Raw genomic sequence first — 57,427 nt, 5'->3', positions numbered from 1 at the left:
TCATGGTAGACATCTCACCAAGAGGATTGGGACTTGTTGGTTTTTTTCCGGACTTTACCAAGAACCCATCGCACCGGAACAGGGCGCCATGTCGTTTTTATGAAAATTTTTAGTGCATTTTTTATAACTGTATACAAAAGACGCACCCCCTGTAGGAGCGGCCTTGCGCCGCGATCGGGCGCGTAGCGGCCGTAAATCCAGGCATCTCGGTTGGACCTGATAGGCCTCGTTAGTAGTTTTTGCGGCCGCTACGCGCCCCATCGCGGCGCAAGGCCGTTCCTACAGGGTGAGGGTGGTACGTCAGGAAGGACACGCACAAAAATGGGGCCCCGAGAGGCCCCATTCTTGTGCAGCGAAAACTAGCTTATTGGGCCAGCTTCTTGTGCCGGACCCGGTGCGGCTGGGCAGCGGCATCGCCCAGGCGCTTCTTGCGGTCGGCTTCGTACTCGGTGTAGTTGCCCTCGAAGAACACCACGTTCGAGTCGTCCTCGTAGGCCAGGATGTGGGTGGCCACGCGGTCCAGGAACCAACGGTCGTGGGAGATCACGATCGCGGCGCCCGGGAAGTCCAGCAGGGCTTCCTCCAGCGAACGCAGGGTTTCGACGTCCAGGTCGTTGGACGGTTCGTCCAGCAGCAGGACGTTGCCGCCCTCCTTCAGGGTCAGGGCCAGGTGCAGACGGCCACGCTCACCACCGGAGAGGTCCTTGACGAATTTCTGCTGGTCGCCGCCCTTGAAGTTGAAGCGACCGACATAGGTGCGCGACGGGATCTCGTAGTTGCCGATGCGGATCATGTCCGAACCGTCGGAGATCTGCTGGAACACGGTCTTGGCACCGTCCAGGTCCTCGCGGCTCTGGTCGACGCAGGCCAGCTGCACGGTTTCACCGATCTCGATGCTGCCCGAGTCCGGCTGCTCCTTGCCCATCAGCATGCGGAACAGGGTCGACTTACCAGCACCGTTGCCGCCGATCACGCCGACGATGGCGCCCTTGGGCATGGCGAACGACAGGTTGTCGATCAGCACGCGATCGCCATAACCCTTGGTAACGTTCTTGAACTCGATGACCTTGTCGCCCAAGCGCGGGCCTGCCGGGATGTAGATCTCGTTGGTCTCGCTGCGCTTTTGGAATTCCTGCGACTGCATTTCCTCGAAGCGCGCCAGACGGGCCTTGGACTTGGACTGGCGGGCCTTGGCGCCTTTGCGCACCCACTCCAGTTCCTCTTTCATGGCCTTTTCGTGGGCGCTCTGCTGCTTGGATTCCTGCTCCAGACGCGCCGACTTGGCCTCCAGCCAGCCCGAATAGTTGCCTTCGTACGGGATGCCGGCGCCGCGGTCCAGCTCCAGGATCCAGCCGGCGACGTTGTCCAGGAAGTAACGGTCGTGGGTAATCGCCACCACGGTGCCGGGGAAGTCATGCAGGAAACGCTCGAGCCAGGCCACCGAGTCGGCGTCCAGGTGGTTGGTCGGTTCGTCCAGCAGCAGCATGTCGGGGGCCGACAGCAGCAGGCGGCACAAGGCCACGCGGCGCTTTTCACCACCGGACAGGTGCTCGATCTTCGCCTCCCATGGCGGCAAGCGCAGGGCATCGGCGGCGACGTCCAGCTGGCGCTCCAGGTTATGGCCATCGGCGGCCTGCAGGATGGCTTCGAGCTTGGCCTGCTCGGCGGCCAGCTTGTCGAAGTCGGCATCGGGCTCGGCGTAGGCGGCGTAGACCTCGTCCAGGCGCGCCTGGGCGTCCTTGATCACGCTGACCGCTTCCTCGACCACTTCGCGAACGGTCTTGGTCGGGTCCAGCTGCGGCTCCTGGGGCAAGTAGCCGACATTGATGTCGGGCATCGGACGGGCTTCGCCGTCGAATTCCTTGTCGACGCCCGCCATGATGCGCAGCAGGGTCGATTTACCCGCGCCGTTCAGGCCGAGCACGCCGATCTTGGCACCCGGGAAGAACGACAGGGAAATGTTCTTGAGAATTTCCCGCTTCGGCGGCACGACCTTGCTCAGCCGATGCATGGTGTAGACGTATTGAGCCAAAACCAAGCCCTCTATCAGATAGGTAAAGACATCGACCCCGGCAATGGCCAGGGGACGCATGTGTTTACGGGGTGACGTTGAACAAAGGGGGCCATTCTACGCCAACTGGTGGCGATTCACAGATGGCAAGGCCGCTTTGCAGCCCAATCGCGGGACAAGCCCGCTCCCACAGGTTCTTCGAAGGCAGCATAGAGAGTGGGGCAAGCCCGCTCCAATGGAGGCAGCACAGGGCCTGTGCGGGCTTGTCCCGCGATTGGGCCCTTACAGCCGACGCAGCACTCAGACGTGAGACTGCTTCGCCTTGCCGCGCGGCAGGCGGCAACGGTCGTTCTGCTCGGCCAGGCGTGCGGCCCAGGCGGCCTTGACGCTGAAGCCACCGGCACGGGCCGGCGTGTTCGCTGCCGGCTTGGCGGCAGGCTTGGCAGCCGGTTTCGCCGCTACAGCCGCCGGTGCGACAGGTGCAGCCGCCGGTTCGGCGACGGCCTTGGCCGACTTGCGCAGCTCGGCCAGCGACGGGCTCTTGCGCACGGCCGCGGCAGTGTCCGGCTTGGCCAGGGAGCGCTGGCAGGACTTGCAGGATACGTCATCGGCCACGACAGTGCTGACCAGGGTCTGACTGCTGCGCCCGCAGGCGGAATCGAGGCCATTGGTGGAATAGTGGGTAACCAAAACCGTACATCTCCAAAAAGCGTTGACTATGAAGCGGCCGGCATTCTCGCACAGCTTGCAAGGTCTTGCCGAATAGCCGTCGCTCGCCACGATCATCGGCAGCGGACAGACGGGGTGGCACTTTGCCATAATTGCGCGCATGCTAGTCGGCTTCATGCGTCACCTTATATAGTGCGCCCGGCCCTGTGCCCGGGCACGGCCCATGCATAGTCCGCCCTGCCATCGCCAGACACATCGCAGGTCCAACGCTTGACCAATCTCACCCAACCACCGTCGCTGTGCCCTGCTCCAACCGCTCCGGCCAGTGCCTTGCGCGGCTCGCTCAAGGGAGCGCTGGCTTTGCTGGCCCTGGTCCTGCTGGGGCTGTTGTCGTGGCAGTTGTTCGCCCAGTACCGCCATACCCAGGCCGATCTGTACCAGCAAAGCCTGAAGGCGAGCGCGGAGCTGGCCGACCACCTGAACCTGAACATGGCGCTCAAGGCCCAGCAGGCGGCGAACCTGGTCCAGCCCTATGCCGACGCACCGCCCGAAAAAGCACTGCCACCTTTGCTCGGCACCCTGCGCGCACGCCTGCCCGGGCTGCGCCACCTGGCCTGGCTGGACAGCGCCGGGAGCATCCTGGGCGACAGCTTGCCCGGCAGCCCCGACCGCCAATCGCTTGACGAACTGGTGCGGCTCAATCAGGGGCGCCCCTATTTCTTCGGCAATGCGGCGGATAACCGCTTCATCTATTTGCTGCTGCGCCAGCCGGCCAACCCGAAACCCGGCTACTGGCTGCTGCGCCTGTCCAACGACTACTACCAGCAGCTCACCGAACACCTCACCGGCAAAGACCGCCTCTGGCTGCTGGAAAACAGCCGCAACGGCCAGGTCCTGGCGGGGCAAGGCACGCCTGAACGCCACAAGGACGACCTGCAAAGCGTGATGCTGGCCTTCATCGACAACAGCACCTGGCAGTTGCGCGGCCTGTTCGACGCCGGGCAGGCCCGGGCCGAGCTGCTTCCGGCATTGATCGGCAAATGCCTGCTGGTACTGCTCTGCGCCCTGTTGCCGGTTTTGGCCCTGATCAACATGCGCCGCCGGCAGCGGGCCTTGCAGGAAGACCGCCGGCGCTACCACGAGATCTTCGAAGGCACGGGCGTGGCGCTGTGCGTACTCGACCTCTCCAGCCTGCCCGGCCAGCTGGACCGCTACCACCTGCGCAACCGCGCCGCACTCCGGCACAGCCTGGCCCTGGACGCCAGCCTGCGCCGCACGCTGTTGCAGGAACTGAAGATCACCGAGATCAACCAGGTCGCCCGCCAGTTGCTCAACGTGCACTGCCATGAGGGCGCCTGGCAGCGCCTGATCGACGGCAGTGGCGATGGCCGTGAAAGCGTTGGCATGCAACTGATCGACGCACTGATCGAACAACGCAGCTTGCTGGAGCTCGAAGTGCGCCTGTCCGCGCCCCTGGGCGGCGAATTGCACCTGTGGCTGATGGCGCGCCTGCCTCTGCATCGGCGCGACTACCAGGCGGTGATCCTGAGCATCAGCGATATCACCAGCCGCAAGCAGGTGGAGCTGTCGCTGCTCGAGCGCGAAAGCTTCTGGTCGGACGTTGTCCGCACCGTTCCCGACCAGCTCTACGTGCAGGATGTGCATAGCCAGCGGATCATCTTCAGCAACCGCCATCTAGGCCAGACGCTGGGTTACGACCGAACGGAGCTGGCGCAGATGGGCGACCGTTTCTGGGAGCTGCTGCTGCACCCCGAGGATGCCGACCACTACCGTCGGCTGCGCCGGCAACAGCGCGACACCAGCCATGACCAGTCGCTGCACTGCCAGCTGCGTTTCCGCCACCGCGATGGGGGCTGGCGCTGGTACGAAATCCGCGAACAGGTACTGACCCGTGACGCCGATGGCCTGGTCACCCGCATCATCGGCGTGGGCAAGGACGTGACGGTGCAGATCGAAGCCAGCGAGTCGCTGCGCGACAGCGAGCAGCGCTACCGCATGCTGGCCGAAAGCATCAGTGACGTGATCTTCTCCACCGACAACCAGCTGCAGCTCAACTACGTCAGCCCCTCGGTGCAGGCCGTGCTGGGCTACCCGGCCGACTGGATCTTCGAGCACGGCTGGCAGTCGATCATCGCCAACCCGGCCCAGCTCACCGGCATCTACAGCCTGCTGGAGCGAGTCAGCAAGACCCTGGGCGACACCGAGCAACTGGCCCAACTGCGCAGCCAGCTGCCCACCCAGATCTTCCTGTTCGATTGCCTGCGCGCCGACGGCCGCAAGATCCCCATCGAACTGCGCCTGGTGCTGGTGTGGGACGACCATGAGCACTTCGAGGGTGTGCTCGGCGTGGGCCGCGACATCAGCCAGCAACGCCGCGCGGAAAAAGACCTGCGCATGGCCGCAACGGTGTTCGAACATTCCACCTCGGCCATCCTCATCACCGACCCGGCCGGCTACATCGTGCAGGCCAACGAAGCGTTCAGCCGGGTCAGCGGCTATGCCGTCGACGAGGTGCTCGACCAACTGCCGAGCCTGCTCACCGTCGATGAGCAGCAAGAGGCGCACCTGCGCTACGTGGTCAAGCAATTGCACCAGCATGGCAGTTGGGAAGGCGAGGTCTGGCTCAAACGCCGCGACGGTGAGCACTACCCGGCCTGGGTCGGCATCACCGCCGTGCTCGACGACGAAGGCGACCTGGCCAGCTACGTGTGCTTCTTCACCGACATCAGCGAGCGCAAGGCCAGCGAGCAGCGCATCCATCGCCTGGCCTACTACGATGCCCTGACACACCTGCCCAACCGCACCCTGTTCCAGGACCGCCTGTACACGGCGCTGCAACAGGCCGAACGGCAAAAGGCGTGGGTGGTGCTGATGTTCCTGGACCTGGACCGCTTCAAGCCGATCAACGACTCGCTCGGCCATGCCGCAGGCGACCGTATGCTCAAGGACATGGCCCAGCGCCTGCTGGCCTGTGTCGATGACGACGACACCGTGGCGCGCATGGGCGGCGATGAATTCACCCTGCTGCTGCAGCCCAGGGCCAGCCGCGAGATAGCCCTGAATCGCGCAATCCACGTCGCCGAGAACATCCTCGCCAGCCTGGTGCGCCCGTTCGTGCTGGAAAACCGCGAGTTCTTCGTCACCGCCAGCATCGGCATTGCCCTGAGCCCGCAGGATGGCAGCGAGCTGAGCCAGCTGATGAAGAACGCCGACACCGCGATGTATCACGCCAAGGAGCGCGGCAAGAACAACTTCCAGTTCTACCAGGCCGACATGAACGCCAGCGCCCTGGAACGCCTGGAACTGGAGAGCGACCTGCGCCATGCGCTGGAGCAGAACGAATTCATCCTCTACTACCAGCCGCAGTTCAGCGGCGATGGCAAGCGGCTGACCGGAGCCGAGGCCCTGCTGCGCTGGCGCCACCCGCGCCGGGGGCTGGTGCCGCCGGGCGATTTCATCCCGGTGATCGAGGAGCTGGGGTTGGTGGTGGACGTCGGCGATTGGGTACTGCGCGAAGCCAGCCGCCAGCTCAAGGCCTGGCACAAGGCCAAGGTGCGAGTGCCCAAGGTCTCGGTGAACATCTCGGCACGGCAGTTCTCCGATGGTCAGCTGGGCACGCGCATCGCCACCATTCTCGAGGAAATTGGCCTGCCGCCGGCTTGCCTCGAACTGGAGCTGACCGAGAGCATCCTGATGCGTGACGTCGACGAGGCCATGCAGATCCTCGACGGCTTGAAGATCCTGGGCCTGAGCATCGCGGTCGACGACTTCGGCACCGGCTATTCGTCGCTGAACTACCTCAAGCAGTTCCCCATCGACGTGCTGAAAATCGACCGGACCTTCGTCGACGGCCTGCCCGAGGGCGAACAGGATGCGCAGATCGCCCGTGCGATCATCGCCATGGCCCACAGCCTGAACCTGGCGGTGATCGCCGAGGGGGTGGAAACCCACGAGCAACTGGAGTTCCTGCGCGAACACGGCTGCGACGAGGTGCAGGGCTACCTGTTCGGGCGGCCGATGCCGGCCAGCCAGTTCGAGGCGCAGTTCAGCAACGAGACCCTGTTCATGTTCCAGTGACCGTGGTGCCATACGGTCCCTGTAGGAGCGGCCTTATGCCGCGAAAGGGCTGCAAGGCAGCCCCGGCAATTTCTGTGAGGACGCAGATCCTGGGGCGCTTCGCACCCCTTTCGCGGCACAAGGCCGCGCCTGCAAGGGCCCAGCGCAGCAGGCAAAAACCGGACCCGAAAGTCAACTGCAGCCCAGTCGCCACGCGGCCTGCAACATGAGCCCCACCGGTCCGCAACTTGATGCCACTTCATATGCCAGGTGCCGATCAATCGGTTAGAATGCCCCCCCAATTCAGCCCGATCCTTGAGGACCGCCATGTTCAGCCGTGATTTGACCATTGCCAAGTACGACGCCGAGCTCTTCGAAGCCATGCAGCAAGAAGCTCTGCGCCAGGAAGAGCACATCGAGCTGATCGCTTCTGAAAACTACACCAGCCCCGCAGTCATGGAAGCCCAGGGCTCGGTGCTGACCAACAAGTACGCCGAAGGTTACCCAGGCAAGCGCTACTACGGTGGTTGCGAGTACGTCGACGTCGTCGAGCAACTGGCCATCGACCGTGCCAAGCAGCTGTTCGGCGCCGACTACGCCAACGTCCAGCCGCACGCCGGCTCCCAGGCCAACGCCGCGGTCTACCTGGCCCTGCTGTCGGCGGGTGACACCATCCTGGGCATGAGCCTGGCCCACGGTGGTCACCTGACCCACGGCGCCAGCGTCAGCTCCTCGGGCAAGCTGTACAACGCCATCCAGTACGGCATCGACGGCAACGGCCTGATCGACTACGACGAGGTCGAGCGTCTGGCGGTCGAGCACAAGCCGAAGATGATCGTCGCCGGCTTCTCGGCCTACTCCCAGGTCCTGGACTTCGCCCGCTTCCGCGCCATCGCCGACAAGGTCGGTGCCTACCTGTTCGTCGACATGGCCCACGTGGCTGGCCTGGTCGCCGCTGGCGTCTACCCGAACCCGGTACCGTTCGCCGACGTGGTCACCACCACCACCCACAAGACCCTGCGCGGCCCACGTGGCGGCCTGATCCTCGCTCGCAAGAACGAAGAGATCGAGAAGAAGCTCAACGCAGCCGTCTTCCCAGGCGCCCAGGGTGGCCCGCTGGAGCACGTCATCGCCGCCAAGGCCATCTGCTTCAAGGAAGCCCTGCAGCCTGAGTTCAAGGCCTACCAGCAGCAAGTGGTGAAGAACGCCCAGGCCATGGCCAGCGTGTTCATCGAGCGTGGCTTCGACGTCGTTTCCGGCGGCACCCAGAACCACCTGTTCCTGCTGTCGCTGATCAAGCAGGACATCTCTGGCAAAGACGCCGACGCGGCGCTGGGCAAGGCGTTCATCACCGTCAACAAGAACTCGGTACCGAACGACCCACGTTCCCCGTTCGTCACCTCGGGCCTGCGTTTCGGCACCCCAGCCGTCACCACCCGTGGTTTCAAGGAAGCCGAGTGCCGCGAGCTGGCCGGCTGGATCTGCGACATCCTGGCTGACCTGAACAACGAAGCGGTGATCGACGCCGTTCGCGAGAAGGTCAAGGCCATCTGCAAGAAGCTGCCGGTATACGGCAACTGATTGACCGTTGGGGCCGCTTCGCGGCCCTTCGCGGTGCAACCCCGCTTCTACCTGTAGGAGCGGGCTTGCACCGCGAAAGGGCTGCAAAGCAGCCCCAATCGTTTTCAAGCCCTAACCCAACGCTTCGAACCCCGCCCGGATCTTCTCTTCCGGCAAATCATCGGCGATGAATACCATCACGCTCTCGCGTGCCTCCCCTTCGCTCCACTCGGCATCCCAGTCGAAGCCATACAACTTGAGTACACCCTGGAACACCAGGCGGCGGTCTTCGCCAGCAATGTTCAGCACACCCTTGTAACGCAGCAACTGCTTGCCATGGTTTTCCAGCAGCGCGTTCATGAAGTCGCTGAGCCGGTCGATGTCCAGCGGAGTATCGGTGCGCAGCACCAACGTCGAGATGCGGTCCGTGTGCTTGAGCACCGGGCGCAAGGCAGGCTTCAAGTTGGCGCCCAGGTCGGTGTTGAGGTTGAAGCCACGCACGTCCAGCAATTCGGCCAGGTCTATACGGCCATGCTCGACCACGCGGATCGCGGCGCGGCCGTTGATGCGGGCCAAACGCGCCTGCAGGGCCTCGACCGTGGCAGGCTCGACCAGGTCGGTCTTGCTCAGCAGCAGGCGGTCGGCGAACCCCACCTGGGCCTGGGCGATGGCCTGGGCGAGGTGCACGTCGGCATGGGCGGCGTCCACCAGGGTGATGATGCCGTCGAGGATGTAGCGCTCACGCAGCTCTTCGTCGATGAAGAAGGTTTGCGCCACGGGCGCGGGGTCGGCCAGCCCCGTGCATTCGATGACCAGACGGTCGAAGGCGATCTCGCCAGCATCCAGGCGCTCGAGCAGCAGGTACAGGGCTTTGGTCAGGTCGGTGTGGATGGTGCAGCACACGCAGCCATTGGCCAGGGTCATGACCTGCACCGGCTCGTCGCCCAGCAACTGGCTGTCGATGCCGGCTTCGCTGAACTCGTTTTCGATCACGGCGATCTTCAGGCCATGCTCGGCCTTGAGCATGTGCTTGAGCAGCGTGGTCTTGCCGGCACCTAGGAAGCCTGTGAGTACGGTTACGGGAATAGGCGTCTGCACGCGGTACATCTCCTGTGCGGAAAAAACACTGGCCCCATCGTCGGCAAGCCGGCTCCCACAATTACCGCACAAACCTTGAGGCCTGTGGGGCACCTGTGGGAGCCGGCTTGCCGGCGATGAGGCCGGGACAGGTTAACGCTTGAGGTTCAACAACACTTGGGCCCGGACTTGCCACCGTAACGCGCTTCCTGGCGTTCCCGGAAGAACGCCTCGTAGCTCATCACCGGCTTGTCCGGGTGCTTGGTCTGCATGTGCTCGACATAGTTGTCGTAGTCGGGCATGCCGACCATCAGGCGGGCTGCCTGTCCCAGGTATTTACCCAGTCGCCCCAGGTCGTTGAACATCACGGCTTTCCTCTTGTGTCACGCGTCAGGCAGCGCCTGGAACGGGGTTTCCTTGTCGCTGCGCTCCTTGCGCCCCAGGGCGGCGATGCCGACCTTGATGGCGAAGAACAGCACGCTGAACACCACCACCAGGAACAGCACGGTCAGGCCCGCGTTGGTGTACGCGTTGTAGATCACGTGTTGCATCTGGTCGATGTTCTTGGCCGGTGCCAGCACCTGGCCTGCGTCCAGGGCCACGCTGTACTTGTCAGCCAGGGCCAGGAAGCCCACGGCCGGGTTCGGGTCGAACAGCTTGATCAGGCCCGCGGCGGTGGTGCAGATCAGCAGCCAGACAGCCGGCAGCAGGGTGACCCAGACGTACTGCTGGCGCTTCATCTTGATCAGCACCACAGTGCCGAGCATCAGGGCGATACCGGCCAGCATCTGGTTGGAGATGCCGAACAGCGGCCACAGGGTGTTGATGCCGCCCAGTGGATCGATCACGCCCTGGTACAGCAGGTAGCCCCACAGCGCCACGCAGCCAGCGGTGCCGATCAGGTTGGCGCCCCACGAGTCGGTACGCTTGAGCGCCGGGACGAAGCTGCCCAGCAGATCCTGCAGCATGAAGCGACCGGCACGGGTACCGGCGTCCACTGCGGTGAGGATGAACAGCGCCTCGAACAGGATCGCGAAGTGGTACCAGAACGCCATGGTGTTCTCGCCCGGCAGAACCTGGTGAAGGATCTGCGCGATACCCACCGCCAAAGTCGGTGCGCCACCGGCACGGGCCAGCACGGTGTGCTCGCCGATGTCACGGGCGGTCGCCTCGAGCTGTTCGGGGGTGATCATGAAGCCCCAACTGCTGACGGTCTGAGCCACCGACGCGACGTCGGCGCCGACCACCGCGGCCGGGCTGTTCATGGCGAAGTACACGCCCGGCTCGATCACCGAGGCGGCGACCATGGCCATGATGGCGACGAACGATTCCATCAACATGCCGCCGTAGCCGATGTAGCGGGCGTTGACTTCGTTGTCCAGCAGCTTGGGCGTGGTCCCCGAGGAGATCAGCGCATGGAAGCCGGACACCGCGCCACAGGCAATGGTGATGAACAGGAACGGGAACAGGGTGCCCTTCCACACCGGGCCGGTGCCGTCGGTGAACTGGGTCAGGGCCGGCATCTTCAACTCAGGTGCGATGATCAGGATACCGATCGCCAGGCCCACGATGGTGCCGATCTTGAGGAAGGTCGACAGGTAGTCACGCGGTGCCAGTACCAGCCACACCGGCAGCACTGCGGCGACGAAGCCATAACCCACCAGCATCCAGGTGATCTGCACCCCGGTGAAGGTGAATGCCGGGCCCCAGGTCGGATCCGCGGCCACCTGGCCCCCCAGCCAGATCGACAGCAGCAGCAGGACCACGCCGATGAGCGAGATCTCGCCGATACGACCCGGGCGGATGTAGCGCATGTAGACGCCCATGAACATCGCGATCGGGATGGTCGCCATCACCGTGAACATGCCCCATGGGCTCTCGGCCAGGGCCTTGACCACGATCAGCGCCAGCACCGCGAGGATGATGATCATGATCAGGAAACAGCCGAACAGGGCGATGGTGCCCGGGATACGGCCCATCTCCTCGCGGACCATGTCTCCCAGGGAGCGGCCGTTGCGACGGGTGGACAGGAACAGGACCATGAAGTCCTGTACCGCACCGGCCAGCACCACGCCAGCGATCAGCCAGAGGGTGCCGGGTAGGTAGCCCATCTGTGCGGCGAGCACCGGGCCCACCAATGGGCCGGCGCCGGCAATGGCGGCGAAGTGGTGGCCGAACAGGATGTGCTTGTTGGTCGGGACGTAGTCCAGGCCATCGTTGTTGAGGACCGCCGGGGTGGCCCGACGAGGATCGAGCTGCATCACCTTGGTGGCGATGAACAGGCTGTAGTAGCGATAGGCGACCAGGTAGAGGGCCACTGCCGCGACCACGATCCACAAGGCATTGATCGCCTCGCCGCGACGCAGGGCGACCACACCCAGCGCACAGGCGCCTATGACTGCCAGCGCCAGCCACGGAATGTGGCGTAGCAGGCTATTATTGTTGTTCATGGTTTGCTTCCAGCTGGTGGATTGGAAAAGACCGCCCATCGAGTCTAGGGCGTGTCATCGCGCATTGCCATACTTGCTTTGGTCTAGAGCCTCTGCGGCCCGATAGCGGTACCTGATGCATAACCACAATCAACTATAGTCAGGAAGTACCCCAGGAGGGCTTGCCCCATGAGCGAACATGACGAACGCCGTCGATTCATGCGCATCGACTTCGACGCTCCCACCGAGCTGCGCCAAGGCCTCAAGCGTTGGCCCGTGAAGCTGCTGGACCTGTCGCTCAAGGGCCTGTTGATCGAACGCCCCTCTCCCTGGGACGCCGACCTGACCCAGGATTTCGATGCCATCGTCCACCTCGACCCGAATACCCAGGTACGCATGCAGGTGGAGTTGCGCCACGAAGAACCCAACCGGCTGGGCTTCGTCTGCCTGTACATCGATATCGACTCAATGAGCCATTTGCACCGTCTTGTGGAGCTGAACGTGGCCGACAGCACCGAAATGATGCGTGAGCTGCGCGAACTCATCGAATATTGATATCTCTTAGCCTGCTAACGTTCTAACCCCCAAGTGTTTCCTGTCTACCCAGACAGCTTTCTGTCGTGGGCAGAATGGGTTGTACACACCCCTCTAGTACTGCCTTCGCCACCTTGGAACGCATTCTGCATTCACTTGAACCGCGACCGACGGTTACCCCTGTTGGTGCTCTGATCGATATCTTGTATACAATTTCTGTAGTATTTTTTTGTAGGAATTGTCTACAGTAGCGGCACAACAATAAACAAGTGAGCCTGCTCCATGACTACGTCCCCTAGCACGTCTCCCACCAAGCGCCCCGAAGATGAAAACCTCGGGCTTGGTGCCAACTTGGCTTATGGTCTGCAACACGTATTGACCATGTATGGGGGCATCGTCGCCGTACCCCTGATCCTGGGTCAGGCTGCCGGCCTGGCCCCGGCCGAAATCGGCATCCTGATCGCCGCCTCGTTGTTCGCCGGTGGCCTGGCGACCCTGCTGCAGACCCTCGGCCTGCCGTTCTTCGGCTGCCAGCTGCCGTTGGTGCAAGGGGTTTCGTTCGCAGGCGTGGCGACCATGGGTGCGATCCTCAGCAGCCAGGATGGCGGTGGCCTGCCGGGCGTACTCGGTGCGGTCATGGCCGCCTCGTTGATCGGCTTTTTGATCACCCCGGTGTTCTCGCGCATCACCAAGTTCTTCCCGCCGCTGGTGACCGGTATCGTCATCACCACCATCGGCCTGACCCTGATGCCGGTCGCCGCGCGCTGGGTCATGGGCGGCAACAGCGCCTCGCCGGAATTCGGCAGCGTGGCCAACATCGGCCTGGCAGCGCTGACCTTCGCCATCGTCCTGCTGTTGAGCAAGCTGGGCAGCGCGACCATCTCGCGCCTGTCGATCCTCCTGGCCATGGTGATCGGTACCCTGATCGCCTGGGCCCTGGGCATGACCGATTTCAGCAAGGTCGCCGAAGGCCCGGTCTTCGCCTTCCCCACCCCCTTCCACTTCGGCATGCCTACCTTCCACATCGCCGCGATCCTGTCGATGTGCATCGTGATCATGGTGACCCTGGTGGAAACCTCGGCGGACATCCTCGCCGTGGGTGAGATCATCGACACCAAGGTCGACTCCAAGCGCCTGGGCAACGGCCTGCGCGCCGACATGGCCTCGAGCATCCTGGCGCCGATCTTCGGCTCCTTCACCCAGAGCGCCTTCGCCCAGAACGTGGGCCTGGTGGCCGTGACCGGCGTGAAGAGCCGCTACGTGGTGGCCACCGGCGGCGTGATCCTGGTGGTGCTGGGCCTGCTGCCGATCATGGGCCGGGTGATTGCCGCGGTACCGACCCCGGTACTGGGTGGCGCGGGCATCGTGCTGTTCGGCACCGTGGCGGCCAGTGGTATCCGCACCCTGGCGACGGTCAACTACAAGAACAACGTCAACCTGATCATCGTCGCCGCCTCCCTGGGCTTCGGCATGATCCCGATCGCCGCGCCGACCTTCTACCATCACTTCCCGAGCTGGTTCGAAACCATCTTCCACTCGGGCATCAGCTCCGCAGCGATCATGGCGATCCTGCTGAACCTGATCTTCAACCACTTCAAGACCGGCAACTCGGACCAGCAATCGGTATTCGCCGCCGGCTACGAACGCACCATCCAGTACTCGGACATCTCGTGCCTGCGCGATGGCGACTATTTCAAGGATGGCAAGCTGTTCGATGCCGATGGCAACGAGGTACCGGTAATGGAACTCGACGAGCATGGCAACCAAGCGCCCCGGCGCAAGGCGTTAGCCGAGCACTGATCGCCGCTTGAGGTGATCGAGGGGAGCCGACGCGCATCGTCGGCTCCCCTTTTTCTTTACATCGCAAAATGGGGGCGCTTTGCGCCCCTTTCGCGGCACAAGGCCGCTCCTACAGGAGGAACATCGCCATCAGGCGTCGTTGATCCAATCATAGTCATCTGTAGGGGCGGCCTTGTGCCGCTAAAGGGCTGCGAAGCAGCCCCAGCAACGGTACGTCCTACTCGAACAATGCATCCAGCGCCTGCTCGAGACGTGTCACGGCAATGACCTGTAACCCCGCCGGCGGCTCCTTGGGCGCGTTGCCCTTGGGCACGATCGCTCGCTTGAAGCCGTGCTTGGCCGCTTCCTTAAGCCGCTCCTGGCCGCTGGGCACCGGGCGCACCTCGCCGGACAGGCCGATCTCGCCAAACACCAGTAGCCCATGGGCCAGCGGACGATTGCGCAGGCTGGACATCACCGCGGCCAGCAAGGCCAGGTCCGACGCGGTCTCCAGCACCTTCACCCCGCCTACCACGTTGAGGAACACGTCCTGGTCATGGGTGGGAATACCGCCATGGCGGTGCAGGACCGCCAGCAACATGGCCAGGCGGTTCTGGTCCAGGCCCAGGGTAACGCGTCGGGGGTTGGCCAGGTGGCTATCGTCCACCAGCGCCTGCACCTCCACCAGCATCGGCCGGGTGCCCTCCCAGGTAGCCATGACCACGCTGCCGGGGACTTCTTCCTGGGTGCGGTTGAGGAAGATCGCGGAGGGGTTGGAGACTTCCTTCAGGCCACGGTCGGTCATGCCGAACACGCCCAGCTCGTTGACCGCACCGAAGCGGTTCTTCACTGCACGCAACAGGCGCAAACGCCCATCGGATTCCCCTTCGAAGTACAACACCGTGTCGACCATGTGCTCGAGCACACGCGGCCCGGCCAGCGAACCTTCCTTGGTCACATGGCCGACCAGGAAGATCGCCGTGCCGCTCTGCTTGGCATAGCGCACCAGCAAGGCCGTGCTCTCGCGCACCTGGGCCACGCCGCCGGGAGCCGACTGCAACTGCTCGGTGAAGATGGTCTGGATCGAGTCGATGACCATCACCCGTGGTTTTTCCTGGCGCGCGGTGGCGATGATCGACTCGATGCAGGTCTCGGTCATCACCTTGAGCTGGTCCTGGGGCAGGCCCAGGCGACGTGAACGCATGGCCACCTGCTGCTGGGATTCCTCGCCGGTGACATAGAGTGCCGGCATGCGCGTGGCGATGTTGCACAGCGTCTGCAGCAGGATGGTCGACTTGCCGATGCCCGGGTCACCACCGATCAGCACCACCGAGCCGTCCACCAGCCCACCGCCGAGCACACGATCCAGCTCGGCGCTGCTGGTGGTGAAGCGCGGGATCTCCTCGACGCTGACCTCGGCCAGGGTCTTGATCTGCGCCTGTTGCCCGGCCCAACCGGTACGCCCGGCAGGCGCCGCGGCGCCGCCGCTTTCGATCATGGTCTCGACCAGGGTGTTCCAGGCCCCGCACTCGCCGCATTGGCCGGCCCATTTGGGGAAGGTCGCGCCGCACTCGGTGCAGCCATACAAGCGCTTGGCCTTGGCCATGGGCTCAGTCTCCTGGAAAAATCGCCATGATAGCCGAGCCGGACGTGTCTCGAACGCGTCGTGCGACGACAAAACTATTCGCACTAAACGCAGTCTGTAGCCGCACCGCAACGCATGAAGCGAATTGCTGGCTTAAACTGCGAATACCTCTCCATTTGTTACAAGGAATAAACCATGGGAATGCTCAGTGAATTCAAGGCCTTCGCGGTCAAGGGAAATGTCGTCGACATGGCAGTCGGTATCATCATCGGCGCGGCCTTCGGCAAGATCGTATCGTCCTTCGTGGGCGACGTGGTCATGCCGCCGCTGGGCTTGTTGATCGGTGGCGTGGACTTCAGCGACCTGGCCATCACGCTCAAGGCGGCCGAGGGAGACGTCCCTGCGGTGATGCTGGCGTACGGCAAGTTCATCCAGACCGTGATCGACTTCCTGATCGTGGCCTTCGCCATCTTCATGGGCGTGAAGGTGATCAACCGCCTCAAGCGCGAGGAAGCCGTGGCCCCGAGCGCCCCGCCCGTGCCGAGCGCCGAGGAAACCCTGCTGACCGAGATTCGCGACCTGCTCAAGGCGCAGAACCGGCAATAAGCGATACCCTCATCGCGGGACAAACCCGCTCCCACAGGGGCTGTGCATGCAGCCCTTGTGGGAGCGGGTTTGTCCCGCGATTGACCCCAGCGCCGCTTTACCAGTAGTTCTCCACCGCCACCTGCCCCGGCCGCTTGCTCAGGCTCAACTGCAGGTCGCGCGCCTTCAGCACCTTGCGCGTGTCATCGATCATGTCCGGGTTGCCGCACAGCATGATCCGCGAATGCTCCGGCGACAGCGCCAGGCCCGCCGCCCTTTCCAGCTCGCCGTTTTCGATCAGCGTGGTGATCCGTGCATTCAATGCCCCCGGGTGCTGCTCGCGGGTGACCACCGGGATGAACTGCAGCTTGCCCGCGAACTCCGCCAGGTAGTCGCGCCGCTCGAGCCCTGCGATCAGGTCCAGGTAGGCCAGTTCCTTTGCCTCGCGCACCGAATACACCAGCTTGATGTTGTCGAACCGCTCCCACGCCTCGAAGTCCTGCAGGATCGACATGAACGGCGCGATGCCGGTGCCGGTGGCCAGCAACCACAGGTCGCGGCCGCCGACGAAGCGGTCCAGGGTCAGGTAGCCGAAGGCCTGGCGGTCGATCAGCAGGCTGTCGCCCTCGCCCAGGCGGCTCAGCTCGCTGGTGAACTCACCGCCTGGCACGACGATGGAGAAGAAATCGAGGAATTCGTCATGGGGCGCGCTGACCATCGAATAGGCCCGCCATACCACGCTGCCGTCGGCCTTGGTCACGCCCAGACGAGCGAACTGCCCGGCGCGAAAGCGAAACCCTGCGTCGCGGGTGACCCGCAAGGTGAACAGGCTGGGGGTCAACGGCTGGACGTCGAGCAGGGTCTGGCGGGTGAACTTGTCGGCGCTGGCGGTCATGACGGACTCCATCGGGCAGGTGCGCCCAGTGTCGCGCAAAGCGCCAGGGATGAACACCGACGGTTTGTAGGGCCTCGTCGTACAAGCCGGCGGCAAAGCCCTGTAGAATCGCGCCCCTGAAGCTCGTCGTGGTCCGCGCCGAGCAGATACGCACCGAGCCCTACGCCATGCCCCTGCTGACCAGCCCCTTCGCCGAACTTGACCTGATCCGCCAGCCGGACCAGGCCAACGACCCCCTGCAAGCCTTCGACGCCGCCGACGAATACCTGCTGGCGCACCTGGCCAGCCAGGCGCCCACCGCCGATTGCCGGGTGCTGGTGCTCAACGACAGCTTCGGCGCCCTGGCCGCCAGCCTGGCCGGCCACATGGCGGTGACCAGCAGTGGTGACTCGCACCTGGGCCATTTGGCACTGGAAAAGAACCTGGCACGCAATGGCAAGCCATTCGACGCCGTGCCTTTCGTGCCCGCCAGCGAAGCCTGGCAGGGGCCGTTCGACCGCGTGCTGATACGCGTGCCCAAGACCCTGGCGCTGCTGGAAGAGCAATTGATCCGCCTGCAAGGCCACCTGGCCCCTGACGCCCAGGTGATCGCTGGAGCCATGATCAAGCACCTGCCCCGCGCCGCAGGCGACCTGATGGAGAAGTACATCGGCCCGGTGCAGGCTTCGCTGGCGCAGAAGAAGGCGCGCCTGCTCACCGCGACCGTCGCCGGACGCCCTGCCGCGCGCTCGCCCTACCCCAGCCGCTACCGCCTGGACGCGCCAGCCCTCGAGCTGGTCAACCATGCCAACGTGTTCTGCCGTGAAGGGCTGGACATCGGCACCCGCGCCTTCCTACCCCACCTGCCCCGCGACCTGGGCCGGGCACGCGTGGCCGACCTTGGCTGCGGCAATGGCGTACTGGCGATCGCCAGCGCCCTGGCCAACCCCGATGCGCACTACACCCTGGTGGACGAGTCGTACATGGCGGTGCAGTCGGCCCAGGAGAACTGGCGCGCGGCGCTGGGTGATCGGGACGCGAACATCCGCCCTGCCGATGGCCTGGCCGGGCAGGAAAAACAGTCGCTGGACGTGGTGCTGTGCAACCCGCCGTTCCATCAGCAGCAGGTGGTGGGGGACTTCCTTGCCTGGCGCATGTTCCAGCAAGCCCGCGAGGCATTGGTGGTGGGTGGGGCGCTTTATATAGTGGGCAACCGCCACCTGGGTTACCACAGCAAGCTGGGGCGGTTGTTCCGGGGGGTGGAGCAGGTGGCGGCGACGCCGAAGTTCGTGATCCTCAAGGCCCGCAAATAGCCTGAGCCTGCAAAGGCCAATCGCCGGCAAGCCGGCTCCCACAATGTCGTGTAGGAGCCGTCTTGCCGGCGATTGGGCCAGCGATGACTTCAGTGGGTACTCAACCCTGCCGCACTCATGAACATCCGCATCAGCCAGGCCACGATGCCCAGCGCTGCCACGCTCCCCGCCCAGATCAGCACCAGCCAGCCCAGGCGTTGCCAAAGCGGTTTCTTCTCTTCAACCACCATCACCGAACCTCCTAGTGATAACCGTGCTCATGGGTGACCTTGCCGCGGAACACGTAGTAGCTCCAGAAGGTGTACCCAAGGATGAACGGCAGGATGAACAACGTCCCCACCAGCATGAAGCCCTGGCTCTGCGGTGGCGCCGCGGCGTCCCAGATCGAGATCGACGGCGGGATGATGTTCGGCCACAGGCTGATCCCCAGGCCGCTGTAGCCAAGGAAAATCAACACCAGCGTGAGCAGGAACGGCGTGTAGTGCGCATTGCGTGCCACCGCCCGCAGCAACCCGTAGAAGGTCACCAGCACCAGGATCGGCACCGGCATGAACCAGATCAGGTTCGGCATGCTGAACCAACGGTCGGCGATCTGTGGGTAAGCCAACGGCGTCCACAGGCTGACGATGCCGATCACTGCCAACAGCACCAGCGCCAGGGGCTTGCCCAGGTCATGCATCTGCTGCTGCAACGGCCCTTCGGTCTTCATGATCAGCCAGGTGCAGCCCAGCAGGGTATAGGCGACGATCAGGCCCACGCCGGAGAACAGGCTGAACGGGGTCAGCCAGTCCAGGGCGCCGCCGGCATAGTGCCGGTCCACCACCTTGAAGCCCTCGATGAAAGCGCCCAGGGCCACGCCCTGGAAGAAGGTCGCCACCAACGAGCCGCCGATGAACGCCTTGTCCCAGATATGGCGCTTCTCGGCCGTGGCCTTGAAGCGGAATTCGAAGGCCACGCCGCGGAAAATCAGCCCCACCAGCATCAGGATCAGCGGCAGATACAGCGCCTCGAGCACCACCGAATAGGCCATCGGGAAGGCCCCGAACAGCCCGGCACCACCGAGCACCAGCCAAGTCTCGTTGCCGTCCCACACGGGGGCGACGGTGTTCATCATCACATCACGATCACGCTCGCCCTTGACGAAGGGGAAGAGCATGCCGATACCCAAGTCGAAGCCGTCCATCACCACGTACATCATGACGCCAAAGATGATGATCACGGCCCAGATCAACGGAAGGTCGATACCCATGGCTCAGTTCTCCTTGCTCAAGCTGGCGGAGTCGGCCTCATGGCCCTCATCGGCGGCGGACAACGGCCGTGCCGGCGTACGTTTCTGGCCAGGGCCGCCAGGGTTCTGCTCGTCGCCCTCGCCGGTCTTCGGCCCTTTGCGCACCAGGCGCAGCATGTAGCCAAGGCCAGTACCGAACAGGGCGAAGTAGACCACCACGAAAATCACCAAGGTCAGGCCGAGCTGGCCGTAGCTGTGGTTGGACACGCCATCGGCAGTGCGCATCAGGCCGTAGACCACCCACGGCTGGCGACCGATCTCGGTGGTGAACCAGCCGGCCAGCAGGGCGATCAACCCCGAGGGGCCCATCCACAGCGCGAAATGCAGGAACGGCCGCGAGCTGTACAAGGTGCCGCGCTTGCGCAGCCAGAGGCTCCAGAAGCCACAGACGATCATCAGCAGGCCCAGGCCGACCATGACCCGGAACGACCAGAACACGATGGTCGAATTGGGGCGGTCCTCCGGCGGGAACTCCTTCATCGCCGGTACCTGCTTATCCAGGCTGTGGGTCAGGATCAGGCTGCCCAAGGCCGGGATCTCGACCTTGAAGCGGGTGGTTTCGGCTTCCATGTCGGGAAGGCCGAACAGGATCAGCGGGGTCGATTCACCGGGGGTGTTTTCCCAGTGGCCTTCGATGGCCGCAATCTTCACCGGCTGGTGCTTGAGGGTGTTCAGGCCGTGGAAGTCTCCGATCACCGCCTGGATCGGCGCGACGATCAGCGCCATCCACATGGCCATCGACAGCATTTTGCGCACCGCCGGGTTATCGCGCCCGCGCAGTAAGTGCCAAGCCGCCGAAGCACCGACGAAGAAGGCCGTGGAGACGAACGCAGCGGTGGCCATGTGCATCAGGCGGAAGGGGAAGGACGGGTTGAAGATCACCGCCAACCAGTCCACCGGTACCACCCGGCCATCGATGATCTCGTGGCCCTGGGGGGTTTGCATCCAGCTGTTGGAGGCCAGGATCCAGAAGGTCGAGACCAGGGTACCGAGCGCCACCATCACCGTGGAGAAGAAGTGCAGCCCGCGGCCGACCCGGTTCCAGCCGAACAGCATCACGCCCAGGAAACCCGCCTCGAGGAAGAAGGCGGTGAGCACTTCATAGGTGAGCAAGGGGCCGGTGATGGCGCCTGCGAAGTCGGAGAAGCGGCTCCAGTTGGTGCCGAACTGGTAAGCCATGACCAGGCCCGAGACCACGCCCATGCCGAAGTTGACGGCGAAGATCTTCGACCAGAAGTGGTAGAGATCGCGGTAGACGTTGTTGTGGGTCCTCAGCCAGAGGCCTTCGAGGACGGCCAGGTAGCTCGCCAGGCCAATGGTGATGGCCGGGAACAGGATGTGAAAGGACACGGTAAATGCGAACTGGATTCGGGCGAGCTCCAAGGCCTCTAAACCGAACATAGTGCTTCCTCTTCAGGTAATCCGGCGTCCGGGCTCGTGACCTTGACGCCCACTGCCCCCACGGTTATCGAGTGCGGCGCGTTGGAATTGTTCTGTTCGATCGCAGGGATTGCGGCCAGTGGCCAGATCGTTGCACCTGGAACGATTGACCCAGGTCAACGAATGTTGGGAAGCATAGACCCGAATGGGCAGGTGAGCCGTGTGGTTGATTGCCGCGTGACGGGTTGTCCCACCGCCTTGCAGGGCACCGGGAAAAGTGCAGAAGCGGGCAAACAGCAACCATTTGTTACAAACAGATGATACCCTGCAACGCCTCTAGCGCGCCTAAGTCAAGGGTCACCGATGTCCGATTCCGCCGTGCAGTCGCTGCGTCACCACCGTCCGTTCCTGGCCTTCTGGCTGGCCCGGGTATTCACCGCCAGTGGCTTCCAGATGCTCACTGTGGCTATCGGCTGGCACCTCTATCAGTTGACCGGCAACGTGCTCGACCTGGGCCTGGTGGGGCTCGTGGAATTCGCCCCGCGGGTGCTGTTCATGCTGCACACCGGCCACGTCGCCGACCGCTACGACCGACGCCGCGTCGCCGCCTTGTGCCAAAGCCTGCAAGCACTGATCGCTCTGGCCCTGGCGCTGGGCAGCGCCTCCGACAACGTCAGCCGCGAACTGATCTTCGTCCTGGCCTTCCTGCTCGGTGCCACCCGCTCCTTCGAGATGCCGGCCACCCAGGCGCTGCTGCCCAACGTGGTGCCGCCTGAATTGTTCCCGCGGGCGGTGGCGGCTTCGGCATCGGCTACCCAGGCAGCGACCATCGTCGCCCCGGCGCTGGGCGGTTTGCTCTATGCCTTCGGCAGCATCTGGGTGTATGGCCCGACCGTGGCGCTGTATGCCATCGCCTGCCTGCTCACCCTGAGCCTCGATGCCCGCCAGCAAGTGGCCCAGCGCGGGCGTGCCAGCCTTGAGTCGCTGCTGGCCGGGATCCGCTTCATCCGCAGCCGCCCGGACATTTTCGGGGCGATTTCCCTGGACCTGTTCGCCGTGCTGCTGGGCGGCGCCACGGCGCTGCTGCCGGTGTTCGCCAAGGACATCCTGCTGACCGGCGCCTGGGGCCTGGGCCTGTTGCGCTCGGCACCGGCGGTGGGCGCGCTGCTGATGTCGCTGTGGCTGGCGCGCTTCCCGGTGGAGCGCAAGGTCGGCTTGACCATGTTCACTGCCGTCGGTGTGTTCGGCGTGGCCACCATCGCCTTCGGCTTGTCCACCTCGTTCTGGTTCTCCCTGGCGGTGCTGGTGGTGCTGGGTGCGGCGGACATGATCAGCATGGTCATCCGCGGGGCGTTCGTGCAGCTGGAGACGCCGGATGAGATGCGCGGCCGGGTCAGTGCGGTGAACGGCTTGTTCATCGGCGCCTCGAACCAGTTGGGCGAGTTCGAGTCGGGGGTGACGGCGCACTGGTTCGGCACGGTGCCGGCGGTGGTGTTGGGGGGTGTGGGTACGCTGGTGGTCACCGGGGTGTGGATGAGGTTGTTCCCGACCTTGGCCAAGCGCGACAAGTTGCACACGGGTTGATCCTGCCGGCCCAATCGCGGGACAAGCCCGCTCCCACAGAGACCGCACTGCTCTTCGGCTCTGCGCAGTACCTGTGGGAGCCGGCTTGCCGGCGATAGGGCCTATCCCGCAGCCATAGGCCCTTCCACAGGGACCGCACTGCTCTTCGGCTCTGCGCAGTACCTGTGGGAGCCGGCTTGCCGGCGATAGGCCAACGCAGACAACCGCATATCCTGCCCTATCCAGCAGCCATAGGCCCTCGCCATCCATGCTGGTATGATGCGCGGCTTTTTTCCGCCCCGCAGAAAACCACGGCAACCGGTACGGTCTGTGCTTTGCTGATTGGGGTCGATACATTCACGGCGCCGGGGGCGCCTTGGGGAGCGGGCATGCTGGACAGGCTGTTTCAACTAAGAGCACACAACACCAACGTGCGCACCGAGATTCTCGCGGGCGTCACCACCTTCCTGGCCATGGCCTACATCCTGTTCGTCAACCCGAGCATCCTCGGCGAGACCGGCATGGACAAGGGCGCGATCTTCGTCGCCACCTGCCTGGCCGCGGCCATCGGTTCGGTGACCATGGGCGTAATCGCCAACTACCCGATCGCCCTGGCGCCGGGCATGGGCTTGAACGCCTTCTTCACCTACACCGTGGTGCTGCACATGGGCCACACCTGGCAGGTGGCCCTGGGCGCGGTCTTCCTCTCGGCGGTGCTGTTCTTCCTGCTGTCGATCTTCCGCATCCGCGAATGGATCGTGAACAGCATCCCGCTGCCGCTGCGTTCGGCCATCGCCGCGGGTATCGGCCTGTTCCTGGCACTGATCGCCCTGCATAACGCCGGCATCGTCGTCGACAACCCGGCCACCCTGGTGGGCCTGGGCGACCTCAAGCAGCCAGCGCCGATCCTCGCCACTCTGGGGTTCTTCCTGATCGTGGCCCTGGAAGCGATGAAGGTCCGCGGCGCGGTGCTGATCGGTATTCTCGCCGTGACCCTGGCATCGATCCTGATGGGCGTCACGCCGTTCGCCGGGGTGGTATCGATGCCGCCTTCGCTGGCTCCGACCTTCCTGCAGCTGGACATCGCCGGCGCTCTGGATGTAGGCCTGATCAGCGTGATCTTCGCCTTCCTGTTCGTCGACCTGTTCGACAACTCCGGCACCCTGATCGGCGTGGCCAAGCGCGCCGGCCTGATGGGCAAGGACGGCCACATGCCTAAAATGGGCCGCGCCCTGATCGCCGACAGCACCGCAGCCATGGCGGGCTCGCTGCTGGGCACCTCCACCACCACCAGCTACATCGAGTCCGCCGCAGGCGTGAGCGCCGGTGGCCGCACGGGTCTGACCGCCATCGTCGTGGCGATCCTGTTCCTGCTGGCGTTGTTCTTCGCCCCGCTGGCCGGTAGCGTGCCGGCCTTCGCCACGGCGCCGGCACTGCTGTTCGTCGCGGTGCTGATGGCTTCGGGCCTGGCGGAAATAAACTGGGACGACGTCACCGAGGCTGCGCCGGTGGTGGTCACCGCCCTGGCCATGCCGCTGACCTACTCGATCGCCAATGGCATCGCCTTCGGCTTCATCACCTGGACCGCCATCAAGCTGATTTCCGGCCGCCGCGGCGACCTGAACCCGGCCCTGGTGATCCTTTCCATTCTGTTCGTCATCAAGCTGGGCTGGTTCAACGCATGAGTGCTGTCTTCGACCCTTCCGCCTATACCCCGCAGCTGGAGGCCAAGGCCGCCCGGCTGCGCGAGCTGCTGGCGCCCTTCGGCGCGCCGGAGCCGGCTGTCTTCGACTCGCCCCGCGAGCACTATCGCCTGCGCGCCGAATTCCGCCTGTGGCGTGAAGACGGCCAACGCCACTATGCGATGTTCGCCCCGGGTGAGAAGCACAAGGCGATCCTGATCGACGACTTCCCCATCGCCAGCCAGCGCATCAACGAACTGATGCCACGCCTGAAGGCCGCCTGGCAGGCCAGCGAGGAGCTGAGCAACCGCCTGTTCCAAGTGGAGTTCCTGACCACCCTGGCCGGCGATGCCATGGTCACGATGTGCTACCACCGCCTGCTGGACGACGCCTGGGAAGTGGCCGCACGCCAGCTGGCCGCAGACCTGGGCGTGAGCCTGGTCGGCCGCTCCAAGGGCAAGCGCCTGGTGATCGGCCGTGACTATGCCGTGGAAAAGCTGGAAGTGGCCGGCCGCGTGTTCAGCTACCGCCAGCCCGAAGGCGCATTCACCCAACCCAATGGCGCGGTGAACCAGAAGATGCTGAGCTGGGCCTTCGAGGCCCTCGGCCAGCGCGACGACGACCTGCTGGAGCTGTACTGCGGCAACGGCAACTTCACCCTGCCGCTGGCCACCCGCGTGCGCCAGGTGCTGGCGACCGAGATCAGCAAGACCTCGGTCAACGCCGCCCTGAGCAACCTTGACGAGAACGGTGTGGGCAACGTACGCCTGGTGCGCCTGTCGGCCGAGGAGCTGACCCAGGCGCTGAACGACGTGCGCCCGTTCCGCCGGCTGGAAGGGATCGACCTGAAAAGCTACGCGTTCGGCACCGTGTTCGTCGACCCGCCTCGGGCCGGGATGGACCCGGACACCTGCGAGCTGACCCGCAGGTTCGAGCGGATCCTGTACATCTCATGCAACCCCGAGACGCTGGCGGCGAACATCGCCCAGTTGCACGATACCCATCGCATCGAGCGATGCGCGTTGTTCGACCAGTTCCCGTACACCCATCACATGGAAAGCGGCGTCCTGCTGGTTCGCCGTTGAAGCGGGGGGCGCTATGCGCCCCTGTCGCGGCACGAGGCGGGGCGACTAACCGCAAAGCGGCCCCAAGCGCCTGACAGTTGCGCCCGCACTGGCTACTCTTGCTCCTCACGTTACAAGATCCCGGAGAACAGTACATGGAATGGCGAAAAGGCCGGCGTAGCGACAATGTGGTCGATGCCCGAGGCAGCGGCGGTGGCCCTGGCGGCATGCGCTTCGGGGGTGGCAAGGGCCTGGGGCTCGGTGCCATCCTGCTGATTGTCGGCATCGGCTGGATCACCGGGCAGGACCCCTTGCAGATCCTCGGCCAGCTCGCCGGGCAGATGGAGCAACAGCAGCAACAGGCGCCGGCCAGCGTGGGCGGCAAGGCCCCGCCCGCCAACGACGAACAGGCCGAGTTCGTCGCCTCGATCCTGGGCGACACCGAGGACACCTGGAAAGCCTTGTTCGCCCAGGGCGGCAAGCAATACCGCGACCCCAAGCTGGTGCTGTTCAGCGGCCAGGTGAACTCCGCCTGCGGCTTCGCTTCCTCGGCGGTCGGGCCCTTCTACTGCCCGGCCGACCAGCGAGTGTACCTGGACATGACTTTCTTCCGCGAAATGGAAACCCGCTTCGCCGCCGCTGGCGACTTCGCCCAGGCCTATGTGATCGCCCACGAGATCGGCCACCACGTGCAGACCCTGCTCGGCGTCTCGGCCAAGGTCGACGCGGCGCGACGCAGCGGCCAGCGCCTGGAAGGCGACAACGGCCTGCTGGTGCGCCAGGAACTGCAGGCCGACTGCCTGGCTGGCGTCTGGGCCTACCAGGCGCAGAAACGCCTGAACTGGCTGGAGCCGGGCGATGTGGAAGAAGCCCTCAACGCCGCCAACGCCATCGGCGACGACCGCCTGCAGCAGCAAGGCCAGGGCCGCGTGGTGCCGGACTCCTTCACCCATGGCACGTCCGAGCAACGGGTACGCTGGTTCAAGGCTGGGTTTTCCAGTGGCGATGTGAACCGCTGCGACACCTTCGGCGCGCGTAGCCTGTGAAACAGGGCCGCGTCGCGGCCCCACCCTCTGCAAAACGCAAACGTTTTCAACAGGTTAAAAATCCGCTGAAAAAGCGTTTCAGCTTCATCCCCGCCTGCCGATAACCCCCACAGGAATCAGCGGGCGCCGATAACAACAATGCCCAGCGATTGGAGATCAAGCGAGCGAAATCAATTTCTGGAGAGCGTGCCATGAACGGCTGGTTTGCCAATATCAGCGTCAACCTCAAACTCGGCCTGGGCTTCGGCCTGGTCCTGCTTCTGACCGGCCTTCTGGCTCTGACCGGCTGGACCAGCCTGGGCAGCCTGATCGACCGCAGCAACTGGATGAGCGACATCACCAAGCTCAACAGTGACCTGACCAACCTGCGCGTGGCGCGCCTGCAATACATGCTGACCAATGGCGACGACACCTCGGCAGCCAACGTGCTGGCCAAGCTCGATGCCTTCGGCGCCCAACAGCAGCACCTGGTCAATACTTTCAAGAGCCCGGAAAACCTCAAGCTGCTGCGTGAGCAGGGCCAGACCATCAGCGAATACCGCGTCTCGCTGGATAAGATGCGCAAAGGCTACAACGCCAGCCTCGCCGCCCGCGACGCCATGGGCAAGGCAGCTGCCCAGGCCAACGAGCCGATCGAGGCGATCAGCCGCGACGTGCTCGCCAGCACCGACAGCGACAGTACCCGCCTGGCCCAGTACCAATTGGTCAGCAAGGCCAAGCAGACCCTGGCCCAGGTGCGCCTGGACGTGCGCAGCTACATCGCCGACCAGAGCGCCGACGCCGAGCAGGCCGCCCTACGCCAACTCGATAGTGCCCTTGCCGAAATCGACGGCCTCAAGCGTGAGCTGCCCAACGATGCAACCCGCGTGCAGCAGTTCGAGAGCGGCCTGCAGGCCTACCGCGCCGCCGTCGCCCAGTTCCGCGATGCGCTGGCCCAAATCGCCGTAGCCCGCGCGGAGATGACCGTGCAAGGCGCTGACATCGTCAAGCGCAGTGACCAGCTGTACCAGATCCAGCTCGACCGTCGCGACCAGGAAAGCCTCCAGGCCCGCAGCCTGCAGACCATCGCGACCCTCCTGGCCCTGCTGGTCGGTGTGCTGGCTGCCTTCCTCATCACCCGCCAGATCACCCGCCCGCTGCGCGAAACCCTGGACGCGGTGGAAAAGATCGCCAGCGGCGACCTCACCCAGGACCTGCGCGTCACCCGTCGCGACGAGCTGGGCGTCCTGCAGCAGGGCATCGCCCGCATGGGGGCCACCCTGCGCGAGTTGATCACCGGCATTCGCGATGGCGTCACCCAGATCGCCAGCGCCGCCGAACAGCTCTCGGCCGTCACCGAGCAGACCAGCGCCGGCGCCAACAGTCAGAAGGTCGAGACCGACCAGGTGGCCACTGCCATGCACGAAATGGCCGCTACCGTGCAGGAAGTGGCCCGCAATGCCGAGCAGGCTTCCCATGCCGCGACCGGTGCAGACGACGAAGCTCGCGCGGGTGACCGCGTGGTGGGCGAGGCCATCAGCCAGATCGAACGCCTGGCCGAGGAAGTGCATCGCTCCACCGAGGCCATGAGCCTGCTGCAGCAGGAAAGCCAGAAGATCGGCAGCGTCATGGACGTGATCAAGTCGGTGGCCGAGCAGACCAACCTGCTGGCACTCAATGCCGCCATCGAAGCCGCCCGAGCCGGTGAAGCCGGCCGTGGTTTCGCCGTGGTCGCCGACGAAGTACGCGGCCTGGCGCAGCGCACCCAGCAGTCCACCGAAGAAATCGAAGGCCTGGTTGCCAGCCTGCAGAACGGCACCCAGCAGGTCGCCGACGTCATGAACGGCAGCCGCAGCCTGACCGACAGCAGCGTCGAGCTGGCGCGCAAGGCTGGCGCCTCGCTGGACAATATCACCCGCACCGTGTCGAATATTCAGTCGATGAACCAGCAGATCGCCGCGGCAGCCGAAGAGCAGAGCGCAGTGGCCGAGGAGATCAGCCGCAGCATCCTGAACGTGCGGGATGTGTCGGAGCAGACAGCGACGGCCAGTGACGAGACGGCAGCGTCCAGTGTGGAGCTGGCGCGGTTGGGTGGGCATTTGCAGACGCTGGTGAGCAAGTTCCGCGTCTGACTGTCTTGGGGCTGCTTGGCAGCCCTTTCGCGGCGCAAGGCCGCTCCCACAGAGGGTCAGCACTAGCCGTTTGTGCTTTGCGCGACAGCGCAGCCCAAAGGGCTGGGTGATCTCCCGCAACAAGCGTACACAGGGCCTGTGGGAGCCGGCTTGCCGGCGATGGGCCAGAACGGGCAACAGCATCATGAATCCTGAGCGAGCAGGGCTGGTTGAGTGCATGGTGATTACCCACACCGGGATGTGATCTGGCTTTGGGTAAAGGGTTGTCTTCATCGCCGGCAAGCCGGCTCCCACAGGGTGTGGTTGGCGCGGCACCAGTGGGAGTCGGCTTGCCCACAACCATAGAATCTCCTACAGGCACAGCGCAATCCCCTGTAGGAGCGGCCTTGCGCCGCGAAAGGGCCGCAACGCGGCCCCTCTTACCCATTACTTGACGATCATCCCCACACCCCGCCCACGCGGGTCAGAGGCGGTCTCCAGCTTCTCCCCGGTCACCCGGATCGCCTGGATATCGCCCATCTCCCAGCCCTGGTCCTCCAGCACATAGCCCATCTTCTTCAGCTCATCGGCCACCTTGCCGGTCAGCGGCGCATAGCTGTCGAAATAGATCGTGTCCTTGGGCAGCAACTGGTGATGCACCCGCTGCGCCGCCACCGCCTTCTCCAGCGGCATGCCATAGTCGTACAGGTTGTTCATCACCTGGAAGATCGAGGTGAAAATCCGCGAGCCACCCGGCGTGCCGAGTACCAGCGCCACCTTGCCGTCACGGGTGACCAGGCTGGGGCTCATGGACGAGAGCATGCGCTTGCCCGGCTCGATGGCGTTGGCATCGCCGCCCACCACGCCAAAGGCATTGGCGGCGCCGGGCTTGGCGCTGAAGTCGTCCATTTCGTCGTTGAGCAGGAAGCCCGCGCCCTTGACCACCACGCCGCTGCCGTAGTCCAGGTTGAGGGTGTAGGTATTGCTCACCGCATTGCCTTGCTTGTCGACGATGGAGAAGTGCGTGGTCTGGTGCGGCTCCAAGCCCGGCTTCACATCCTCGGTTTTGGAAATGGCGTTCGGGTTCACCTGGGCCGCGCGCTTGGCCAGGTAGTCTTTGGCGACCAGTTTGTCGACCGGTACCTGGGTGAACGCGGGGTCGCCAAGGTAGTCGGCGCGGTCAGCGAATACCCGTTTCTCGATTTCGGACAACAAATGGATGTACTTGGCCGAATTGTGTTCCACACCTTTGAAGTCTGCCGCGCGCGCTTCCTTGATACCCAGCAGCTGGGCCAAGGCCACACCGCCAGAGCTCGGCGGCGGTGCGGTATAGACCATGTTGCCGCGCCAGCTGATCGCCATCGGCTCGCGCCATACGGCCTTGTAGTCCTTGAGGTCGGCCTTGGTGATCAGGCCCTTGTCGGCCTGCATCTGCGCCACCAGCAGGTCGGCGGTCTTGCCTTGATAGAACTCGCTCACACCCTTGTCGGCGATACGTTCCAGGGTCTGGGCCAGCTCGGGTTGCCTGAACAGCTCGCCCACCTTCATGGTGCCGAAGTAGTCGTTGAAGTTGGTGGCGGTCTTGAACAGGCCCTGGGCATCGTTGCGGTACTGGTACTGTTTCTCGGCGACCTTGAAACCGTTCTTGGCATAACCGATGGCCGGGGTCAGCAACTCGCTCCAAGGCAGCTTGCCGAACTTCTGGTGCGCCTCCCACAGGCCCATCACCGTGCCCGGCACACCGGCCGCACGCACGCCGACCAGGCTCAGGTTCTCGATCACCTCGCCTTTTTCGTTCAGGTACATGTTACGGGTCGCGGCTTTGGGCGCCACCTCGCGGTAGTCGAGGAAGTACGGCTTGCCATCGACGAACAAAGTCATGAAGCCTCCCCCGCCGATGTTGCCCGCTTCGGGGTAGGTCACGGCCAGGGTGAAGGCCGTGGCCACCGCGGCATCCACGGCGTTGCCGCCTTTCTTGAGGATATCGGCGGCCACCTGTGCGCCATATTGATCAGGCGCAGCGACGGCGCTTCCTTCCAACGGCGCCGCAAACACGGACGAACAGCTCAGAATCGCGGCCCCGAGGGCCATGGACTGGAACATGACGATACGCATGCGCACTTCCTTGGTGTTGTTTTTGTTGATCAGTCATTAAGGCCGAAGCGCTTCGACTACGCAAACACCGTAGGAAATTTCTGCCGCCTATGCACAGCGCCTGTCGTGTTCAGGCAACTCAGCAGGCGTACATCGCCAGCTTCTGCTGGATGAAATCCAGGAAGCACTGGATGCGCAGGGCCAACTGGGTATTGCGGTAATACACCGCATGGATCGGCTGGCGATAACCGTTGTTGAAGTCGCCCAGCACCACCTGCAGGCGGCCGGTGCGGATGTCTTCATGGCTCATGAAGTGCGACAGGCTGACGATACCCTCGCCGGCCAGCGCCAACTGGCGCAGGGTCTCGCCGCTGGAGGCGATCAGGCTGGGTCGGATCTGCCAATGGTCGCCCTGGGCATGGCGCAACGGCCAGCGGTTGAGCGACTCCGGCTGGCTGAAACCGAGCAGGCAATGCTCGTTGAGCGCCTCGACCGTTTTCGGCGTGCCGTGGCGTGCCAAGTAGTTGGGGCTGGCCAGCACCTGGATCGGGCTGCAGCCGAGCGAACGCGCGTGCAGGCTGGAGTCGGCCAGCTCGCCGATGCGGATGGCCACGTCGGTGCTCTGTTCCAGCAGGTCGATGATCAGGTCGTCGGTGTTCAGTTCCAGCTCGATGCCGGGGTATTGGCGGCGGAACTCGCCGATCCACGGCAGGATAGCGTGCAGCATGAACGGCGCCGCGGCGTTGATGCGCAGGCGCCCGGAAGGCGTCTGGTTGTGCATGGACAGATGCTCTTCCATATCGTCCATCTGCTCGAGGATGCGCCGCGAGCGTTCGAGGAAGAAGCGCCCCTCCTCGGTCAGGTCCATGCGCCGGGTGGTGCGGTTGACCAGCGTGGTACCGAGCTTGGTTTCCAGCCGCGACAGCGTACGGCTGACCGCCGAGGGGGTCTGGCCCATCTGTTCGGCGGCCGCGGAGATCGAGCCGCAGTCGATCACGGCGACGAATACCTGGAGTTCTTCGGAGCGGGTTTTCACACGGCAGGCCTTGAGTGGAAGTAGCCTTGATAGATAGCGGGTGAAACGGATCGGTGCAAGGGGGCCACGTCGCGGCCCAATCGCTGGCAAGCCAGCTCCCACAGGCACAGTGCTGTCTCAAGGCTGGCGCACAACCTGTGGGAGCCGGCTTGCCGGCGATGGAGCCCCGGCAACATCATTGAGCCTTGCCGAACACTCGATCCAGGTGCGCCTCGTAGGCTGCCAGCGCCGCCGGTACATCCGGGCGCTTCATCACGTCCACCGCGAGGAAGGTCGGCAGGCCGGTCATGCCCAGGAACTGGTTGGCCTTGTGGAATGGGAAGTACACCGCATCCACGCCCTTGCCCTCGAAGAAGTCGCTCGGGTCGTCGAAGGCCTGCTGTGGAGCATTCCAGGTCAACGAGAGCATGTACTGCTTGCCCTGGATCAGGCCGCCACTGCCGTACTTCTGCGAGGCGTCGGAGCGGGTGCGACCATCGTTGGCGTACAAGCTGCCGTGGCCTGCGGTGAAGACTTCGTCGACGTACTGCTTGACGGTCCAGGGCGCGCCCATCCACCAGCCGGGCATCTGCCAGACCACCACATCGGCCCAGAGGAATTTCTCGACTTCTTCCTGGACGTCGTAGCCGCCGTCGATGAAAGTCTGCTTCACATCGAAGCCGGCGCGGTCCAGGTGGGCCAGGGCAGCTTCATGCAGGGTCTCGTTCAGGCGACCATCGGAGTGGGCGAAGCGTTTGCCGCCGTTGAGCAGGAGAATCTTTTTCATGGTGGGCCTCGTGGGCAGGTCAAATGGATGGCGGCAGATTAGGCAGGCGAGGGCCAGAGAAAAAGCGGCTCGATCGCAAAATACATTTGCGCGAAGGTCACGAATCAAAAACATATTGTTGCTTTAAAATGCGCACATCTTCCCTGCCCCCGAGGCCCTGCACATGACCGAGCAATACGCCTTCATCCTCAAAGCCAAGACCCGCCCGGAAAAGGCCGAAGCCTTCGAGCAGCTGTTCCGCGCCTATGTCGAGCCCAGCCGCCGAGAGCCAGGTTGCATCGAATACCACATGCTGCGCGACAAGGAAGACCCAAGCCTGTTCGTGTTCTACGAGGTTTGGGCCAGCAAGGCCGACCTGGACGTGCATTCGGCCCTGCCGCACATGCGCGAGTTCTTCGAGCAGCGTATGGATTACCTGGAGCGGGATTTCGATATCCAAATGATCGAAATGCTCAGCCCGGCTTCGGCGGGGCGCTGATCCAACCGCTTCGCTGCCTGTTCGATCGAGCGCCGCGCGATCGCACAGGCAGCGCTCAGCTCAAGATCCGTTCACCTTGAGCCCCTCTGCAGCGTCATCCATCAATGCCTTGGCCATGCCGCTGAGGTAATGGGCCGCCCACATCAGGTTGCTGCCCCCCCTGCTCCGTATGGGAGATCGCCCAGCCCTGTCCCCCTGTGGGAGCGGGCTTGTCCCGCGATCAAGGGCGAAGCCTTTGCCAGGCGAGGGTAATACCGGCCCAGCCTAATCGCGGGAAAAGCCGGATCGCCGCACCATCACCTATAAAAAAGCCCTTAAAAATCAAATAGTTACTTGTTATTCGATGCGAGCTACAAAGCAGCCCTACCTCACTAATGCGCCGCGGCCAATTCACGCAACGCGGCCGAGGCCAGGAAGCCGGAGCGAGACGCATATCGATGATCACGTTTCACTTTCTCATCAATGCGCTGCAACAGGTTCTCTGGCAGCGTGGCGTTGAACCGCACCGCCTTACCCAGATAGGGCGTCACATCAAAATCCACGACCGCCCATATCCCTCCGGCGTAATCAGGATTCGCGACATGAACATCGACTTCTTGCGCTTGTGGCAGTGCCTCGCCATCCGCCACCAGCCCTTCGAAGTGCAACGCCAGGGCCTCCTGAACATTCTCCAGGGCTTGAGCAACGCTGGCACCGGCGGAGAAACAGCCAGGTACATCGGGCACGATGACGCCGTAGTCCGAATCAACGTCTTTGTGCAATACGACTGGGAACTTCATCGACTATCTCCATAGAGGTTCGAGGTGGTAAATCTGCTCGGGCAGCTCGACAGATCCTATTTCAGGCCCGCTTGTTTCAAGATGTTATGCACCGTGCCCTTTGGCAGATCACTTTTAGGATGGGGAACCGTAACCCTTCCTCGCTTTATGGGATGCCTAAACTGATGATGGCTTCCTTTCACCTCCACCTCATACCACCCATCCGCTTCGATGAGCTGGATCACGTCCCTACTGCGCATTCACCCTTCCTTCGGCAGTTGATGTGTATGGTACACATCAGTATTGGCAAAAACAAAATTCAATACACACCATACACACACAAGACGACAAGCGGACACCTAGCCCTTTTGAATAAGCCTCATCCGAGTCACATGTAGGACATTTGCCGCTTGCAGCCAGCCGGATTCTGTCCCCACAATCTCCGCCATGTCGCGTTATGAAAGGGAGTTCACCGTGCCATCCATCTACCAGCTCAAACCCCGTTTCCAGGCCCTGCTGCGCCCTGCGGTAAAGCGCCTGTACGAGCGTGGTGTCACCGCCAACCAAGTCACCGTCGCCGCCGCGCTGGTGTCGGTGCTGCTGGGTCTGTTGCTGGCCTGGCAGAGCCCTGTGAGCGGGCTGTTCCTGCTGATCCCGCTGTGGATGCTCGTGCGCATGGCGCTCAATGCCGTCGATGGCATGCTGGCCCGGGAGTTCGGCCAGCAATCCAGGCTCGGCGCCTACCTCAATGAACTGTGCGACGTGGTCGCCGATGCGGCGCTGTATCTGCCGTTCGCGTTGTTGCCAGGCGTGTCGCCGGTGCTGGTGGTGCTAGTGGTATTGAGCGCGGTGATCAGCGAGTACGCCGGGGTGATGGGCCCGCTGGTGGGCGCTTCGCGGCGCTATGACGGGCCCATGGGCAAGAGCGACCGGGCGTTCGCCTTCGGCGTGCTGGGTGCCGGGGTCGGGTTCGGGGTGCTGGGCGCCGCATGGATCGACGGTTTGCTGCTGGTCATCCTGGCACTCTCGCTCTATACCCTCTACAACCGGGTTCGCAACGGCCTGACCGAAGCCCGTTGACTCCTCTGCCGCCGGACAAGGACCTTAGCCATGCGCCAAGCGCAATCGCTGCACTTCTCCACCCATGACGGCGTGGAGCTGCACTACCGGTATTGGCCCGCCACGCGCAACGAACACCAGCCACGCCGGGCGGTGGTGATGTTCCATCGCGGCCATGAACATGGCGGCCGCATGGCCCATCTGGCCGACGAGCTGGACATGCCCGGCTACGACTTCTTCGCTTGGGACGCCCGAGGCCATGGCCAGTCGCCAGGGGCGCGGGGCGACAGCCCAGGCTTCGCCACCAGCGTGCGCGACGTGCAGACCTTCATCGAGCACATCCGCGATACCCATGGCCTTGAAGAAGCGAACATGGTGGTGCTGGCACAAAGTGTCGGCGCCGTGCTGGTAGCCACCTGGGCCCACGACTACGCGCCCAGGGTGCGCTGCCTGGTACTGGCCTCGCCGGCGTTCAAGGTCAAGCTCTACGTACCCTTCGCCCGCCCCGGCCTGAAGCTGCTCAAGGCCTTGCGCGGCAACTTCTTCGTCAACAGCTACGTCAAGCCGCGCCTGTTGACCCACGACCCGGAGCGGGTCATGTCGTACGTTGCCGATCCGCTGATCAGCCGACCGATCTCGGTGACCATGCTGCTGGGCCTGTACGAGGCCGCCGACCGGGTGGTGGCCGATGCCCAGGCGATCCAGGTGCCGACGCAGATGCTGGTGTCCGGCGCGGACCTGGTGGTGGAGCGCAAGCCCCAGGAGCGTTTCTTTGAACGCCTGGGCAGTACGCGCAAAGAGATGCACATTCTCCCGGGGTTCTTCCACGACACCCTGGGCGAGCGCGACCGGGCCCACGCCCTGGGGCGTATCCAGCGCTTCGTCGCCCACTGCTTCGACGTCCCCGCACCCGCGCCTTCCTTGCTGGATGCCGACAAAGTCGGCGCCAGCTGCGCCGAGGCCGAGAGCCTGGCCGCGCCCCTGCCCCGCTACTCGCCGCGTGCGCTCTACTGGCGCGCCACACGCGCCGGCCTGCGCCTGGGCCAAGGCTTTTCGGACGGGGTGAAGCTGGGCTTCGACACCGGCTTCGATTCCGGCAGCACGCTGGACTATGTCTACCGCAACCAGCCCAGCGGCAAGGGCAAGCTCGGCGAGCTGGTCGACCGCAACTACCTCGATGCCATCGGCTGGCGCGGCATTCGCCAGCGCAAGCTGCATGTGGAGGAACTGCTGCGCGAGGCCATCGAGCGCCTGCGCCAGCAGCAGCGCCCGGTGCATATCGTCGATATCGCCGCAGGCCATGGCCGCTACATCCTCGAAGCCCTGCAGGGGCAGATGCCCGACTCGATCCTGCTGCGCGACTACAGTGAACTGAACGTCCAGCAAGGCAGCGCCTTGATCGCCGAAAAGGGCCTGGCCGAGCTCGCCCGCTTCGTCCAGGGTGATGCCTTCGACCGCCAGAGCCTGGCCAGCCTCGACCCACGCCCAACCCTGGCGGTGGTTTCGGGCCTTTACGAGCTGTTCGCCAGCAACGACCTGGTCGGCAACTCTTTGGCAGGCCTGGGCGAGGCAGTGGAACCGGGTGGCTACCTGGTCTACACCGGCCAACCCTGGCACCCGCAGTTGGAGATGATCGCCCGCGCCCTGACCAGCCACCGCGACGGCCAGGCCTGGGTGATGCGTCGGCGCAGCCAGGCGGAGATGGACCAGCTGGTGGAGGCGGCGGGGTTCCGCAAGATCGCCCAGCGCATCGACGAGTGGGGCATCTTCAGCGTAAGCCTCGCGCAGCGGGTGAGCGATGGTGCGTGAGCCGGGCCTGATCCGCCGGGGCGTGCTCTGGCTGTTGCTGCTCGGGCCGTTCTTCTTCCTCAGTTACGGCCTGGTCAACAACCACACCGCCACCCTCGGCGAAGTCGGCAGCCTGGTGTTCGCCTGGGAACACCAGGTGCCGCTGTGGCCGTGGACGATCATTCCGTACTGGTCCATCGACCTGCTGTACGGGCTTTCTTTCCTGCTGCCGACCACCCGCCGGGAAATGGACCGCCACGCCCTGGCCTTGTTGAGTGCACAAGTGATCAGCGTGAGCTGTTTCCTGCTCTGGCCGCTGCGCTTCACCTTCGAGCGGCCGGAACTGGACGGGGTGTTCGGTTGGTTGTTCGATGTGCTGATGGGCTTCGACAAGCCGTTCAACCAGGCGCCGTCGTTGCATATCGCGCTGCTGGTGATCATCTGGACGATGTTCGCCCGGCATGTGCGGCGCCAGCCGTGGCGTTGGCTCATGCATGGCTGGATGGCTTTGATCGGGCTGTCGGTGCTGACGACCTGGCAGCATCATTTCGTCGACGTGCCCACCGGGGCGCTGGCGGGGTTTGCCTGTGTGTGGCTGTGGCCGCCTCATGGGCCGTTACCTTGGCAGCAGGCTCGCCTTGCACGTGAGACCAAGCGCTGGCGGTTGGCGTTGAGCTATGCCGCGGGCGCACTGTTGTGCGCCGTGCTCGCCATTGCTTTGGGCGGTGCCTGGCTATGGTTGGCCTGGCCGGCGGTGTCGCTGGCATTGGTGGCATTGAACTATGGCGTGCTCGGCGCAGGCGGATTTCAGAAAGGCGCCGATGGGCGCTTGTCGAACGCAGCCAGCTGGTTGTTGGCCCCGTACCTGATGGGCGCGTGGGTCAATTCACGGTTATGGACCTGGCGCCATCGGCAGGCGGACGAAATATGCGATGGCGTCTACCTGGGACGTATTCCGCAGCGTGGAGCGCCATTCGCTGCGGTGGTCGACCTGTGCGCGGAGCTGCCGTGTCATGTCCAGGCTGACGCTCCTACACCGGTTGCCTCGGCTGGCTATGCGTGTTTTCCGACCCTGGACCTGATCGCCCCTGACAGCCCCCTGCTGCTGCAGGCCGCCATAGCCATCGAACGCCTGCGCGCCCATGGCCCGGTATTGGTCTGCTGCGCCCTGGGCTACTCGCGCAGCGCCAGCGCCGTGGCTGCCTGGCTGGTTCACAGCGGCCGCTGCGCCGACATCGACCAGGCCGAGGCGTTGATCCGCCAGGCCCGCCCAAGGGTTGTGCTGCATACTGCCCACCGCCAGGCTCTGGGGCATTGAGGGCACAACCATGAACCTGTACCTGACCGCCAGCCTGCTGGGCCGTGGCCGCCAGCTCGAGCGTCTGTCCGACGGCATCACCCTGCTGGCCCTGGCCTACGGCCTGTCGCCCCTGGTGACCCGGTTGCCACCCTTGGCCAGCCTGCTCTGCGCCGTAATGCTGGTGCTTGGCCTGTTGCACAAATACTGGGCCATGCGCGTTGCCCTGGATGCCGAGCTATTCGCCCGGCTCGCCGCCAGCGACGACCTTGCCCGCGACACCCAGGCCCTGGATCACGCGCTGTTCGAGCTGAAGCTCAAGCCCGACGCCAGCGACCCACGCGCCTGGCCCGCCCGCAGCCAGGGCGCTCTGGGCCTGCTGCGGCGCCAGGCGCTGTGCCTCGCCCTGCAACTCGCCCTGGCCCTGGCTACGCTGCTGACACTTCCCTTCATCGGATAAGACCCGCGCCATGCTCACCGCCCTGACCGCCTTCGCCATCACCTCCGTCGCGCGCCTGATCACCGGCGCCCGCGCGCTCTGGCTCGGCTGCACGCCGCACCCAAGGCAACGCTTGTATTTCGCCAACCACAGCAGCCATGGTGACTTCGTGCTGCTCTGGGCCTCGCTGCCCGAACCCTTGCGTCGCCGCACCCGACCGGTGGCAGGCGCCGACTACTGGGCCAAACCCGGCATCCGCGACTTCCTGATCCGCAAGGTGTTCGATGCCGTGCTCATCGACCGCCAGCGCACCGACGCCCACGAAAACCCATTGCAACCGGTGCTCGACGCCCTGGGCCAGGGCGACTCGCTGATTTTTTTCCCCGAAGGCACGCGCAACCTCAGCGACGAGCCGCTGCTACCGTTCAAGAGCGGGCTGTTCCACCTGGCTTCGGCGCACCCGGACATCGAACTGGTGCCAGTGTGGATCGCCAACCTCAACCGCGTGATGCCCAAGGGCCGCGCCTTGCCGCTGCCACTGCTGTGTACCCTGAGCTTTGGCGAACCCCTGCACCTGCTGGCCGACGAAGGCAAGCAGGCCTTCCTCGAGCGGGCCCGCCAGGCCCTGCTGAACCTGGCCCCCAAGGATGCCTGAGATGGACGACAACACCCTTTCGCTGTTCGCCGGCATCGGCGCCCTGCTGCTGCTCGCCAGCGTGATCGGCCGCCTGCTCAAATGGCGCGCCGGCCCCGAGCCGCACGCGGTGATCGACAACCTCAACGCTCGCATCAATGCCTGGTGGGCAATGGTGCTGGTGATCGGCATCGCTTTCGTGTTCGGCAAGTACGGCGTCATCCTGCTGTTCTACTTCGTCTCGTTCTACGCCTTGCGCGAGTTCATGACCCTCACCCCTACCCGGCGCAGCGACTACCCGGCACTGGTGGCGGCGTTCTACGTGGCGCTGCCATTGCAATACCTGCTGATCGCCATGGACTGGTACGGGCTGTTCAGCATTTTCATCCCGGTGTACCTGTTCCTGTTCCTGCCGATACTGGCGAGCTTCGGCGGCGATACCACGCGCTTTCTCGAACGCGCCTCCAAGGTGCAGTGGGGCTTGATGATCGCGGTGTACTGCCTGTCGTCGGTGCCTGCCCTGATGACGTTGGACATCCCGGGCTACGAGGGGCGCAACCTACTGCTGATCGCCTGGCTGATCCTGGTGGTGCAGATCAGCGATGTCCTGCAGTACGTATGCGGCAAGCTGTTCGGCAAGCGCAAGGTGGCGCCCAACCTGTCGCCGTCCAAGACCCTGGAAGGGCTGGTCGGCGGCGTGGCCCTGGCCACATTGGTGGGCGCGCTATTGTGCTGGATCACCCCGTTCAGCTTCTGGCAGGCAGGCCTGATGGCGCTGACGGTGAACGCCATGGGGTTCTTTGGCGGGCTGGTGATGTCGGCGATCAAGCGCGACCGCGGGGTGAAGGACTGGGGGCACATGATCGAAGGGCATGGCGGCATGCTCGATCGTATGGACTCGGTGTGCTTCGCGGCGCCGGTGTTCTTCCACTTCGTGCGCTATTGGTGGGCATGAACCAGAGGCCTGTGGGAGCGGGCTTGTCCCGCGATTAGGCACGGCTCGATATCACCGGCCTGGCAAGGGCTTCGCCCTTGATCGCGGGGCAAGCCCGCTCAGGGGTACACCTCACTTGAGGTAAGACCGCAACAACGCCGCCACTTTGTCGGCCTCTTCCTGCCGCTCTTGGGCACTCAACCCATCGGCCACCAGGTGCTCGCGGATATGCCCTTCCATCACCTCGGCCATCAGCCCGTTCACTGCACCTCGCACCGCCGCGATCTGCTGCAGGATACCCAGGCAATCCTTGTCCTGCTCCAGCGCAGCCTCCAACGCCGCCGCCTGACCCTTGATCTTGCGCACACGGGTCAGCAACTGCTTCTTGCTCTTGATGGTATGTGCCATTCAGCCTCGCACCTTCATAGGTATACTGGGGTATAGTATATGCCGCCTACATTCTGGAGCATGATAAACCATGGTGGCGCAAACCTCTGACAAGTGGCTGCACAGCCATCAGTTCCATACCAGCGACCTGGGCGCCGAGCGCAAGACGCGGCTGGCCGTTTGGCTGACGGCTCTGATGATGGTGGCCGAGATCGCCGGTGGCTGGTATTTCAATTCCATGGCGCTGCTGGCCGACGGCTGGCACATGAGTTCCCATGCCCTGGCCTTGGGCCTGTCGCTGCTGGCCTATGCAGCGGCACGGCGCTATGCCGGTGACCGACGCTTTGCCTTCGGCACTTGGAAGATCGAGATTCTCGGCGGCTATTCCAGCGCCCTGCTCCTGCTGGGCGTGGCTGGCCTGATGGCGTTCCAGTCGATGGAGCGGCTACTGGCCCCGGGGCCGATCCATTATGACCAGGCCATCGCCATCGGCAGCGTGGGGCTGGCCGTGAACCTCATCTGCGCCTGGCTGCTGCGCGATGACCACCATCATCATGATCACGACCACCACCCTCACGGCCATCACCACCACCAGGACCTGAACCTGCGCTCGGCCTACCTGCACGTAATCGCTGACGCCGCCACCTCGGTGCTGGCCATCGTCGCGCTGCTGGCAGGCAAGTTCTGGGGCGCCGCCTGGCTGGATCCGGTGATGGGCCTGGTGGGTGCCGTGCTGGTGGCGCTATGGGCCAAGGGCCTGCTGCGCGATACCGGGCGCGTGCTGCTCGACGCCGAGATGGACGCACCGGTGGTCGAGGAAATCCGCGAAGTGGTGGCCCAGTTGCCAGTGCCTGCCACGATCACCGACCTGCATGTATGGCGCGTGGGCAAGGACCAGTACGCCTGCATTCTGAGCCTGGCGAGCACCGCCCAACTTGAAGCGGACCATGTACGCCAGGCCCTGGCCATTCACGAGGAGCTGGCCCACGTTACCGTCGAAGTGAACGCATTGGCGAGCCACCGATAGCGCAACCAGGCACCTGGGCGTCGAGCCCAGGCAACTGCGCTGCGGGCGCAGGCCCTATGGTGGCGTGTCATTCAGCCACTTACCTGGAGCCTGCCATGTCCGATTTCATCACCGTCCTGCGTGAAACCTGCCCGATCCCGGCCCTGAACGCCACCCCATGGAAGCGCATCGGCGGCGACCCGCAGACGGTCAACCTGAACGCCTACCTGTCTGCCGACGGCAGCAAGATCATGGGCACCTGGATCTGCACCCCGGGCAAGTTCGAGATCAACTACGAGAAGTGGGAGTTCTGCCACTTCCTGGAAGGCTATGTGATCATCACCCCGGAAGGCGAAGAGCCCAAGCACCTGAAAGCCGGTGATGTGTTCATCATCGAACCAGGCCTGAAGGGCACCTGGGAAGTGGTCGAGACCGTGCGCAAGTACTTCGTCTTCGCCTGATCCAAGGTCGACATCCCCAACCCTGTGGGAGCTGTCTGGCGTTGCTTGCCCTGGCCCTATCGCTGGCAAGCCAGCTCCTACAGGTACGGCGGTGTCTCTGAAAGCAGCGCAGGACAAGCCCGCTCCCACACGGGAATGCGTTATTTCAGGCAAAAAACATCGCGGGGCAGATGCCCTTCCCCAAGGTGCGCAGTTACATGGGGAAAGCCACCTGGCCCGCGATAAAACTCACCTCGCTCGTCAATCCTTCTTGCGATAGCTCTCGACGATCGCCGAGAAGTCCTTGCCGCCTTCGCCGCGCTGGCTCATGGCCTGGTACAGCTGCTGGGCGACGGCGCCCAGGATTACCGGCTGGTGCGCGAGCCGCGCAGCTTCGGTGGCCAGGCCCAGGTCCTTGAGCATCAACTCGGCGCCAAAGCCACCGGTGTAGCCGCGCGACGCCGGGGCGGTCTCGATGATGCCCGGCCAGGGGTTGTAGGTATCAGAGCTCCAGCAACGCCCAGTGGAGCTGTTGATGATGCCGGCCAGCACCTTGGTGTCGATGCCCAGCGCATTGCCCAGGGCCATGGCCTCGGACACGCCGATCATGGAAATGCCCAGCAGCAGGTTGTTGCAGATCTTGGCGATCTGCCCCGTGCCGACTTCACCGCAATGCACGATGTTGCGGCCCATCTGCTCGAGCACAGGCTTCAAGGTGGCGAACAGTTCGCCGCTGGCACCGACCATGAAGGTCAGGGTGCCGGCCGCCGCGCCGCCAGTACCGCCGGACACCGGCGCGTCGCCCATGTCGACGCCCTTGGCCGCCGCGGCCTTGGACACATCGCGGGCGGTCTGCGGGTCGATGGTGCTGCAGTCGACGGTCGGCGTGCCAGGGCGAATACCGGCCAACACGCCGTCGTCGTTCAGGTAAACGCTGCGCACATGGGCCGCCGCCGGCAACATGGTGATCACCAGGTCGCTCGCGGCCGCAGCGTCCTTGGGCGAGGCGCTGACCTGCCCGCCCAGTTCGGCGAGCTCGGCCAGCACGGCCTTGTTCAGGTCGAACAGGTTCAGCTGGTGCCCGGCCTTGATCAGATTGCGGGCCATGGGCGCGCCCATGTTGCCGAGGCCGATGAATGCGATACGCATGGCTTTCTCCTTAGCGCAGGCTGATGGTGGTGTTCACACCGTCGTTGACGCTGTCGTCGTCGAACCAGCGGGCGGTGACGGTCTTGGTCTGAGTGTAGAACTGCACCACCTGCTTACCGTACGGGCCCAGGTCGCCGAGTTTGGAGCCGCGCGAGCCGGTGAAGCTGAAGAACGGCACCGGTACCGGAATCGGAATGTTGATGCCGACCTGGCCGATGTCGATTTCGCTCTGGAACTTGCGCGCCGCCGCGCCGCTCTGGGTGAACAGGCCGGTGCCGTTGCCGAACGGGTTGGCGTTGACCAGGGCGATGGCCTCGTCGAGGGTGTCGACTTCCAGGGTCACCAGCACCGGGCCGAAGATTTCCTGGGTATAGATCTGCATGTCGGTGCGTACGCCTGAGAACAGGGTCGGGCCGACGAAGTTGCCCTGCTCGTAGCCCGGCACCTTGACGTCGCGGCCATCGAGTTCGAGCTTGGCGCCTTCCCGGATGCCACTTTCGATCAGGCCCAGCACGCGCTCCTTGGCACGCTTGGATACCACCGGGCCGACATCGGTGCCTGGCTCGCAACCGGCGTTGACCTTGAGCTTGCTGGCCGCAGCCTTGATGTCTGGCAGCCACTCGCGTGCCTTGCCCACCAGCACCGCCACCGAGGTGGCCATGCAGCGCTGGCCTGCCGCGCCGAATGCGGCACCGACCAGGGCATTGATGGTCTGGGTACGGTTGGCATCAGGCAGCACCACGGCGTGGTTCTTGGCGCCCATCATCGACTGCACGCGCTTGCCGTGCTGGCTGCCCAGGTTGTAGACGTGGGTACCGACTTCGGTGGAGCCGACGAAGGAAATCGCCTTGATGTCCTTGTGGGTACAGATGGCGTCCACCACCTGCTTGCCACCATGTACCACGTTGAGCACACCGGCCGGGATGCCGGCTTCCAGCGCCAGCTCCACCAGCATCATGGTCGACAGCGGGTCCTGCTCGGACGGCTTGAGCACGAAGGTGTTGCCACAGACGATGGCCATCGGGAACATCCACAGCGGGATCATCGCCGGGAAGTTGAACGGCGTGATGCCTGCACATACGCCGATGGGCTGGCGCAGGGTGTAGGTGTCCACGCCGCCGGCGACGTTCTCGGCGAACTCGCCCATCTGCAGTGTACCGATAGAGGCGGCGTGCTCGACCACTTCCAGGCCGCGGAAGATATCGCCTTCGGCGTCGGCCAGGGTCTTGCCCTGCTCGGCGCTGAGGGTCTGGGCAATACGCTTGGTGTGTTCGCGGATCAGCGCCTGCAGTTTGAGCATGATGCGCATACGCGCACCGATCGGGGTGTCGCGCCAGCTGGCGAAGGCACGCTGGGCGGCGGCCACGGCGGCATCGACTTCCTCGACGGTGGCGAACGGAACCCGCGCCAGCACCTGCTGGGTGGCTGGGTTGACGATGTCGCGCCACTCGGTGGTCTTGGACTCGACCCACTGGCCGTCGATCAGCAGCTTGACCTGCTCGACCTTGGCCTGGTCTGGGGTATGGGGTGCGTTCATCTGCGCTCTCCTTGGAATTATTGTCGGAACGAGATCGCCAGCGGGTGGCGCCGTGGGGCTTTTTTCGAGTATAGATGTGCAAACATCCAACAAGAACGCACAAAAAAACCGGATCATCATGCAAAAAGACCTCACCTCCCTGAGTTCGCTGAACTGGGACGACTTGAAGTTCTTTCTTGAAGTGGCGCGCACCCGCAAGGCCAGCAGCGCGGCCAAGCGCCTGGCGGTGGACTACACCACGGTGTCGCGGCGCATCAGCTCGCTGGAAGGCGCGCTGGGCACATTGCTGTTCGAGAAATCACGGACCAACGGCTTTGTCCTGACCGCCGAAGGCCAGCGCCTACTGGGCTATGCCGAGTCGATCGAAAGCACGCTGCACATGGCCTGCGAGCAGGTGTCCGGCTCGGGCGTGGCGTTGTCGGGGCATGTGCGCATGGGGTGCACGGAGGGGTTCGGCAGCTTCTTCGTCACGCCGCAACTGAGCCATTTCGTCGACGCCTACCCGGCGATCTCGGTGGACATCCTGCCGCTGCCGCACTTCATCAGCCTGTCCAAGCGCGAGGCCGACATCGTCATCGCCCTGGAGCGACCCGAGCACGGGCCCTATGTGTGCTGCAAGCTATGCGACTACCGCCTGCGGCTATATGCGACCCAGGACTACCTGGACAACCACGAGCCGATCCGCCAGGCCGCCGACCTGGTGAACCATCGGTTCATCAGTTATGTCGACGACCTGGCCTTCAGCTCGGAGCTGCTGTACCTGGCCAACCTGATCCCCAACGCCAATGCGCACCTGCGCAGCACCAGCGTGATCGCCCAGTACACGGCAGCATTGCAGGGGCGCGGGCTGGCGATCCTGCCTTGCTTCCTGGCGGCGCAGGATGCGCGGTTGGTCAACCTGCTGCCGCAGGAGGTGGAGATTACCCGGCAATTCTGGATGTATTGCCGGGAGGACCTGCGCAAATTGAAGCGCATCACATTGCTGTGGGATTACATCCGGGACGTGACCGAGGCCAATGCGCCATTGCTGATGGGCCAGACGCGGGACATGCGCTTCGCCTGACATCGAGCGGGGCTGCCCTGCGCTGCTTTCAGGAACACCGCCGTCCCTGTGGGAGCGGGCTTGTCCCGCGATCAAGGGCGCTGCCCTTGCCATGCGGGCACTGCCCTTTCAGTAGGACGCCACCACGATCGACACCCGGCGGTTTTCGGTACGGCCTGCGCGGGTACGGTTATCGGCCACCGGCTGGCTGCTGCCCAGGCCGACGGTGCGGATGTTCTGCGGCTGCATGCCGATGCCGATCAGCGCCCTTGCCACGCTCTGCGCACGGCGCTCGGACAATTGCTGGTTGTAAGCCTCCTTGCCTGAGGCATCGGCATGACCATCGACACGCACCCGCTGGATGTCCACCGCCAGCAAGGCCTTGCCGATGCGCTCGACGATCGCCCGGCTCTGGCCGTTCAGGCTGTCCAGGTCGCTGCCGAACAGTACCTTGCCGGACAGGTCATAGGCCCAACCTTCATCGGTCGGGGCGAAGCCCTCACGCTTGAGCGCGGCGATCTGCTCGGGGCTAAGGCCCTGGGGAACACTCTGGCAACCGCCCAGAGCCAGCAAGAGGGCCAACAAAGGAAAACGCAACGCGCGAAGCAGGTGGATCACGGTTCAGCTCCTGTTATCAACGTCAGTGGCGCAGCGGTCCGTCTGCGCGACTTGCCAATGGCCACGGCGCACGCGCTTGGCCTGGTACATCGCCACGTCGGCGGCGTTGAGCAACCCGGCCGGGTCGCTGCCATCGTCCGGGTAGTAGGCGATGCCAACACTCATCGAGGTGGTGATCTGCTTGCCGTCATCCAGTTGGATCGGCAGTTTCATGCTGTCTACGATTTTTTCGGCGATGCGCTGGGCATCGTCCCGCCCGTGCAGCGGGGTCAGCAGCACGGCGAATTCGTCGCCGCCCAGGCGCGCCACCAGGTCCTGTTCGCGCAGTTGGGCGCGGATGCGCTTGGCCACGCTCACCAGCACTTCGTCGCCCACGGCATGGCCGAGGCTGTCGTTGATCTGCTTGAAGTGATCGCTGTCGAGAAACAGCAGCGCCAGATGCTCGTGTTGCCGCGCGACGTTGCGCAGGGTACGGCTCAGGCGCCCTTCGAAGAAAGCGCGGTTGGGCAGGCCGGTGAGGCTGTCGTGGCTGGCCTGGTGGGCGAGGTTCTCGTTCTCGCTCTGCAGGTGGCTGTGCCAGGCCTCCAATTCGTCGAGCAAGGCGTTGAAGTCGTTGCCCAGCTCATTGAGTTCGGCGATCTGCGCTTCAGGCACGCGGCGGTCGAAGCTACGCTCGCGACGGGCGGCATGGGCCACGCTGGCCAGGCTGCGCAGCGGGCCGACGATATCGCCGAACAGCCGGCGCGACAGGTAGATGGCCAGCACCGCGCTGAGCAAGGTACAGAACAGGATCCCGGCCAGGCCACTGAGCAGGAAGCGCAGCAGGTTGCCGCCCTGCCCCACCAGTTCGATATGGCCCACCTGGCGCTGCTGGTGCATCACCGGCAGGTTGATCGGCTCGTCCAGCAGCGTACGGGCCACCTCGGCCTCCAGCTGGGCGAACATGCCATCGTCGTCGCGGTGCCAATGGGCCAGTTGCTCACCGTCGCGATTGAACACCTTGGCATCGGCCACTTCCTCGGTGGCCGCGATCAGCGCCAGGGCTTCCCTCGCGGCCGGGCCGTCGTTGAACACCACGGCGGCTTCGACGGTGTAGTTGATCGAGCGAGCGATCAGGTGCAGGTTGTGGTTGGCGTGCACACGCAGGGCGAGCACACCGAGCAGGGTCAGGGAAATACCTGCCACGCCCACCGCCAGCAGGGCCACGCTCAGGTGCCCACGGCCCAGCACCGAGCGCAAGGTCGGGCGGGCACCGCGCTTGGTACGAAGCTTCATGGCTGCACCGCCCGGCGCCGCGACAGCTGCAGCACGCTGGGGTGGATACGCACGCCGCTACGCGCCACCGAATCGAGGTTCACGTCGAAGGCCACCTGGTCGTCGCTGACCCGCAGGCAGAACAGACTGCCGACCCTGCAGGGGTCATCGGCCTCGCTGATGCTCAGGACCGGGTGGCCGCTGATAACCTGGAACAGCCGCTCGCGCTCTCTGGCGTCCAGCTTGCCGATGTACACGGCATCGCACGCACGGGCGATGCGCGCGTCATCGGCCAATAGGCGGCGCACCTGCAGCGGTTGGCCGGAATTCTGCACATTGCCCTTGATCAGGTCATCGGCATATTCGGTGGGGCCTACCAGGCACAGGCGCAGCGGCACGGGGTTGGCCGGCCAGCGGGCATAGCTGAGGATTCCCAGCACGACCTGGGTCACGGCCTTGGCCCGTTGTTGGGCCTGGGCAGCGCTGGCCGAGGTTTCTGCCTGGGCAGGGCCAGCGAACAGCAACAGGGTGGCTAATGCCAACGACAGCGCATGGCCCAACACGCGCCCCCAGGATGAGGCAGCCACCATGTACGAAATCTCTCAAAATCCCTTAAGAAATTAGCGCAATGATAGCACAATGCCTTTAGCCTCAGGAATGTGCGCTACCTCACACTTTTTCCAGCATCAACCCGGAAATCCTGCGCACCTTGCGCCCGACCGCCTCTTCGAACACACCAGCACGCGGCTCGATCAGGCTGAAGCAATGCTTGGCCCGGGTGATACCGGTGTAGACCAACTCCTTGGTCAACACCGGGTTGAGCGCATCGGGCAGCACCAGCGCCGTATGGCTGAACTCCGAGCCTTGGGACTTGTGCACGGTCATGGCGAATACCGTTTCCACCTCGTTGAGCCGGCTGGGCAAGACAAAGCGCACGCCGCCGCGACCGTCGTTGCGCGGGAAGGCCACGCGCAGCACAGGCTCGCCCAGGTCATCGGGCAGGCGCAGGGCGATGCCGATGTCGCCGTTCATCAGCCCCAGGCCGTAGTCGTTGCGGGTCACCAGTACCGGGCGACCTTCGTACCAGGGTTGCTGGCTGTCGATCAGCCCGGCGTTGCCCAGCACCCGTGCCACACGTTCGTTCAGGCCCTGGACACCCCAGGGGCCCTTCCGCACGGCGCAAAGCAACTGGAAGTCTTCGAAGCTGTGCAGCACTTTACTGGCCCATTGTTCCCAGCGCGGATCGTCGGCCGGCGTGCCGGGCGCCGGACGGTGGCGGCCGATGGTGCGCAGATAGCTACGGTACCCCTGGGGGCCGTCATCGCCGCGGCCCAAGCCGTCGAGCAATAGGCGGTCGAAGGCGCGGTCGTGTTCGCCGCGTAGGGCCAGGCCGAACACATCGGCCGGAGGCAGGGCCAGCAGATCGCGTGCCTGCTGGGCCTGTTGGCGATTGACCAGGCGCGCCAGTTGCCCGATGCCGCTGCCTTCGCCGAAGCGGCGGGAAAACCGCAGCATCACCACCTGTTGTGCCAAGGGATTGCGTTGCGCATCGCCCGGCGTGAGGCCACTGCCTTCGAGCGATTGGCCGCCCACCTGTTCCAGCCAGGCCCGGGTCGCCGGGGAGTAACAGCCTTCTTCGGCATCGCGGCACAGGTCACCGAGCACCGCACCGGCCTCCACCGAGGCCAGCTGATCCTTGTCGCCCAGCAATACCAGGCGGGCCCGGGGTGGCAAGGCATCGAGCAGGTTGGCCATCATCTCCAGGTCGATCATCGAGGCTTCATCGACCACCAATACGTCCAGCGGTAACGGGTTGCCGGCATGGTGGCGAAAGTGCCGCGAACCGGGGCGGCTGCCCAGCAGTCGGTGGACGGTGCTGACCTCGGTAGGAATATGCCCACGCACCTCGCTGCCGACCTGCAGGCGCTCGACCTGCTGGCCGATGGACTCTGTCAGGCGCGCTGCAGCCTTGCCGGTCGGGGCCGCCAGGCGAATGCGCAGCGGGCGGCCCTGCTCCACCGCGGGGGCCTGGAGCAAGGCCAGTAGGCGCACCACCGTGGTGGTCTTGCCGGTACCGGGGCCGCCGGTGATGATGCTGAAGGCTGCGCGGGTGGCCAGGGCGCAGGCGAGCTTTTGCCAATCGACCTGGCCGGCCGGGGCACCGCCTGAAAACAATTGCTCGAGACGCGCGGGGAGGTCGGCCGGGATGCGTTCGTCCTGGGTCAAGCGCTGGCGCAAGGCCTGGTCGATGCGCCGCTCGTAGCTCCAATAACGGCGCAGGTATAGCCGCCGGCCACTGAGCACCAAGGGCCGCGAGCTCTGCCCCGGGGCATCCCCAGCCGCCACCAGGGGGCTGGCGGCGATGCGCTGCAACCACGTGTCCAGGGCCAGGCTGGCGAGCAGCTGCGAGGGCAGCAGCAAAGGCCCGGCCAGGGCGTCACCCTCGGGGGGCAACGACAGGGCGAAATCCGGCTCGGCCAGGGTCTGCTCCAGGTCGAGGCAGACGTGGCCGTGGCCGAGCTGGTGGCTGGCCAGGGCTGCCGCCAGCAGCAGCAAGGGGTCGCTGCCCGGGGCCCGCTCCTCGAGGAATTTGACGAACGCGCGGTCCAGCGCCCTCAGCCAGTCACGCTCGACCCAGCGGTCGAGCAGCACCAGCAGGTCGCGGCTTTCGTGCAGAGGCGCCAGGGCCACCAACTGTTCGGCGTGCAGCGGCGTGGGCAACAGGTCATCGAGGCGTCGGCTCATGGCGCGGCTCCGGCAAACAGGTCTTGCTGTTCAGGTTCGTGGGCGCCACGGAACAGCGCATCGAGTTGTTCGATAAGGCCGCGCGGCGGCTTGGCGAAATACAAACCATGGCCGGCGCTGCCGACGCCACGCAGAAAGATGAACACCGCGCCGCCGACATGCCGGTCATAGTCGTAGTCAGGCAGGCGCGCGCGCAGCTGGCGGTGCAAGGCCAGCAGGTAGAGCACGTATTGCAGATCATAGCGGTGCTCGAGGATCGCCTGTTCCATGGCCAGGGCGTTGTAGGCCTGGGCGTCGGGGCCCAGCCAGTTGGACTTGTAGTCAGCCACGTAGTAACGCCCGTCCAGCTCGAACGCCAGGTCGATGAAGCCTTTGAACATGCCGTTGAGCAGGGTCGGCAGGGCTGCCGGGCGTGCGGCATTGCCGTGGGTATGACGCGCCACCAGCTGATCCAGGCGCACGGCATCCACCTGATGGCTGGCGAACCAGAACTCCATCTCGATCTGGTACTGATGCAGGTGCGCGAGGGTCAGGGTCGGGCCCTCGGGCTGCAAGGGCAGCGGCTCGGTGAGCAACTGGCCGAGCCATTGCTCCAAGGTCGGGATCCAGCCGGTCCAATCGCGGCGGTTGCAGCGCTCGCCGACGGTACGCCTGATCAGTTCGGGCTGGGCACTGACGTCGGCGAAGCCTTCGCGCCCAGCCCATTCGAGCAGGCCATGGAGGAAGGTGCCCGGGTTCGGGCCGCGCGGGAAGCGGTGGATGTCACCCCCTTCGGCCGGGACTTCGCGCAGCAGCTGGGTATCGGCCTGTTCATCGTCCAGCAGTTGCTGGGCTTGGGAACTGTCGGCCCCGAGGGTCTGGTCGCCCACGCGCAAGGCGCTGTAGGAGGCGATCCACCAGTGTTCGGCGGCAGCCCGACGCGGCTTGCGCGCGGGCAGCAGTTCGCGCGTATCCCGCGGGGCATGGTAGGTGTGCTCGTTGGCCTCGGGCAGGCCAGGGCAGGCGATGTCGCCGCTACCTGCCTGCAAAGCCTGCAGCCAGTCGGCCAACTGGCTCGACGCTGGCAGCGGCAAGCCGCCACCCAGCAGGTAGCCCAGGGCCGAGCGATGCAACTGGGAGGTCTTCTGGCTGCCGCGCTTGAGGTCGGCGATGCCCAGCCAGCAGGCGTACTGGGCACGGGTCAGGGCGACGTAGAGCAAGCGCAGGTCTTCGGCCAGGCGTTCGTCGTCGGCACGGGCGATTTGCGCTTCGTTCGGCGTCAGCGTCAGGTGGGCCTGGCCTTGACTGTCATGCCAGGTCAGCGGCAGGCGCTGCCCGTCCACCGGTTTGCTGGTGCAGATGAAAGGCAGATAGACCAGGGGGTATTCCAAGCCCTTGGACTTGTGGATGGTCACCACCTTGACCAGTTGCTCGTCGCTTTCCAGGCGCAGAATCTGCTCCTCGCCTGCCTGGCCGGCGTTGGCCAGGTGTTCGGCCAAGTGGCGGATCAGCGCCTGTTCGCCGTCGAGTTCGCTAGCGGCCTGTTGCAACAGCTCGGCCAGGTGCAACAGGTTGGTGAGCACCCGCTCGCCGTCGCTACGGCCCATGAGCGTGCGCGGCAGCTGGAAGTCGTGCAGCAGGCGGCGCAGCATGGGCAGTACACCCTGGCGCTGCCAGGTGTCGCGGTACAGGCGAAAACGCATGACCCAGCCTTCCCAGACCCGCTCGTCCTGGTTCAGGCGCTCCAGCTCGGCCAGGGGCAGCTCGAGGGTGAGGCTGGCCAGGGCGCCTTTGAGCAGACGCTCGGAGTCGGGTTCGGCACAGGCCTTGAGCCAGACCAACAGGTCATGGGCCTCCTGGGCGGCAAACACCGAGTCCTTGTCCGAGAGGTACACGCTGCGCACCTCGCGGGCGGCCAGCTCGGCACGAACCAGCTGGGCTTCGCGGCCATCGCGCACGAGAATGGCGATGTCCGATGGCTGGCACGGTCGCAGCATACCTTGGGCGTCACGAAAACCGGTCACGCCGTGCTGGCCGCCATTGAGCAAGCCGACGATGTGGCTGGCACAGCTAGCGGCGAGCTGCTGGCGGTAGAGCGTGTTGGAGACCGGTTCTTCACTCTGCAACTGCCAGCATTGCAACGCGGCGCAGGGCTGGCCGTCGACCAGCAACTGCTCGCCGCGCCCCTTGGCACGGACCTCGACGAAGGGCAGCGGGTTGTCACCTGCCTCGCGGAACAGGAACGCACCGCGCCCTTGTGGGCGAGCTTCTGCCTGGAGGAATACCCGGTTGACCGCGGCCACCATGGCCTGGCTGGAGCGGTAGTTGGTGTCCAGGCTGTGCAGCCGGCCCAGGGTGGCGCGTCGGGCAGCCAGGTAGGTGAAGATGTCAGCGCCGCGGAAGGCGTAGATCGCCTGCTTGGGGTCGCCGATCATGAACAGGCCGGTTTCCCGGCGGTTTTCACTGATCCGGTAGATACGTTCGAAGATGCCGTACTGAACCGGGTCGGTGTCTTGGAACTCATCGATCAGGGCCACCGGGAACTGGTCACGGATGAGACCGGCCAGGCGCTCGCCGGACTCACTGGCCAGGGCATGTTCCAGGCGCAGCAGCATGTCGTCGAACCCCATCTCGGCGCGCCGGCGCTTTTCCACTTCGAAACGCGCCGACACCCAGGCAGCGGCATGCTCGAGCAGGCGTGCATCGGGGCTGGGCAGTGCCTGCAGTTGTTCGCGCAGGTTCTCCATGGCCAGCAGCGCAGGGTGGTCCGGCGGCGTGCCGGACTTCCAGGCCTCGGCCATGCCGGCGGGGGTCAGGCGGGTGAAGCCGGTGCCCAGGTCCAGTTCCAGTACCTGGTCGTCGCCGGCCCAGGCCCGCAGCTTGTCGAACCAGGGCTCGAAGAACCGCGCTTGCAGCTTGCGACCATCGGCCAGCTTACCGGCCACGGCATCGCGGCAGATCTGCTGCAGCTCGTCGGCCCATTGCCCCCAGGGCGCCTTGAGCTGGCAGAGCTGCGCGGCGCGTTCGCGCAGGGTGGCCTCGATCAGCGCCTGGGGCTGCTCATCGTCCTGCACACCGCGCACCCGGCCGAACAGCGGGCGGATGCGCGGCAGCAAGGCGTCCGGGCTGGCCCATTGGCTGCGCACCCAAGCCAGGGCCTCGCCTTGCATGCCGTAGCAGAAGCGCCGCCAATAGTCGCGCATGACTTGGCCCAGCAGGTCGCTGTGGTCGGTCTCCAGGCTCTGGGTGAACAGGCTGCCGCTGTCGAAGGCGTGCTCGCGCAGCATGCGCTGGCACCAACCGTGGATGGTCGACACAGCGGCCTCGTCCATCCACTGCACCGCGACCTCCAGGCGGCTGGCGCAACGCGGCCAGTGTTCGACGGGGTAGTCGTCGCGCAGCAGGTGCAGCAGTGGGTCGGCCTCGGTCAGTTCACCGCGGAAGAAACGTGCGGCCTCGGCCAGACGTGCGCGGATACGCTCGCGCAGTTCTTTGGTAGCCGCGTCGGTGAAGGTCACCACGAGGATCTGCGGCGGCAGCAGCTCGCGCCCAAAGCCTTGTTCGCCGCCATGGCCGAGGATCAGGCGCAGGTACAGCGCCGAAATAGTGAACGTCTTGCCGGTGCCGGCGCTGGCTTCGATCAACTGGCTGCCGTGCAGCGGAAAGCTCAGGGCCAAGGGGCGGGCCTGGGTCATGCGGCATTCTCCGGGGCGCCCAGGGTTTGCCAGGGCGCGGCGAACAGGGGGCGGTACAGGGCTTCGCACCAGCCCTCGAAGGTCTCGTCGGCGCAGAGCGCGGCGAAATCACGGAACTGGCGGGCCAGGGCCAGGCTTTCGCTGCGCTCGCCGAAGGTGTTCTGGCCGTCGCCTTCATAGGCACGGGCAGCGGCAGCCAGGGCCTTGTCCGGGTCGCTTTGCTCCAGCCAGGCGAAGGCAGTCTTGGCGGCCACGGGCAAGGGTGCGTTCATCCCAGCCTGGCGGGCGATCAGCAGATCGGCCAGCAGCTCCGAGGCCTGGGCCTGGGGCAGTGGGTCGAGCAGCAGGGTCCGGTCGCTGGCGACCATGGCGCTGTGCAAAGGGTAGCCGGCAGCGCAGGCGGCCAGGTGCATGACCCAGCTGGGCACCAGGCGGTGCCATTTGACGCTGTTGCGCCCTGCGCCCAGGGTGTTGGGCACGGTGGCGATGCTCAGCAGGCTCTGGTCCTGGGCCTGGTAGACCCGCCCCAACCAGCCTTCCAGACGCTGCTCGCCCCTTTCGAAGTGGATCGGCAGGGCGCCCTCGACCACGGTGGGCCAGCGCTGGAGCAAATACCGGTGGCGTTGCAGCAAGTCAGGCAAAGGCTGGATCAGCTCGGCCTGGAGCAGTTCACCAAAACCGGCCAGGGGCAGCAGGCCGCAGGCTTGCAGGCGGCGCGCCTGGCCTTGCAGCGCCTGTTCGGCATTATCCGGGTCGGCCAGTGCAGCGCCCAGCAGGGTTTCACTGAGGCTGTAGCGTTGTAGGGCATCGAGGACGAAGGGCTCTTCGTCCGGCGTCGGTGTTTCCAGGGCCTCGAAGAACACCTTCAGACGCTGGCTGAAGAAATGCCGCACGGGGTGGCGAAGGAAGTCCTGCAGTTGGGTGAGGTTCAGCGCCTCTTCATCTTTGTAGGGCGGCAGGGGTTCGTCGCTGGCCGGGGCCGGATCCGTTGCCTGGTGCACGACCTGCCATTCGTGGGCATAGCTGAACAGTGCGCTGCCTTTTTGAAAGTAACGTGGGCTGAAAGGCTGTAGCGGGTGGTCCTGGGTCAGGGCGTGCAGCAATTGCTCGCCAGGGTTTTCATGGGCCCCGGGTTTGGCGCCGGCCAGGGTCCAGCCGGCAGCGAGGTGGTCGCGCAATTGGCCGATCAGTACCGACGCAGGGCGCTCGCTGTTGTCGCGGATGCTACGGCCAACCCAACTGATGTAGAGCTGGTCACGCGCCGAGAGCAGGGCTTCGAGCAACAGGTAGCGGTCATCTTCGCGGCGAGAGCGGTCGCCTGGGCGGTAATCGCTGGCCATCAGGTCGAAGTCCAGCGGCGCTTGCGCGCGGGGGTAGTCGCCGTCGTTCATGCCCAGCAGGCATACCACCCGGAACGGGATGGCGCGCATGGGCATGAGGGTGCAGAAGTTCACCGAGCCGGCCAGGAAGCGCTGGGACAACTTGCCTTGGTCCAGGCCCGAGAGCCATGCCTCGCGGACCACGGTGAGCGGCAACGGGTCTTGCAGCCCGACGGTTTCGCACGTGGCGAGCCAGGTGTCACGCAGGTCCTGCAGTTGCATCAGCAAGAACTCGTCGTGCTCGTCCTCGGCCAGGAAGAATACCCGCAGCAACGCTTGCAGCCGCTCGCCCCACTCGGTTGCGCTGGCAGGCTGCGAAAGCGCCTGGCAAGCCACGTCGAGAGCATCGAGCAGGGCCACCAGCGGGCCGATCAGCGCGGCGTCGAGGCCGCCGATCTCGTCATAGGGCTCGATGCCATCGCAGCCTTCACCGACACCTACGGCGTAACCGAGCAGCATACGCCGCAGGCCAAACCGCCAGCTGTTTTGCTCGAGCCCCGTGGGCAGGCCCAGGGTGGCGCGCTGCTCGGCACTCAGGCCCCAACGGATGCCGGCGCCCTCGATCCAGCGGTGCAGGGTTGGCAGGTCGCTTTCCTGAATGGCGAAGCGGGCGCGTACGGCGGGCACGTCCAGTAGGTCGAGCACTTCACTCACGGCGAAGCGGCTTTCGGGCAGCTTGAGCAGGTGTTCCAGGGCGATCAGCAACGGCTCGCGGCCACGCTGGCCTTGATCGGTGAGGGTGAACGGAATGTAGCGCGGGTCGCTGCGCTCGAGCTGGCCGAAGACGGCACGGATATGCGGTGCGTAATCGTCGATCGCCGGGAGCATGACGATGATATCCCGTGGGCGCAGCGTGGGGTCGGCACTGAAGCGGGCGAGCAGTTGGTCGTGGAGGATCTCCACTTCGCGCTGCGGGCTGTGGGCCACATGGAAACGCACGGAGCGATCCTTGGCGGGGTCCACTGCAGGCCACAGCTCGCGGGTTTCGGCCAAGGGGCGCAGTTCGAGGATGTCGTCTTGCAACTGGCGCAGCAGGTTGTCGGGCGTCGCCTCTTGGAATAGGTCGATGCGGCCATCGCTGAACACACCGCGGTAGCTGCCAGGGTCGTCGTAGCTGTCGAGCAGGTTGATGTAGTCACGGCCTTGCTTGCCCCAGGCGGCCAGCAGTGGGTGGGCGTGCTGGTGCAGGGACTCGTCGTCCAGGTCCAGGGGCATGCCTTGCTTGCGCTGCTGGCGCTTGTATTGGTGCCGTAGCAGGTCCTTGTCGGCAACGATATCGGCCCAGTGATGGCGACAGGGGTTGTGCACGCACAGCAACACCTGGCTGAAGCGCGCCAGGCCGGCCAAGGCCTCCAGCGCCTGGGCCGGGAGAGACGAAATACCGAAGACGATCACCCGCTTCGGCAAGCCCGCGGGGGCGTGTTCGAGTCGATTGATACGTTCGATGAAGCGCTGATGGACACCGGCGCGGCTCTGGGCCATGCCCTGCTCGCCTACGTCCTCGAGCAATGCTCGCCACAATTCGGCCTGCCAACGGTTGCCTGCTGCCAGGGGCTTGCGCTCGCCCCGCGCGCTGTTGAGTACATGGCCACCCGCAGCCCAGTCCTTGAGCCAGTCGGCGCGGTAGACCTGGTATTGGTCGAACAGATCGGCCAGGCGCTCGGCCAGTTGGTAACGCTTGCGCAAGTCGCTGTCATCGGTCAGAAAGCGGCGCAGAGGCTCGAAGTGCTCCCGTTCGATCAACGCAGGCAGCAGGCGCATCAGGCGCCAGGTCAGCGGCGCTTTGTCCAGCAGCGAGACCTCGGGGATTTCGTCGCGACCCAACACCCGGCGGTAGAGCTGCCACATGAAGCTGCCCGGCAGTTGCACGTCGATCGCGGCGGCGATGCCGCAGCCACCTTGGTCGTCATCCTGCGGGTCTTCGGCCAGAGCCAGCTTGAGCCATTGGGCGATGCCGTTGCTCTGTACCAGGGCGATCTCGTTTTCCAGCGGCGCCAAGGGGTAGCGACGCATCCAGCTCACTACCAGGCTGCGCAGGTCGTCCAGGCGGTTGCCATGAACGACCATGAAGCCGGGGTGAAGATGGGCGGTGTTGAGCATCGGGAGGTCTCTGGCAGGCGCTGATGGCTGAGAGGGAACGATATCACGTAGGGAACAGGCATACGCCCTTTGTAGGAGCGGCCTTGTGCCGCGAATCGGGCGCGCAGCGGCCGTAGACCCCGGGCGCGGTTATCAGACCCGGAAAGACAAAACCCCTACCTGCTCGCGCAGATAGGGGTTTTGCGAAATGAATCTTGACGATGACCT

General features: G+C 64.7%; 47 protein-coding genes and 1 pseudogene (1 of these 48 cut by a window edge). 22 read left to right on the top strand and 26 right to left on the bottom strand.

Features of this window, described 5'->3' with window-relative positions; all coding sequences use genetic code 11:
- From gdhA to ACNFG0_RS12265, 3 genes are all read right to left on the bottom strand, one after another.
- Nucleotides 1-4, bottom strand: the 5' end (the start) of a protein-coding gene (gene gdhA / locus ACNFG0_RS12275) for an NADP-specific glutamate dehydrogenase (RefSeq protein WP_196154622.1). Its footprint begins 1,337 nt before the window's first position; 4 of the gene's 1,341 nt are visible here — the first part of the coding sequence; its start codon is at nt 2-4; the stop codon falls past the left edge of the window.
- Nucleotides 5-364: 360 nt separating this feature from the next.
- A complete protein-coding gene (gene ettA, locus ACNFG0_RS12270) occupies nt 365-2,032 on the bottom strand; it encodes an energy-dependent translational throttle protein EttA (protein ID WP_196143820.1) in 1,668 nt (555 codons plus the stop codon).
- Between the two features lie 279 nt (nt 2,033-2,311).
- Nucleotides 2,312-2,701 carry a hypothetical protein gene (locus ACNFG0_RS12265; protein WP_196143775.1) on the bottom strand — a complete coding sequence of 130 codons (390 nt, stop codon included), beginning with the start codon at nt 2,699-2,701 and terminating at the stop codon, nt 2,312-2,314.
- Nucleotides 2,702-2,950: 249 nt separating this feature from the next.
- On the opposite strand from ACNFG0_RS12265, the gene ACNFG0_RS12260 reads away from it, so the two are divergent.
- The gene (locus ACNFG0_RS12260) at nt 2,951-6,778 is read left to right on the top strand and encodes an EAL and GGDEF domain-containing protein (protein WP_416765007.1); all 3,828 of its coding nucleotides are present in this window, start codon (nt 2,951-2,953) and stop codon (nt 6,776-6,778) included.
- 306 nt (nt 6,779-7,084) lie between these two features.
- Entirely contained in the window at nt 7,085-8,338 is a 1,254-nt protein-coding gene (glyA, locus tag ACNFG0_RS12255) for a serine hydroxymethyltransferase (RefSeq protein ID WP_196143777.1), read from the top strand.
- 111 nt (nt 8,339-8,449) lie between these two features.
- Here glyA and yjiA read toward each other — a convergent pair whose 3' ends face one another.
- The 3 genes from yjiA to ACNFG0_RS12240 form a co-directional block, all read right to left on the bottom strand.
- Entirely contained in the window at nt 8,450-9,424 is a 975-nt protein-coding gene (gene yjiA, locus ACNFG0_RS12250; protein WP_416765005.1) for a GTPase, read from the bottom strand.
- Nucleotides 9,425-9,561: 137 nt separating this feature from the next.
- On the bottom strand, nt 9,562-9,759 hold the full coding sequence (locus ACNFG0_RS12245; protein ID WP_008094130.1) for a YbdD/YjiX family protein: 198 nt from the start codon (nt 9,757-9,759) through the stop codon (nt 9,562-9,564).
- Nucleotides 9,760-9,777: 18 nt separating this feature from the next.
- Nucleotides 9,778-11,844: a carbon starvation CstA family protein gene (locus ACNFG0_RS12240; RefSeq protein ID WP_416765004.1), complete on the bottom strand. Its 2,067-nt coding sequence runs from the start codon at nt 11,842-11,844 to the stop codon at nt 9,778-9,780.
- 168 nt (nt 11,845-12,012) lie between these two features.
- On the opposite strand from ACNFG0_RS12240, the gene ACNFG0_RS12235 reads away from it, so the two are divergent.
- Nucleotides 12,013-12,378 (top strand): PilZ domain-containing protein, encoded by a 366-nt coding sequence (locus ACNFG0_RS12235; protein ID WP_196143780.1) that lies wholly within the window; start codon nt 12,013-12,015, stop codon nt 12,376-12,378.
- A 261-nt stretch (nt 12,379-12,639) separates the two neighbouring features.
- Nucleotides 12,640-14,157 (top strand): nucleobase:cation symporter-2 family protein, encoded by a 1,518-nt coding sequence (locus ACNFG0_RS12230; protein WP_196143781.1) that lies wholly within the window; start codon nt 12,640-12,642, stop codon nt 14,155-14,157.
- A 217-nt stretch (nt 14,158-14,374) separates the two neighbouring features.
- Here ACNFG0_RS12230 and radA read toward each other — a convergent pair whose 3' ends face one another.
- Nucleotides 14,375-15,742 carry a DNA repair protein RadA gene (gene radA / locus ACNFG0_RS12225; protein ID WP_196143782.1) on the bottom strand — a complete coding sequence of 456 codons (1,368 nt, stop codon included), beginning with the start codon at nt 15,740-15,742 and terminating at the stop codon, nt 14,375-14,377.
- 174 nt (nt 15,743-15,916) lie between these two features.
- Here radA and mscL point away from each other — a divergent pair, with 174 nt between their 5' ends.
- Complete coding sequence (mscL, locus tag ACNFG0_RS12220) at nt 15,917-16,327, top strand: large-conductance mechanosensitive channel protein MscL (RefSeq protein WP_196143783.1); 411 nt, start codon at nt 15,917-15,919, stop codon at nt 16,325-16,327.
- 97 nt (nt 16,328-16,424) lie between these two features.
- On the opposite strand, the gene ACNFG0_RS12215 is transcribed toward mscL, so the two are convergent.
- Nucleotides 16,425-17,201, bottom strand: a complete 777-nt coding sequence (locus ACNFG0_RS12215) for a ferredoxin--NADP reductase (RefSeq protein WP_196154627.1) — start codon at nt 17,199-17,201, stop codon at nt 16,425-16,427.
- A gap of 167 nt (nt 17,202-17,368) precedes the next feature.
- Here ACNFG0_RS12215 and ACNFG0_RS12210 point away from each other — a divergent pair, with 167 nt between their 5' ends.
- Complete coding sequence (locus ACNFG0_RS12210) at nt 17,369-18,493, top strand: methyltransferase (protein WP_416765054.1); 1,125 nt, start codon at nt 17,369-17,371, stop codon at nt 18,491-18,493.
- Nucleotides 18,494-18,582: 89 nt separating this feature from the next.
- Here the strand turns inward: ACNFG0_RS12210 and ACNFG0_RS12205 are convergent, their stop codons facing one another.
- From ACNFG0_RS12205 to ACNFG0_RS12195, 3 genes are read right to left on the bottom strand one after another with little or no spacing between them, the layout of a single operon-like run.
- Nucleotides 18,583-18,723, bottom strand: coding sequence for a DUF2474 domain-containing protein (locus ACNFG0_RS12205; RefSeq protein ID WP_196143785.1), 141 nt, complete (start codon nt 18,721-18,723; stop codon nt 18,583-18,585).
- A gap of 11 nt (nt 18,724-18,734) precedes the next feature.
- Complete coding sequence (gene cydB, locus ACNFG0_RS12200) at nt 18,735-19,742, bottom strand: cytochrome d ubiquinol oxidase subunit II (protein WP_196143786.1); 1,008 nt, start codon at nt 19,740-19,742, stop codon at nt 18,735-18,737.
- 3 nt (nt 19,743-19,745) lie between these two features.
- Nucleotides 19,746-21,182: a cytochrome ubiquinol oxidase subunit I gene (locus ACNFG0_RS12195; RefSeq protein WP_196143787.1), complete on the bottom strand. Its 1,437-nt coding sequence runs from the start codon at nt 21,180-21,182 to the stop codon at nt 19,746-19,748.
- Nucleotides 21,183-21,524: 342 nt separating this feature from the next.
- Between ACNFG0_RS12195 and ACNFG0_RS12190 the strand changes: the two genes are divergently transcribed.
- The 6 genes and pseudogenes from ACNFG0_RS12190 to ACNFG0_RS12165 all read left to right on the top strand — a co-directional run bounded on the left by ACNFG0_RS12190 (nt 21,525) and on the right by ACNFG0_RS12165 (nt 28,627).
- Complete coding sequence (locus ACNFG0_RS12190) at nt 21,525-22,745, top strand: MFS transporter (RefSeq protein WP_416765001.1); 1,221 nt, start codon at nt 21,525-21,527, stop codon at nt 22,743-22,745.
- A gap of 368 nt (nt 22,746-23,113) precedes the next feature.
- Complete coding sequence (locus ACNFG0_RS12185) at nt 23,114-24,409, top strand: NCS2 family permease (protein ID WP_196143789.1); 1,296 nt, start codon at nt 23,114-23,116, stop codon at nt 24,407-24,409.
- A complete protein-coding gene (gene trmA, locus ACNFG0_RS12180; RefSeq protein WP_416764999.1) occupies nt 24,406-25,491 on the top strand; it encodes a tRNA (uridine(54)-C5)-methyltransferase TrmA in 1,086 nt (361 codons plus the stop codon). Before ACNFG0_RS12185 ends, trmA begins: the two co-directional genes overlap by 4 nt.
- A gap of 134 nt (nt 25,492-25,625) precedes the next feature.
- On the top strand, nt 25,626-26,516 hold the full coding sequence (locus tag ACNFG0_RS12175) for a neutral zinc metallopeptidase (RefSeq protein WP_196143791.1): 891 nt from the start codon (nt 25,626-25,628) through the stop codon (nt 26,514-26,516).
- A 191-nt stretch (nt 26,517-26,707) separates the two neighbouring features.
- Nucleotides 26,708-27,772 (top strand): annotated as a pseudogene (locus tag ACNFG0_RS12170) (methyl-accepting chemotaxis protein); the annotation flags it as partial.
- Complete coding sequence (locus ACNFG0_RS12165) at nt 27,764-28,627, top strand: methyl-accepting chemotaxis protein (protein WP_416765052.1); 864 nt, start codon at nt 27,764-27,766, stop codon at nt 28,625-28,627. The pseudogene ACNFG0_RS12170 and the gene ACNFG0_RS12165, both read left to right, overlap by 9 nt.
- A 426-nt stretch (nt 28,628-29,053) precedes the next feature.
- Here ACNFG0_RS12165 and ggt read toward each other — a convergent pair whose 3' ends face one another.
- The 3 genes from ggt to ACNFG0_RS12150 form a co-directional block, all read right to left on the bottom strand.
- On the bottom strand, nt 29,054-30,721 hold the full coding sequence (ggt, locus tag ACNFG0_RS12160) for a gamma-glutamyltransferase (protein ID WP_416764997.1): 1,668 nt from the start codon (nt 30,719-30,721) through the stop codon (nt 29,054-29,056).
- Between the two features lie 118 nt (nt 30,722-30,839).
- Entirely contained in the window at nt 30,840-31,736 is an 897-nt protein-coding gene (locus ACNFG0_RS12155; protein WP_196156291.1) for a LysR family transcriptional regulator, read from the bottom strand.
- Between the two features lie 175 nt (nt 31,737-31,911).
- Nucleotides 31,912-32,502, bottom strand: a complete 591-nt coding sequence (locus ACNFG0_RS12150) for an NAD(P)H-dependent oxidoreductase (RefSeq protein ID WP_196143795.1) — start codon at nt 32,500-32,502, stop codon at nt 31,912-31,914.
- Between the two features lie 163 nt (nt 32,503-32,665).
- Between ACNFG0_RS12150 and ACNFG0_RS12145 the strand changes: the two genes are divergently transcribed.
- On the top strand, nt 32,666-32,980 hold the full coding sequence (locus ACNFG0_RS12145) for a putative quinol monooxygenase (protein ID WP_416764995.1): 315 nt from the start codon (nt 32,666-32,668) through the stop codon (nt 32,978-32,980).
- A gap of 60 nt (nt 32,981-33,040) precedes the next feature.
- Here the strand turns inward: ACNFG0_RS12145 and ACNFG0_RS12140 are convergent, their stop codons facing one another.
- The 3 genes from ACNFG0_RS12140 to ACNFG0_RS12130 all read right to left on the bottom strand — a co-directional run bounded on the left by ACNFG0_RS12140 (nt 33,041) and on the right by ACNFG0_RS12130 (nt 33,998).
- Entirely contained in the window at nt 33,041-33,127 is an 87-nt protein-coding gene (locus ACNFG0_RS12140; protein WP_416765050.1) for a DUF3077 domain-containing protein, read from the bottom strand.
- Nucleotides 33,128-33,351: 224 nt separating this feature from the next.
- Entirely contained in the window at nt 33,352-33,759 is a 408-nt protein-coding gene (locus ACNFG0_RS12135) for a type II toxin-antitoxin system HicB family antitoxin (RefSeq protein ID WP_416764994.1), read from the bottom strand.
- A 56-nt stretch (nt 33,760-33,815) separates the two neighbouring features.
- Complete coding sequence (locus tag ACNFG0_RS12130) at nt 33,816-33,998, bottom strand: type II toxin-antitoxin system HicA family toxin (RefSeq protein ID WP_196143798.1); 183 nt, start codon at nt 33,996-33,998, stop codon at nt 33,816-33,818.
- Between the two features lie 214 nt (nt 33,999-34,212).
- On the opposite strand from ACNFG0_RS12130, the gene ACNFG0_RS12125 reads away from it, so the two are divergent.
- From ACNFG0_RS12125 to ACNFG0_RS12100, 6 genes are read left to right on the top strand one after another with little or no spacing between them, the layout of a single operon-like run.
- Complete coding sequence (locus ACNFG0_RS12125) at nt 34,213-34,818, top strand: CDP-alcohol phosphatidyltransferase family protein (RefSeq protein WP_196156294.1); 606 nt, start codon at nt 34,213-34,215, stop codon at nt 34,816-34,818.
- A 30-nt stretch (nt 34,819-34,848) separates the two neighbouring features.
- Nucleotides 34,849-36,606, top strand: a complete 1,758-nt coding sequence (locus ACNFG0_RS12120) for a bifunctional alpha/beta hydrolase/class I SAM-dependent methyltransferase (protein ID WP_196167201.1) — start codon at nt 34,849-34,851, stop codon at nt 36,604-36,606.
- On the top strand, nt 36,596-37,903 hold the full coding sequence (locus tag ACNFG0_RS12115) for a phosphatase PAP2/dual specificity phosphatase family protein (RefSeq protein WP_416764991.1): 1,308 nt from the start codon (nt 36,596-36,598) through the stop codon (nt 37,901-37,903). The genes ACNFG0_RS12120 and ACNFG0_RS12115 overlap by 11 nt, the downstream gene beginning before the upstream one ends.
- A 10-nt stretch (nt 37,904-37,913) precedes the next feature.
- Nucleotides 37,914-38,342, top strand: a complete 429-nt coding sequence (locus tag ACNFG0_RS12110; protein ID WP_416764990.1) for a hypothetical protein — start codon at nt 37,914-37,916, stop codon at nt 38,340-38,342.
- Between the two features lie 10 nt (nt 38,343-38,352).
- Nucleotides 38,353-38,976 carry a lysophospholipid acyltransferase family protein gene (locus ACNFG0_RS12105; RefSeq protein WP_196143803.1) on the top strand — a complete coding sequence of 208 codons (624 nt, stop codon included), beginning with the start codon at nt 38,353-38,355 and terminating at the stop codon, nt 38,974-38,976.
- 1 nt (nt 38,977) lies between these two features.
- Nucleotides 38,978-39,910 carry a phosphatidate cytidylyltransferase gene (locus ACNFG0_RS12100; RefSeq protein WP_196143804.1) on the top strand — a complete coding sequence of 311 codons (933 nt, stop codon included), beginning with the start codon at nt 38,978-38,980 and terminating at the stop codon, nt 39,908-39,910.
- A 111-nt stretch (nt 39,911-40,021) separates the two neighbouring features.
- On the opposite strand, the gene ACNFG0_RS12095 is transcribed toward ACNFG0_RS12100, so the two are convergent.
- A complete protein-coding gene (locus ACNFG0_RS12095; protein WP_196143805.1) occupies nt 40,022-40,297 on the bottom strand; it encodes a metal/formaldehyde-sensitive transcriptional repressor in 276 nt (91 codons plus the stop codon).
- A 70-nt stretch (nt 40,298-40,367) separates the two neighbouring features.
- On the opposite strand from ACNFG0_RS12095, the gene dmeF reads away from it, so the two are divergent.
- Both dmeF and ACNFG0_RS12085 read left to right on the top strand, forming a co-directional pair.
- Nucleotides 40,368-41,303 carry a CDF family Co(II)/Ni(II) efflux transporter DmeF gene (gene dmeF / locus ACNFG0_RS12090; RefSeq protein ID WP_416764988.1) on the top strand — a complete coding sequence of 312 codons (936 nt, stop codon included), beginning with the start codon at nt 40,368-40,370 and terminating at the stop codon, nt 41,301-41,303.
- 95 nt (nt 41,304-41,398) lie between these two features.
- Complete coding sequence (locus ACNFG0_RS12085; protein WP_084858471.1) at nt 41,399-41,743, top strand: cupin domain-containing protein; 345 nt, start codon at nt 41,399-41,401, stop codon at nt 41,741-41,743.
- A 240-nt stretch (nt 41,744-41,983) separates the two neighbouring features.
- Here ACNFG0_RS12085 and mmsB read toward each other — a convergent pair whose 3' ends face one another.
- Nucleotides 41,984-42,871, bottom strand: coding sequence for a 3-hydroxyisobutyrate dehydrogenase (mmsB, locus tag ACNFG0_RS12080; protein ID WP_416764986.1), 888 nt, complete (start codon nt 42,869-42,871; stop codon nt 41,984-41,986).
- 10 nt (nt 42,872-42,881) lie between these two features.
- Nucleotides 42,882-44,408 (bottom strand): CoA-acylating methylmalonate-semialdehyde dehydrogenase, encoded by a 1,527-nt coding sequence (locus ACNFG0_RS12075; RefSeq protein ID WP_196156299.1) that lies wholly within the window; start codon nt 44,406-44,408, stop codon nt 42,882-42,884.
- Between the two features lie 118 nt (nt 44,409-44,526).
- On the opposite strand from ACNFG0_RS12075, the gene ACNFG0_RS12070 reads away from it, so the two are divergent.
- Nucleotides 44,527-45,471, top strand: coding sequence for a LysR family transcriptional regulator (locus tag ACNFG0_RS12070; RefSeq protein ID WP_196143809.1), 945 nt, complete (start codon nt 44,527-44,529; stop codon nt 45,469-45,471).
- Nucleotides 45,472-45,579: 108 nt separating this feature from the next.
- On the opposite strand, the gene ACNFG0_RS12065 is transcribed toward ACNFG0_RS12070, so the two are convergent.
- The 6 genes from ACNFG0_RS12065 to recC form a co-directional block, all read right to left on the bottom strand.
- Nucleotides 45,580-46,059 carry an OmpA family protein gene (locus ACNFG0_RS12065; RefSeq protein ID WP_416765049.1) on the bottom strand — a complete coding sequence of 160 codons (480 nt, stop codon included), beginning with the start codon at nt 46,057-46,059 and terminating at the stop codon, nt 45,580-45,582.
- A gap of 12 nt (nt 46,060-46,071) precedes the next feature.
- Nucleotides 46,072-47,343 carry a diguanylate cyclase domain-containing protein gene (locus ACNFG0_RS12060; protein ID WP_416764983.1) on the bottom strand — a complete coding sequence of 424 codons (1,272 nt, stop codon included), beginning with the start codon at nt 47,341-47,343 and terminating at the stop codon, nt 46,072-46,074.
- Nucleotides 47,340-47,912: a YfiR family protein gene (locus tag ACNFG0_RS12055; protein WP_416764982.1), complete on the bottom strand. Its 573-nt coding sequence runs from the start codon at nt 47,910-47,912 to the stop codon at nt 47,340-47,342. Before ACNFG0_RS12055 ends, ACNFG0_RS12060 begins: the two co-directional genes overlap by 4 nt.
- 79 nt (nt 47,913-47,991) lie before the next feature.
- On the bottom strand, nt 47,992-50,067 hold the full coding sequence (gene recD / locus ACNFG0_RS12050) for an exodeoxyribonuclease V subunit alpha (protein WP_416764980.1): 2,076 nt from the start codon (nt 50,065-50,067) through the stop codon (nt 47,992-47,994).
- A complete protein-coding gene (gene recB, locus ACNFG0_RS12045) occupies nt 50,064-53,741 on the bottom strand; it encodes an exodeoxyribonuclease V subunit beta (RefSeq protein ID WP_416764978.1) in 3,678 nt (1,225 codons plus the stop codon). The genes recD and recB overlap by 4 nt, the downstream gene beginning before the upstream one ends.
- Nucleotides 53,738-57,220 (bottom strand): exodeoxyribonuclease V subunit gamma, encoded by a 3,483-nt coding sequence (recC, locus tag ACNFG0_RS12040; RefSeq protein ID WP_416764976.1) that lies wholly within the window; start codon nt 57,218-57,220, stop codon nt 53,738-53,740. The genes recB and recC overlap by 4 nt, the downstream gene beginning before the upstream one ends.
- Nucleotides 57,221-57,427: the final 207 nt, after the last annotated feature.

This window comes from Pseudomonas sp. NY15372, from assembly GCF_048068215.1.
GTDB classification, from domain to species: domain Bacteria; phylum Pseudomonadota; class Gammaproteobacteria; order Pseudomonadales; family Pseudomonadaceae; genus Aquipseudomonas; species Aquipseudomonas guariconensis_A.
The sequence above is the reverse complement of the archived record's forward strand: the minus strand, read 5'-3'. Positions and strand labels throughout refer to the sequence as shown.

Excerpts from the sequence above, each read along its gene's own strand:
- ACNFG0_RS12060 (WP_416764983.1), bottom strand. The coding sequence starts at position 47,343 with ATGAAGCTTCGTACCAAGCGCGGTGCCCGCCCGACCTTGCGCTCGGTG.
- ACNFG0_RS12100 (WP_196143804.1), top strand. The coding sequence starts at position 38,978 with ATGGACGACAACACCCTTTCGCTGTTCGCCGGCATCGGCGCCCTGCTG.
- ACNFG0_RS12095 (WP_196143805.1), bottom strand. The coding sequence starts at position 40,297 with ATGGCACATACCATCAAGAGCAAGAAGCAGTTGCTGACCCGTGTGCGC.
- ACNFG0_RS12110 (WP_416764990.1), top strand. The coding sequence starts at position 37,914 with ATGAACCTGTACCTGACCGCCAGCCTGCTGGGCCGTGGCCGCCAGCTC.
- ACNFG0_RS12190 (WP_416765001.1), top strand. The coding sequence starts at position 21,525 with ATGTCCGATTCCGCCGTGCAGTCGCTGCGTCACCACCGTCCGTTCCTG.
- ACNFG0_RS12240 (WP_416765004.1), bottom strand. The coding sequence starts at position 11,844 with ATGAACAACAATAATAGCCTGCTACGCCACATTCCGTGGCTGGCGCTG.
- ACNFG0_RS12135 (WP_416764994.1), bottom strand. The coding sequence starts at position 33,759 with ATGAAGTTCCCAGTCGTATTGCACAAAGACGTTGATTCGGACTACGGC.
- ACNFG0_RS12210 (WP_416765054.1), top strand. The coding sequence starts at position 17,369 with ATGCCCCTGCTGACCAGCCCCTTCGCCGAACTTGACCTGATCCGCCAG.
- ACNFG0_RS12130 (WP_196143798.1), bottom strand. The coding sequence starts at position 33,998 with ATGCGCAGTAGGGACGTGATCCAGCTCATCGAAGCGGATGGGTGGTAT.
- ACNFG0_RS12185 (WP_196143789.1), top strand. The coding sequence starts at position 23,114 with ATGCTGGACAGGCTGTTTCAACTAAGAGCACACAACACCAACGTGCGC.
- ACNFG0_RS12215 (WP_196154627.1), bottom strand. The coding sequence starts at position 17,201 with ATGACCGCCAGCGCCGACAAGTTCACCCGCCAGACCCTGCTCGACGTC.
- ACNFG0_RS12230 (WP_196143781.1), top strand. The coding sequence starts at position 12,640 with ATGACTACGTCCCCTAGCACGTCTCCCACCAAGCGCCCCGAAGATGAA.
- recD (WP_416764980.1), bottom strand. The coding sequence starts at position 50,067 with ATGAGCCGACGCCTCGATGACCTGTTGCCCACGCCGCTGCACGCCGAA.
- ACNFG0_RS12235 (WP_196143780.1), top strand. The coding sequence starts at position 12,013 with ATGAGCGAACATGACGAACGCCGTCGATTCATGCGCATCGACTTCGAC.
- dmeF (WP_416764988.1), top strand. The coding sequence starts at position 40,368 with ATGGTGGCGCAAACCTCTGACAAGTGGCTGCACAGCCATCAGTTCCAT.
- ACNFG0_RS12150 (WP_196143795.1), bottom strand. The coding sequence starts at position 32,502 with ATGAAAAAGATTCTCCTGCTCAACGGCGGCAAACGCTTCGCCCACTCC.
- cydB (WP_196143786.1), bottom strand. The coding sequence starts at position 19,742 with ATGGGTATCGACCTTCCGTTGATCTGGGCCGTGATCATCATCTTTGGC.
- ACNFG0_RS12055 (WP_416764982.1), bottom strand. The coding sequence starts at position 47,912 with ATGGTGGCTGCCTCATCCTGGGGGCGCGTGTTGGGCCATGCGCTGTCG.
- ggt (WP_416764997.1), bottom strand. The coding sequence starts at position 30,721 with ATGCGTATCGTCATGTTCCAGTCCATGGCCCTCGGGGCCGCGATTCTG.
- ACNFG0_RS12120 (WP_196167201.1), top strand. The coding sequence starts at position 34,849 with ATGCGCCAAGCGCAATCGCTGCACTTCTCCACCCATGACGGCGTGGAG.
- ACNFG0_RS12195 (WP_196143787.1), bottom strand. The coding sequence starts at position 21,182 with ATGTTCGGTTTAGAGGCCTTGGAGCTCGCCCGAATCCAGTTCGCATTT.
- ACNFG0_RS12105 (WP_196143803.1), top strand. The coding sequence starts at position 38,353 with ATGCTCACCGCCCTGACCGCCTTCGCCATCACCTCCGTCGCGCGCCTG.
- ACNFG0_RS12145 (WP_416764995.1), top strand. The coding sequence starts at position 32,666 with ATGACCGAGCAATACGCCTTCATCCTCAAAGCCAAGACCCGCCCGGAA.
- radA (WP_196143782.1), bottom strand. The coding sequence starts at position 15,742 with ATGGCCAAGGCCAAGCGCTTGTATGGCTGCACCGAGTGCGGCGCGACC.
- trmA (WP_416764999.1), top strand. The coding sequence starts at position 24,406 with ATGAGTGCTGTCTTCGACCCTTCCGCCTATACCCCGCAGCTGGAGGCC.
- ACNFG0_RS12115 (WP_416764991.1), top strand. The coding sequence starts at position 36,596 with ATGGTGCGTGAGCCGGGCCTGATCCGCCGGGGCGTGCTCTGGCTGTTG.
- ACNFG0_RS12070 (WP_196143809.1), top strand. The coding sequence starts at position 44,527 with ATGCAAAAAGACCTCACCTCCCTGAGTTCGCTGAACTGGGACGACTTG.
- ACNFG0_RS12085 (WP_084858471.1), top strand. The coding sequence starts at position 41,399 with ATGTCCGATTTCATCACCGTCCTGCGTGAAACCTGCCCGATCCCGGCC.
- glyA (WP_196143777.1), top strand. The coding sequence starts at position 7,085 with ATGTTCAGCCGTGATTTGACCATTGCCAAGTACGACGCCGAGCTCTTC.
- ACNFG0_RS12245 (WP_008094130.1), bottom strand. The coding sequence starts at position 9,759 with ATGTTCAACGACCTGGGGCGACTGGGTAAATACCTGGGACAGGCAGCC.
- ACNFG0_RS12175 (WP_196143791.1), top strand. The coding sequence starts at position 25,626 with ATGGAATGGCGAAAAGGCCGGCGTAGCGACAATGTGGTCGATGCCCGA.
- mmsB (WP_416764986.1), bottom strand. The coding sequence starts at position 42,871 with ATGCGTATCGCATTCATCGGCCTCGGCAACATGGGCGCGCCCATGGCC.
- ACNFG0_RS12075 (WP_196156299.1), bottom strand. The coding sequence starts at position 44,408 with ATGAACGCACCCCATACCCCAGACCAGGCCAAGGTCGAGCAGGTCAAG.
- yjiA (WP_416765005.1), bottom strand. The coding sequence starts at position 9,424 with ATGTACCGCGTGCAGACGCCTATTCCCGTAACCGTACTCACAGGCTTC.
- recB (WP_416764978.1), bottom strand. The coding sequence starts at position 53,741 with ATGACCCAGGCCCGCCCCTTGGCCCTGAGCTTTCCGCTGCACGGCAGC.
- mscL (WP_196143783.1), top strand. The coding sequence starts at position 15,917 with ATGGGAATGCTCAGTGAATTCAAGGCCTTCGCGGTCAAGGGAAATGTC.
- ACNFG0_RS12205 (WP_196143785.1), bottom strand. The coding sequence starts at position 18,723 with ATGGTGGTTGAAGAGAAGAAACCGCTTTGGCAACGCCTGGGCTGGCTG.
- ACNFG0_RS12165 (WP_416765052.1), top strand. The coding sequence starts at position 27,764 with ATGGGGGCCACCCTGCGCGAGTTGATCACCGGCATTCGCGATGGCGTC.
- recC (WP_416764976.1), bottom strand. The coding sequence starts at position 57,220 with ATGCTCAACACCGCCCATCTTCACCCCGGCTTCATGGTCGTTCATGGC.